The sequence below is a fragment of the Flavonifractor sp. An112 genome (assembly GCF_002161085.1).
Classification (GTDB): Bacteria; Bacillota; Clostridia; order Oscillospirales; family Oscillospiraceae; genus Flavonifractor; species Flavonifractor avicola.
In genome coordinates this window covers 1-57,671 of record NZ_NFLU01000010.1, presented here as the reverse complement: position 1 = coordinate 57,671, position 57,671 = coordinate 1, and the positions used below count along the sequence as shown (strand labels likewise).

Genomic DNA, 57,671 nt, shown 5'->3' with positions numbered 1-57,671 from the left:
CCCCGGAGGAATGGGCACCAAAGGTCACCGATTCAGCGGCAGACGGTAAAATATATCTCTATCATTTTACCACATTTCAGCTCAGATTCAACTCATTTTGCGGACCTAAAAAATTTTTTGTTTTTCTAACAAAAGTATTGCATATCCGTGCGAAGTGTGGTAACATAAAAACAACGAGAGAATGAAACTATGCAAGATGCACAAATTTCCATATAAAAAGTTGTAGCTGCAACGGAGTGCTTTCGCGCACGGGCTGGATGGACATGGAATTCGGCTGGGTTGCGGATGCAACCTAGAGAAGAACGAATTTGTACTGTCCATTCCACCAGGAATGGGCAATTTTTTTACGGAGAAAAAGAACGAAATTTAAAGGAGGAACTTACTATGCTGCTGGTCGGTAATGGCAGACTCATCACCCGGAGCGAGGAGCTCCCTTATCTGGAAGACGGCGCCGTTGTTCTGGACGGCGAGGTGGTCAAGGAGGTCGGCTCCCTGGCCGACATGAAGGCCAAGTATCCCGATGCCGAGTTCGTGGATGCCAAGGGCGGCGTCATCATGCCCGGCCTTATCAACGTCCATACTCACATCTATTCCGGTCTGGCCCGGGGCCTGTCCATCAACGGCTTCAATCCCACCAACTTCTTTGAGGTGCTGGACGGCCAGTGGTGGTACATCGACCGCCACCTGACCCTGGATGGCACCCGCGCCTGCGCCTACGCCACCATCCTGGACTGCATCCGGGACGGCGTGACCACCATTTTTGATCACCACGCCTCCTTCTGTGAGATCCCCGGTTCCCTCTTTGCCATTAAGGACGTGTGCAAGGAGCTGGGTATGCGCGCCAACCTCTGCTACGAGGTGTCCGAGCGTGACGGCCAGGAGAAGTGCGATCAGTCCATTCAGGAGAACGCCGACTTCGCTAAGTGGGCCAAGGAGCAGGACGACGACATGATCAAGGCCATGTTCGGCGGCCACGCCCTGTTCACCATCTCCGACAAGACCTTTGAGAAGATGGTCAAGGCCAACGACGGCATGACCGGCTTCCACATCCACGTGGCCGAGGGCATGAACGACGTGTACGACTCCCTGCAGAACTACGGCTGCCGCCCCATCAACCGCCTGCTGTACAACGGCATCCTGGGCGAGAAGACCATGCTGGGCCATTGCATCCACGTCTCTCCCGCCGAGATGGACATCATCAAGGAGACCAACACCATGGTCTGCCACAACCCCGAGTCCAACATGGGCAACGCCGTGGGCTGCTCTCCCGTGCTGCAGCTGTACAACCGGGGCATCCTCATCGGTCTGGGCACCGACGCCTACACCCACGATATGCTGGAGAGCCTGAAGGTCCTGCTGCCCATGCAGCGCCACAACGTCTGTCAGCCCAACGTGGGTTGGTGCGAGGCCACCGGGATGCTCTTCCAGAACAACGCCAAGATCTGCTCCCGCTACTTCAAGAAGCCTCTGGGCGTGCTCAAGCCCGGCGCCGCTGCCGACGTGATCGTGATGGACTACAAGCCCTTCACTCCCTTCTCCGACGCCAACATCGATGGCCATATGCTCTTTGGCATGATGGGCAAGAACTGCCGCACCACCATCATCAACGGCAAGGTGCTGTACAAGGACCGCGAGTTCGTGGGCATTGACGAGGACAAGATCAACGCCTGGTGCATGGAACAGGCCAAGAAGCTGTGGGGCGAGCTGAACCACTGCACTTACTGAGCACGGCACAGGTTGATCTTGTCCTCACCAAGGGTTTTGCCTCCGGCAAAACCTTGATGCCGGGGCGATTCATTCGCCCCGAGCAGATAAAAGGGATCGGGGGCCCCGCCCGGCCGGTCCGGGTGGGGCCAAGATCAACGCCTGGTGCATGGAGCAGTCCAAGAAGCTGTGGGGCGAGCTGAACCACTGCACTTACTGAGAAAAGCCCAAAAACTGAAAACAAAATGTAATTCCGAGTTATAACGATAACTGGAGGTTTTGATTATGAGTGATATTATGCGTCCCATGCCTTTTGCCCACCTGATGAACTGGATCCTCAGCGAGTATAAGAGCCAGGGTTCCATCTTCGGCGTGTCCAAGCTGGTCAAGCACACCAACGGCAAGACCCTGCCCATCTTTGAGGAGAAGATCGAGTCTCCCTACGGCCCCGCCGCCGGCCCCCACACTCAGCTGGCCCAGAACATCATCGCCGCCTACGCCGCCGGCAGCCGCTTCTTTGAGGTCAAGACCGTTCAGGTCATGGACGGCGACGAGCTGAGCAAGTGCGTCAACAAGCCCTGCATCACCGCCGCTGACGAGTGCTACAACTGCGAGTGGTCCACCGAGCTGTATGTGCCCCAGGCTTTCGCCGAGTATGTCAAGGCCTGGTTCGCCTGCAAGCTGCTGGCCAAGGAGCTGGAGCTGGGCGATCCCAACGGCTTCGTGTTCAACATGAGCGTGGGCTACGACCTGGCCGGCATCAAGAGCGAGAAAGTGGACAAGTACATCAACGGCATGATGGACGCCTCCCAGACCGAGGTTTGGAAGGAGTGCATGGACTGGGCTCTGGCTAACCTGGACAAGTTCCAGAACGTGGATGAGGCCTATGTGAAGGCCATCTCCCCCAAGGTGTCCGACTCCATCACCGAGTCCACCCTCCACGGCTGCCCCCCCGATGAGATCGAGCGCATCGCCACCTACCTCATTACCGAAAAGAACCTGAACACCTACATCAAGTGCAACCCCACTCTGCTGGGTTATGAGTTCGCCCGCAAGACCCTGGACGGCCTGGGCTTCGACTACATCGCCTTTGACGACCACCACTTCCTGGAGGACCTGCAGTGGGCCGACGCCATCCCCATGTTCCACCGCCTGATGAAGCTCACCGGCGAGCGGGGCCTGGAGTTCGGCGTGAAGATCACCAACACCTTCCCCGTGGATGTGAAGGCCGGCGAGCTGCCCAGCGAGGAGATGTATATGTCCGGCCGCTCCCTGTACCCCCTGTCCCTGTCCCTGGCCGGGATGCTGTCCAAGGAGTTCAAGGGCAAGCTGCGTATCTCCTACTCCGGCGGCGCCGACATCCACTCCATCAAGAAGCTGTTTGAGGCCGGTATCTGGCCCATCACCATGGCTACCACCGTCCTGAAGCCCGGCGGCTATCAGCGCTTCAGCCAGATCGGCAAGGAGCTGATGGACATCAGCTATGAGCCCTGGACCGGCGTGGACGTGGCCAAGGCCCAGGCTCTGGTGCAGGAGTTCGTCACCGACGCCCACTACCAGAAGCCCATGAAGCCCATCCCCAGCCGCAAGATGGACAAGAAGGTGCCTCTCATCGACTGCTTCGAGGCCCCCTGCCGCAACGGCTGCCCCATTGAGCAGGATATCCCTGCCTACCTGATGAAGGTCAACGAGGGCAAGTACGAGGAGGCCCTCCAGATCATCACCCACCGCAACGCTCTGCCCTTCATCACCGGCACCATCTGCTCTCACCGCTGCCAGGACAAGTGTATGCGCAACGCCTATGACGAGAGCGTGTACATCCGCACCCAAAAGCTGAAGGCTGCCGAGGGCGGCTTTGAGGCCCTGCTGCCCAAGCTGAAGCCCGCTGCTCCCGTGGCTGGCAAAAAGGTTGCCGTCATCGGCGGTGGCCCCGCCGGTATGTCCGCCGCCTACTTCCTGGGCCGCGCCGGTGTGGATGTGACTATCTTTGAGCGCAAGGACTCCCTGGGCGGCATCGTCCGTCACGTGATCCCCGCCTTCCGTATCAGCGATGAGGCCATCGACAACGATGTCAAGCTGATGAACGCCATGGGCGTGAAGGTGGAGCTGAATACCGAGGTCAAGAGCGTGCAGGACCTCTTCGACAAGGGCTACACCCAGGTCATCCTGGCCACCGGCGCCTGGCACAAGGGCAGCGCCGGCATGGAGTACGGCGAGGAAATGAACGTCATCGAGTTCCTGGAGAAGGCCAAGAAGGCCCCCGAGAGCCTGGATCTGGGCAAGAACGTGGTGGTCATCGGCGGCGGCAACACCGCTATGGACGCTGCCCGGGCCGCCAAGCGCATCCCCGGCGTGGAGAAGGTCTCCCTGGTCTACCGCCGCACCAAGCGCTATATGCCCGCCGATCAGGAGGAGCTGGAGCTGGCTCTGGAGGACGGCGTGGAGTTCTGCGAGCTGCTGGCTCCCGTGGGTGTGAAGGACGGCGTGCTCACCTGCCACCAGATGGAGCTGGGTGCTCCCGACGCCTCCGGCCGCCGGTCCCCCGTGGACACCGGCAAGGTGGTTGAGGTCCCCGCCTGCACCGTCATCACCGCCGTGGGCGAGAAGGTGGACACCGAGCTGTACACCGCCAACGGCCTGGAAGTGGATAACCGCGGCAAGGCTGTGGTCAACGCCGACACCCTGGAGTCCTCCGTAAAGAACGTCTACGTCATCGGCGACGGCCAGAAGGGCCCCGGCACCGTGGTGGAGGCCATTGCCGGCGCTACCAAGGCTGCCCGCGCCATTCAGGACTTCGACGTGAACGTCTATGTGGACAAGAACGTCAACCCCGACTACCAGAAGCCTCTGGCCAAGCGCGGCGACGTCTGCACCGATTGCAGCAGCTGCGACGACATCCGCTGCCTGGGCTGTGCCACCGTGTGCGAGACCTGCACCGAGGTGTGCCCCAACCGTGCCAACGTGGCCATCGCCGTGCCCGGTATGCGGATGCGCCAGATCATCCATGTGGATGGTATGTGTAACGAGTGCGGCAACTGCGGCACCTTCTGCCCCTACGACAGCCGTCCTTACAAGGATAAGTTCACCCTGTTCTGGAGCGAGGAGGACTTCGTCAACAGCGAGAACGAGGGCTTCCTGAAGCTGGAAGGCACCAAGACCCGGGTCCGTCTGGGCGGCCAGGTCAAGGAGTACGATGTGGCCGACGCCGGCTGCGGTCTGTACGAGCCCCTGCGCAAGCTGATCTGCGCTGTGTATGACAGCTACAGCTATCTGCTGAAGTAAAAGTGTAAATCGGTTCCACTGCCACCCCCCACGGCAGCGCGCATCGCCTCAGTGTTGACTGAGGCTTTGCGTGCGCGTGGGGGATAGGTGGATTGGACGATGGAATACTGACCGGGCGGGAATCCCTGGAGCCCGCCCTGTGTAAGGAGGAACCCAACATGGCACCGACCCAAAACAACCGTATCGCCATGGTGTACTGCGCCGGCGGCAGCCGGGCCAAGCGCCGGGGAGAGGCGGATCTGTCCTACCTGGATTGCAGCATGGCAAAGCAGGCCTTTGCCGACGGAGTGCTGGAGTGCGCTCAGGGGTGCCTGGGCCTGGGCAGCTGCGTGGAGGCCTGCCGTCTGGACGCCATCCACATCGGTGTCCACGGCGCTGCCGTGGTGGACCGGGAGGCCTGCGTGGGCTGCGGCCTGTGCGTGGAGGCCTGCCCCCAGGGCCTGATCCGTCTGGTGGACGCGGACACCACCATCGTGCCCCGCTGCTCCAATCAGGATGCCGGCCCCGTGGCCCGGAATGCCTGCGACGTCAGCTGCATCACCTGCCGTATGTGCGAGCGCAACTGTCCGGCGGCCGCCATTACCATGGTGGACAACCACGCGGTCATCGATCCGGAGCGCTGCATCTCCTGCGGAATGTGCGCGGTAAAGTGCCCCCGGGGCGTGATCGTGGACGCTGACGGCGTCTTTACCGTGGCTGACTTTGCATAGGAAAGAGGGACCACAGATGAGCTATTCTTTTACCGTAAACGGCCTCCTCCGTACCACCGAGGAGGATAAGCCCCTGCTGCGCTATCTGCGCGACGATCTGCACCTCTATTCCGTCAAGGACGGGTGCAGCGAAGGCGCCTGCGGCACCTGTACCATCGTGGTGGACGGCAAGGCCGTCAAGTCCTGTGTCCTCACCACCAAGAAGGCGGTGGGTAAGACCATCCTTACCGTAGAGGGCCTGTCCCACGACGAGCAGGAGGCCTTTGTGTACGCCTTCGGCAAGGTGGGCGCCGTCCAGTGCGGCTTCTGTATCCCCGGTATGGTGATGGCGGGCAAGGCCCTCATTGACCAGAACCCCAATCCCTCCGAGGCCGACATCAAGAAGGCCATCCGGGGCAACATCTGCCGGTGCACCGGCTACAAGAAGATCATTGAGGGTATTTCCCTCACCGCCGCCATCCTCCGGGGAGAGGAGAAGATCGACCCCGAGCTGGAGAAGGGCGACGTATACGGCGTGGGCGACCGGGCCTTCCGCACTGACGTGCGGGGCAAGGTGCTGGGCAGCGGCGCCTACTGTGACGACATCGAGATGGAGGGCATGGTTCACGCCTCCGCCGTCCGCTCCCAGTATCCCAGAGCAAAGGTGCTGGACATTGACGCCTCCAAGGCCCTGGAGCTGCCCGGCGTGCTGGCTGTCCTCACCGCTGAGGACGTGCCCAACAACAAGGTGGGCCACATCCAGCAGGACTGGGATGTGTTCATCGCCAAGGGCGATATCACCCGCTGTGTGGGCGACGCCATCTGCCTGGTGGTTGCTGAGAACGAGAAGGTGCTGGCCCAGGCCAAGAAGCTGGTGAAGATCAGCTACGAGCAGCTGGAGCCGGTGCGCTCCATCCAGGAGGCCATGGCCGAGAATGCCCCCAAGCTCCACCCCAACGGCAACCTGTGCCAGCAGCGCCATGTGACCCGGGGCGACGCCAAGACCGCCCTGGCCAACTCCAAGTATGTGGTGACCCAGAGCTACAAGACTCCCTTCACCGAGCACGCCTTCCTGGAGCCCGAGTGCGCCGTGGCCTTCCCCTACAAGGACGGCGTGAAGGTGTACACCTCCGACCAGGGCGTGTACGACACCCGGAAGGAGATCTCCATCATGCTGGGCTGGGAGCCAGACCGCATCGTGGTGGAGAACAAGTTCGTGGGCGGCGGCTTCGGCGGCAAGGAGGACGTGTCCGTGCAGCACCTGGCGGTGCTGGCGGCCCTGAAGGTGAACAAGCCGGTGAAGGTGAAGTTCACCCGGCAGGAGTCCATCAACTTCCACCCCAAGCGCCACTATATGGAGGGTACCTTCACCCTGGGCTGCGATGAGAACGGCATCTTTACCGGTCTGGACTGCGAGATCTACTTCGACACCGGCGCCTATGCCTCCCTGTGCGGCCCCGTACTGGAGCGTGCCTGCACCCACTCCGTGGGCCCCTACTGCTACCAGAATACCGACATCCGCGGCTTCGGCTACTACACCAACAATCCTCCTGCCGGTGCCTTCCGTGGCTTCGGCGTGTGCCAGAGCGAGTTTGCCCTGGAGTCCAACATCAACCTGCTGGCCGAGAAGGTAGGCATCTCCCCCTGGGAGATCCGCTACCGCAACGCCATTGAGCCCGGCAAGGTGCTGCCCAATGGCCAGATCGCCGACTGCTCCACCGCTCTGAAGGAGACCCTGCTGGCGGTCAAGGACGTGTACGAGGCCAACATGGACCACGCGGGCATCGCCTGCGCCATGAAGAACGCCGGCGTGGGCGTGGGCCTGCCCGACAAGGGCCGCTGCAAGCTGGTGGTGCGTGACGGCATGGTGGAGCTGTATGCCGCCGCCTCCGACATCGGTCAGGGCTGCGCCACCGTCTTCCTCCAGGTCCTCTCCCAGACCACCGGGCTGCCCCGGCTGCTGCTGCGGAACATGGGTGCCAACTCTGAAGTGGCTCCCGACTCCGGTACTACCTCCGGCTCCCGTCAGACCCTGATTACCGGCGAGGCCGTGCGTATGGCCGCCGTGGATCTGAAGAAGGATATGGACGAGGTGAACGGCGACCTGTCCAAGCTGGAAGGGAAGGAGTACTTTGCCGAGTTCTTCGATCCCACCGACAAGCTGGGCTCCGACAAGCCCAATCCCAAGAGCCATGTGGCCTACGGCTTTGCCACCCATGTGGTCATTCTGGACGACGAGGGTCAGGTCAAGGAGGTCTACGCGGCCCACGACTCCGGCAAGGTGGTCAACCCCACCTCCATCCAGGGTCAGATCGAGGGCGGCGTGCTCATGGGTCTGGGCTACGCCCTCACCGAGGACTTCCCCCTGAAGGACTGCGTGCCCCAGGCCAAGTACGGCACTCTGGGCCTGATGCGGTCCAACCAGATCCCCGATATCCACGCCATCTATGTGGAGAAGGACGAGCTGCTGCCCTTCGCCTACGGCGCCAAGGGCATCGGTGAGATCGCCACCATCCCCACTGCACCGGCTGTCCAGGGCGCCTATTACGCCAAGGATCACATCCTGCGTACCAGCCTGCCCATGGAAAAGACCTACTACAAAAAGTAAGCAACGCTCATACCCAGTTACCCAGTCACGGAGGCCGCCCAAAGACCTTCCAGGGGGCCTCAGATCAGCGGTGGAAAAACCACCGCTCTGAGGCCTCCTTTTTTGCTCTGACCGGGAAGAGGGGAGGGGGGAAAACCCACTAAAACCAGAGGGTTTGAGACGTCGCCAAAAAAATTTTTAGTATATCAATATTTTTTTCTGATTTCCTCTTGACAACTGGAAAACAAGTGGTATGATGGTCTCAGAAAACAAAAGAAAGTTTGCGAGTGCGCAAAGAAAATTTGGAGGCGAGTGTTCGATGAAAGACCAGCTCAAATGGGTCCTCAATAAAATGCCGAAGAGCGACGACAAGCAGCTGGACGTCATGTCCCTGTCCAACGTGGCCAAGGCCCGCTTCTTCCACAGCTCCTTCCCCCAGTACTCCATCACCCCCCTGGCTCAGCTGGAGGGCATGGCCAAGTACCTGGGCCTGGGCGGCGTGTATGTGAAGGATGAGTCCTACCGCTTCGGCCTCAACGCCTTTAAGGTGCTGGGCGGTTCCTTCGCCATGGCTAAGTACATTGCCAAGGAGATGGGCCGGGACGTTTCCGAGATGACCTACGACTACCTGACCAGCGAGGCCTTCCGCAAGGAGTTCGGCCAGGCCACCTTCTTCACCGCCACCGACGGCAACCACGGCCGCGGCGTGGCCTGGGCTGCTAACAAGCTGGGCCAGAAGGCTGTGGTACATATGCCCAAGGGCAGCGCCAAGTCCCGCTTTGACAACATCGCCAAGGAGGGTGCCAAGGTCACCATCGAGGAAGTCAACTACGACGACTGCGTGCGTATGGCCGCCGCCGAGGCTGAGCAGACCGAGCACGGCGTCATCGTGCAGGACACCGCTTGGGACGGCTACGAGGAGATCCCCTCCTGGATCATGCAGGGCTACGGCACCATGGCCAACGAGGCTGCCGATCAGCTCCGTCAGTGCGGCGTGAACCGCCCCACTCACGTGTTCGTGCAGGCCGGCGTGGGCTCTCTGGCCGGCGCTGTGGTGGGTTACTTCACCAACCTGTTCCCCAACGATCCTCCCAAGTTCGTGGTAATGGAAGCCCGCGCTGCTGACTGCCTCTATCAGGGTGCTCTGGCCAACGACGGCAAGCCCCGCATCGTCACCGGCGACCTCCAGACCATCATGGCCGGTCTGGCCTGCGGCGAGCCCAACACCATCTCCTGGGACATCCTCCGCAACCATGTTTCCGCCTTCATTTCCTGCCCCGACTGGGTGAGCGCCAAGGGTATGCGTATGCTGGGCGTGCCTGTCAAGGGCGATCCCACTGTGATCTCCGGCGAGTCCGGTGCCGTGGGTATGGGCGTGCTGGACGCCATCATGTGCGACGACACCTACAAGGAGCTGCGCGACGCTCTGGAGCTCAACCGCTTCAGCCAGGTGCTCATGTTCTCCACCGAGGGCAACACCGATCCCCTGAAGTTCCGTCGGGTGATCTGGGACGGCGAGTATCCCACCATCGACACCCCCCAGAAGCCTTACTAAGTTTGTGCTGACCGGGAAATGTCCCGATGAAACCGTGAAATAAATTGAAAATGGAGGTCATTACCATGGATTTTGAGAAGATCAAAGCTGCTGCCGAAGGTTATAAGGCTGATATGACCCGTTTCCTGCGGGCCATGATCTCCCACCCCAGCGAGAGCTGCGAGGAGAAGGAAGTTGTCGCCTGCATCAAGGCCGAGATGGAGAAGCTGGGCTACGATGAGGTCGAGGTGGACGGCCTGGGCAACATCATTGGCTGGATGGGCAAGGGCGACAAGATCATCGCCTTCGACTCCCACATCGACACCGTGGGCATCGGCAACATCAACAACTGGACCCACGATCCCTACGAGGGCTACGAGGATGACGAGGTCATCTACGGCCGCGGCGGTTCCGACCAGGAGGGCGGCATGGCTTCCGCTACCTACGGCGCCAAGATCATGAAGGATCTGGGCCTGATCCCCGACGGCTACAAGATCATGGTTGTGGGCTCCGTGCAGGAAGAGGACTGCGACGGTATGTGCTGGCAGTACATCGTCAACAAGTTCTTCCCCGCCAAGGGCATTAAGAAGGAGCAGGTTGAGTTCGTGGTTTCCACCGAGCCCACCGACGGCGGCATCTACCGTGGTCACCGCGGCCGTATGGAGATCCGCGTGGACGTGAAGGGTGTTTCCTGCCACGGCTCCGCTCCCGAGCGCGGCGACAACGCTATCTACAAGATGGCTGACATTCTCCAGGATGTGCGCGCCCTCAACGAGAACGACGACGCCGACTCCACCGAGATCAAGGGCCTCGTGAAGATGCTCAACCCCAAGTACAACCCCGACCACTACGAGGACGCCCGCTTCCTGGGCCGCGGCACCTGCACCACCTCCCAGATCTTCTACACCTCTCCCAGCCGCTGCGCTGTGGCTGACTCCTGCTCCATCTCCATCGACCGCCGTATGACCGCCGGCGAGACCTGGGATTCCTGCCTGGATGAGATCCGCAACCTGCCCAACGTGAAGAAGTACGGCGACGACGTGAAGGTCTCCATGTATATGTACGACCGTCCCTCCTGGACCGGCGAGGTGTACGAGACCGAGGCTTACTTCCCCACCTGGATCAACAAGGAGAACGCCGCTCACGTTCAGGCTCTGGCCGACGCCCACCACGCCCTGTTCGGCGAGGAGCGCATCGGGCCCGACGGCGCCATGCACCTGCGTCACCGTCCTCTGATCGACAAGTGGACCTTCTCCACCAACGGCGTTGCCATCCAGGGCCGCTACGGCATCCCCTGCGTGGGCTTCGGCCCCGGTGCTGAGTCTCAGGCTCACGCCCCCAACGAGATCACCTGGAAGCAGGACCTGGTTTCCTGCGCCGCCCTGTACGCTGCCGTGCCCGGCCTGTACAAGGAGGAGAACAAGACCGCTGACGTGACCCAGTTCCGCGCCGGCAAGACCAACAACGACATTAAGTAAGAAGCGCTGACATAGGCCATATGGGGCGGCGCAAGCCGCCCCTGCGGATATGAGACCCGTATCCATCCACCAACCGACTAAATATTGAAAAGGAGATCGATTGCAATGGACAAGACTCTGCAGATGTATATCGACAAGCTGAATGCCCTGAACTTCAAGGAGATGTACGAGGGCGATTTCTTCCTGACCTGGGACAAGACCGACGACGAGATCGAGGCCGTCTTCACCGTGGCCGACGCTCTGCGCTATATGCGTGAGAACAACATCTCCACCAAGATCTTTGAGTCCGGCCTGGGCATCTCCCTGTTCCGCGACAACTCCACCCGTACCCGTTTCTCCTTCGCTTCCGCTTGTAACCTGCTGGGCCTGGAGGTTCAGGACCTGGACGAGGGCAAGAGCCAGATCGCTCACGGCGAGACCGTCCGCGAGACCGCTAACATGATCTCCTTCATGGCCGACGTCATCGGCATCCGCGACGATATGTACATCGGCAAGGGCCACACCTATCAGAAGGAAGTGGTTGAGGCCGTGACCCAGGGCCACAAGGACGGCGTTCTGGAGCAGAAGCCCACCCTGGTCAACCTGCAGTGCGACATCGACCACCCCACCCAGGCTATGGCCGATATGCTGCACATCATCCATCACTTCGGCGGCGTTGAGAACCTGAAGGGCAAGAAGATCGCCATGACCTGGGCTTACAGCCCCTCTTACGGCAAGCCCCTCTCCGTGCCCCAGGGCATCATCGGCCTGATGAGCCGCTTCGGCATGGACGTCGTCCTGGCTCACCCCGAGGGATACGAGGTTATGCCCGAGGTCGAGGAGGTCGCCAAGAAGAACGCCGAGAAGTCCGGCGGCACCTTTACCAAGACCAACAGCATGGCTGAGGCCTTCAAGGATGCCGACATCGTGTATCCCAAGAGCTGGGCTCCCTTCGCCGCCATGGAGAAGCGCACCAACCTGTACGCCGAGGGCGACACCGACGGCATCAAGGCTCTGGAGAAGGAGCTGCTGGCTCAGAACGCCAACCACAAGGATTGGTGCTGCACCGAGGAGCTGATGAAGACCACCAAGGACGGCAAGGCTCTGTATATGCACTGCCTGCCCGCCGACATCAACGACGTGTCCTGCAAGGATGGCGAGGTCGAGGCTTCCGTGTTCGATCGCTATCGTGATCCTCTGTACAAGGAGGCTTCCTACAAGCCCTACATCATCGCCGCTATGATCTTCCTGGCTAAGGTTAAGGATCCCCAGGCCACTCTGAAGGCCCTGGAGGAGCGCGGCATCGCCCGTTGGTTCCAGAAGTAAGATTCTGATCCATATCTGACTTCCATTTTTCCTTCCCCTTCCTTTTAAAGGCCCGTCCGCATAGGTCAACCTGCCTGTATCTGTGCGGACGGGCCCCACTATTTTACGAATATTGAGGTGTTTAACATGGGCAAGCGTATCGTGATCGCCCTGGGCGGCAATGCTCTGGGCAACAATCTTCCTGAGCAGATGATCGCCGTGAAGCAGACCGCCAAGGCCATCGTGGATCTGATTGAAGAGGGCCACGAGGTCATCATCGCCCACGGCAACGGTCCCCAGGTGGGCATGATCCAGAAAGCCATGGCCGAGCTGACCCGCTCCGAGCCGGAGAAGTACATCCCCTGCCCCCTGTCCGTGTGCGTGGCCATGAGCCAGGGCTACATCGGCTACGACCTGCAGAACGCCCTCCGGGAGGAGCTGCTGGATCGGGGCATCAACAAGGGCGTGGCCACCGTGCTGACCCAGGTTGAGGTGGACCCCGAGGACAAGGCTTTCCAGAATCCCACCAAGCCCATCGGCGCCTTCATGACCAAGGAAGAGGCCGACAAGATGGTGGCCGAGCGCGGCTACAACGTCATCGAGGACGCCGGCCGCGGCTATCGCCGTGTGGTGGCTTCTCCCAAGCCCCAGTCCATCATTGAGATCCAGTCCATCCGTGACATGGTGGCTGCCGGCCTGGTGGTAGTGGCCTGCGGCGGCGGCGGTATCCCCGTTTACAAGACCGAGGGTCATCACCTGAAGGGCGCTGCTGCCGTTATCGACAAGGACTTCGCCTCCTGCGTGCTGGCTCAGCAGGTGGAGGCCGATACCCTCATCATCCTCACCGCCGTGGAGAAGGTGGCCATCAACTTCGGCAAGCCCAACGAGCAGTGGCTGGACTCCCTCACTCCCGACGAGGCTCGCAAGTACATCGCTGAGGGTCACTTCGCTCCCGGCTCCATGCTGCCCAAGGTGCAGGCCGCTGTGGAGTTCGCTGAGAGCGCTCCCGGCCGCTCCGCCCTCATCACCCTGCTGGAGAAGGCCAAGGACGGCGTGGCCGGCCGCACCGGTACCGCTATCCATCAGTAATCCAAGCAAACTCCAAACGAACAAAGCAAAACGTGCCCGCTCCGGAAGGCTCCGGGGCGGGCACGTTTATGGCATAAAAATCCCCTGCCGGAGAACCGGCAGGGGATTTGTCTTAGTTGTTGGGAATGGGAAGGATCACAGTGAAGGTGGAACCTTTGCCTACCTGGCTCTCCAGGCTGACGGTGCCGCCGTAAAGCTGGGTGATGTGCTTGACGATGGCCAGCCCCAGGCCGGTGCCGCCGTTCTTGCGGGCCCGGCCCTTTTCCACCCGATAGAACCGCTCAAATACCCGGCTCTGGTCCTCCTCGGGGATGCCGATGCCGTGGTCTTCCACTGAGATCACAGCCTTGCCGTCCTGTACATGGACACGGGTGGTCACCGTGCCGCCGTTTTCGCTGTACTTGATGCCGTTGCCCATCAGATTGAAGAGCAGCTCCTTCAGCCGGCTCATGGGGACGCCTACGGTGACGCTCTCGCCCTCCACGGCCAGGGTCACACCGGCGGCCTTGGCGGAGGGCTCCAGCAGGGAGGCGGTGTCATGGGCCGCGTCCAGCACCGCGGAGCGCTCCTCGGTCTGGTCAATGGCCACCGACTCCAGCTCGGACAGCTTGAGAATGTCGTTGATGAGGTCGATGAGCCGGTCCACTTCCACGCCGATCATGGTGATAAACCGCTTCTGATCGGCGGGAGAGGTTACCATGCCGCTGGACAGCATATCGGTAAAGCCCTTGATGCTGGTCAGAGGAGTTTTCAACTCATGGGACACGTTGGCGGTGAATTCACTGCGGATACCCTCCGCCTTCTTCAGCTCAGTGACGTCGGACACCAGGATGGAGGTACCCACCGGCTGGCCCTCATACTGGCGGCCGGAGACGGGGGAGACGAAGAGCCGCAGGGAGCGGGCATCCTCGGTGAGAGCATCCACATCCAGCATAATGGAGGAATGTTTTTCCTGGCAGTCATGGATGGCCTCCCGGAGCCGGCGGCTGCGGGTGAGCAGCAGAGCGCCGTCCTCCTGCTCTCCCTCGGGGAAGCCGAACAGGGTACGGGCAGCCCGGTTGATGGCCAGCACCTTGCCTTCCTCATCCAGCAGGATCAGGCCCTCGTCCATACAGTCCAAGATCAGGCTGACCTTGTCCCGCTCGGCGGTAATGGACTGAATGTAGCCGCCCAGCTGATCCATCAGCTTGTCAATGTAGCGCAGGATGGGACGCAGCTCGTCGTCGGCCTGAAGATCCTCCAGTCCGGGTGTCTTTTTGCCGTCCAATACGCCCTGGAGAGCGCCGCCTACCGAGTTGAGAGGGGTTATGATACGGTTGGCGGTGCGGTGGGACAGCAGGAAGGCCAGCAGCAGGGCGGCAATGGAGGCGATCAGGAAGCCCCAGACGCCGCTCATCACCAAAGAGTTGATGGAGGACAGGGGCATGGCAGCACGGCCGATCATGCCGTCGGCAAAGCGCTTGGCCACATAGAACATGGAGGTTCCAAGGGTATCGGAACGGCGTGCCGCCTCGCCCCAGCCGGAGCGCTCGGCATCAATCACCTCGGGACGGCTGTTATGATCCTCCAGCTGGGAGGCGTCCGCGTCGGTATCGGCCAACACGGTGCCGTCGGTGTCGATGATGGTGAGCCGCTTGTCGGGGGCGGCGGCATGGAACTGCTCCATCAAAGCCTCCGGCTCGGTGATGGCGCTCTGGGCGTCCATCAGCTCCAGCAGCTCCTGCAGGGTGGAGCGGGCGGCGTCCATCTCCCGGCTGCGGAACATCAGGACCCCCACGACATTGGAGATCAGCAGGGCGAACACCACGGTGAGCAGTGTTGCGCCGATGATTCGTTTCTTCATAATAGGCTCCTCTCGCAGATAATGGGAAAACGGGCGGATGGAGGCCGCCCGTGGTGTGACGGCAGCCGCCCCGGCAGGGCGGCAGGCCGTCAGGACATTTTATAGCCCACGCCCCGGACCGTGGTGACCACGTCGTCGCCCAGCTTCTGGCGCAGAGCCTTAACGTGCATATCTACCGTGCGGGTCTCGCCGGTGTAATCGTAATCCCATACGGTCTGGAGTATCTCGTCCCGGGTGAGGGCCACGCCCCGGCGGGCACACAGCAGCTTGAGCAGTTCAAACTCCTTGAAGGTAAGGTCCACCAGCTTACCGCCCTTGCGGACCTCCCGGGCAGCGGGGTCGATCTCCAGATCCCCGCAGGTCAGCACCTGGTCGCCCCGGCGCTCGGTGCGGCGAAGCACCGCCTTCACCCGGGCCTGGAGCTCCATGATGCCGAAGGGCTTGACCACATAGTCGTCCGCCCCGTTTTCCAGGCCGGATACCCGGTCCATCTCAGCGCTGCGGGCGGTGAGCATGATGACCGGCACCTCGGCGGTGTCCCGGCCCTCCCGCAGGCGGCGGAGGATTTCCAGACCATCCATGCCGGGGAGCATGATGTCCAGAATAAACAGCACGGGAAGGCTATGGGCCGTCTCGCCCTCGAACATGGCCTCGCCGGATTCATAGGGGCGAACGGTATAACCTACGGATTGAAAATAGTACCGGAGCATCTCGCGGATGCTCTCGTCGTCCTCCACCACCACGATGGCTCTGGACATGGGATCACCTTCCATTTCGTATTGGGGGCTCAGGCCTGGAGCTGGATCTCTCCGGTGACACAGAAAATAGCCCACTGGGCGATATTCACCGCGTGGTCCGCGATGCGCTCCAGATACTTGGCGATGATAATCAGGTCGATGGCCTGGTCAGCCGTCTCCCGGTTCTCCACGATGAGTTCCACCAGCTCGCTCTTGATGGTGCGGAAGAGCTGATCAATCTCGTCGTCCAGGCTGACCACGGCGTTGGCCGCATCGGTATCCCGGTTGACGTAGGCGAAAATGGCCCGCTTCACCATGACACCGGCCTTCTGGCTCATGGTGCGGATGTCTGCCAGAGTCTGGGTCTGCTGCTGCTCCTTCAGCAGCAGGGAAATCTCAGCGATGTTGGAGCACTGGTCGCCGATGCGCTGCAGGTCGGTGACCATCTTCAGGGCGGCGGAGATGGTGCGCAGGTCCCGGGCCACGGGCTGCTGCTGGAGGAGGAGACGCAGGCAGCGGTTTTCGATGTCCCGCTCCATTTCGTCCATGTGCTTGGTCATTTCCACCGCGGATTTGGCGGCGGCATCGTCGCTGGAGGCCAGAGACTCCACCACCACGTCGATAGCGTCCTCAGCGGCGGCGGCCATGTCGATCATTTCATAATTGAGCTCCTGGAGCTCGGCGTCAAAGGTTTTTCTCATGAGAGCCTCCTGTTAACCGAAGCGGCCGGTGATGTAGTCCTCGGTGCGCTTATCCTTGGGCACGGAGAAGAGCTGGGTGGTATCCCCGAACTCGATGAGCTGGCCCAGCAGGAAGAAGGCGCATTTGTCGGACACACGGGTGGCCTGCTGCATATTGTGGGTGACGATGACGATGGTGTAGTCCTTCTTCAGATCGGCAATCAGGTCCTCGATCTTGGAGGTGGAGATGGGGTCCAGAGCGGAGGTGGCCTCGTCCATCAGCAGGATGTCGGGCTCCACCGCCAGAGCGCGGGCGATGCAGATACGCTGCTGCTGGCCGCCGGACAGGCCCAGAGCCGACTTTTTGAGGCGATCCTTCACCTCGTCCCAGATAGCGGCGCCCTGGAGGGACTTCTCCACAATGTCGTCCAGACGGCTCTTGTTCTTGATGCCGTGGGTACGGGGACCGTAGGCGATGTTGTCGTAGATGGACATGGGGAAGGGGTTGGGCTTCTGGAATACCATGCCGATCTGCTTGCGCAGCCAGGTCACGTCCACTTTGGAGTCGTAGATCTCCTGGCCACGGTACTGGATGGAGCCGGTGATCTTGATGCCGGGGACCAGATCGTTCATCCGGTCCAGGGTTTTCAGGAAGGTGGACTTGCCGCAGCCGGAGGGGCCGATGAGGGCGGTGACCTGCTTTTCGGGAATGTCCACGCTGACATCCTTCAGGGCCTGGGTCTGGCCGTACCAGAGGTCCAGCCCCTTCACAGACAGAATCGTATTTTCATCCATGGTTGGAACTCCTTATTTCTTCTTTAATTTCTTGCCCACCAGCTTGGCGGTCAGGTTGATGACCAGGGTGAGCAGCATCAGGATGGCGGCAATGGCAAAGGCCACGTCAAACTCAGCCCGCTCCTTGGCGTACACATACAGGGCCACGGTGAGGGAAGCGCCGGAGGAGTGGATAAAGTGATCGAAGGAGGCAAAAAAGTCATTGAGGGCCATACCCATGCCGGCGGTAAAGAGCAGGGCGGCGGACTCGCCCACAATGCGGCCCACGGACAGAATGCAGCCGGTGACGATGCCGTCCACCGAGGAGGGCAGCACCACCGTGCGGATCATGCGCCACTTGCCGGCGCCCAGGCCCAGAGCGGCCTCACGGTAGGACTGGGGCACGGTCTTGAGGGCCTCCTGAGTGGTACGGACGATGGTGGGCAGGGTCATAATGACCAGGGTGAGGGAGCCGGCCAGCAGGGAGGCCTTCAGCCCAAGGAACTGACAGAAGAAGAGCATACCCACCAGGCCGAAGATGATGGAGGGGATGCCGGTGAGGGTCTCGGTGGCAAACTCCAGAATACCCACCAGCCGGCGGTTGCGGGCGTACTCGGTGAGGTAGATGGCGGCCCCCACGCCCAGAGGCAGGATAAAGATCAGGGTGACAACCACGATATAGACCGTGTTAAGAATGTTGGGCAGGATACCGATGGTGTCCTTGATATAGCTGGTTTCGGTGGTCAGGAACTCCCAGGAGATGTGGGGCAGACCATTGATGAAGATATAGCCGATGACGAACACCAGCAGCGCGCAGGTCAGGATCGCGCAAAAGTAGAGCAGGAAACGGAGGGTACGGTCATAGGCCTTCCGCTTTCCGGAAAGAGGTTTCATTTCGATCACAGTATATCACCCCTTCTTCCGTTTGAGAAGCGTATTGAGGATCACATTGATAAGCATGATAAAGAGGAAGAGCACCAGCGCGATGGAAAACAGGGCCTGACGCTGGAGGCCGGAGGCGTAGGACATTTCGCTGGCTACAGCGGTGGTCAGGAAGCGGACGGAGGAGAAGAGGGAGGGCATATTGGCCACGTTGCCCGCCACCATGATGACGGCCATGGCCTCGCCGATGGCACGGCCGATGCCCAGCACAATGGAGGCGGCGATACCGCTGGAGGCGGCGGGAACGCTCACCCGGAAGACCGTCTCGATGTGGGTGGCCCCCAGGGCCAGGGAGGCCTCCTCATACTCCTTGGGGACCGCCTTCAGGGCGGTCTCGGACACGGAGATGATGGAGGGCAGGATCATGACGGCCAGCACGATGATGGCGCAGAACAGGCTGGCGCCGTCAGGCAGGTTGAACAGCTCCCGGACGGCGGGGACCAGCACCATCATGCCGATGAGGCCGTAGACCACCGAGGGGATGCCTGCCAGCAGGTCCACGGCGGTGCGCACGGCGGAGGCGACTCTGGGCGGGGCGATCTTGGCCAGAAATACCGCCGTCATAAAGCCCACCGGAACGCCCAGCACAATGGCGCCGGCGGTGCCGTAGATGGAGGTCAGAATAAAGGGAAGGATACCGAAGGAAGGCTCTGCTGCGGTGGAGGCCCACTTGGTCCCGAACAGAAATTCCACCAGCCCGATCTCCTTGATGGCGGGCAGGCCGGAGATGATCAGGTAGATGCTGATGAACAGGACGAAGACGACCGCGATGAAACCGCACAGGAAGAACAGCAGGTTCATGGTCACTTCCAACGGTCGGAGCTTTTGTTTCATGGTTGATGACCGGCCTTTCGTAAAAAGTTGAAATCATGGAGATTGCCCCCTCGTGACCGAGGGGGCAATCGGAACGGCGGATGGATTTACTCGGCCACGGGCACCGCGCCGGCGCCGGCGATCAGATCGGCGGCATCAGCGGAGGTAGCCCACTCGATGAAGGCCTGAGCCGCGTCGGAGAGCTCGGTGCTGTCGCTGACGATGAAGTTGAAGTTACGCTGAATGGCGTAGGTGCCGTCCAGAACGGTCTCCTCGGTGGCAGCCACACCGCCCACGGTGATGGCCTTCACGGTGTCATCCACAGCGGACAGGGAGGCGTAGCCGATGGCGTTGGGGTTGGAAGCCACGTTGGCGATCACTTCGCCGGTGGAGGTCAGCTCATTCTGGTACTTGCAGGCGTCCTCGGTGCCGGTGATGGACTCGAAGCCGTCGCGGGTGCCGGAGCCGGCCTCACGGCCGATGAACACGACCTGAGCGTCGTTGCCGCCAACCTCAGACCAGTTGGTGATCTCGCCGGTAGCCAGCTGAGCGATCTGCTCCACGCTCAGGTCAGCCACGGGGTTCTCGGGGTTGATGATGATGGCGATGCCGTCCTTAGCCACGGTGATGGCCTTCACGCCGGTCTCATCATCCTTCAGGTCGCGGCTGGCCAGACCGATGTCGGCGGTGCCGTCCTGAGCGGAGGTGATGCCGGCGCCGGAACCGGAACCGGTGTACTGAACCTGGATGCCGGGCTGGACCTCACGGAAGGCCTCGGTCAGGGAGCCCATCACGCTCTCCATGGAGGTGGAGCCGTTGGTAACCACGGTGCCGGTCAGCTCGGTGGTGTTGTCGGGAGTCTCGGACTCAGTCACAGCGGGGCTGTTGGTGTTGCCGGCGGGGGTGTTGGCGCTGCCGGCATCGCCGCCGCCGCAGCCGGCCAGCATACCCACGCACAGAGCGGCGGAAAGCATCAGCGCAAGAGTTCTCTTTTTCATGGTGTTCAATCTCCAATCATGCAATGTATTCTTGGTGTCTTTTGGTGTCTCGGAACAAGCTACAGTATAACGGCCCATTGTAAAGTTGTCCTTCAACGAATTGTAAAGAATGAGTAAAGCTGCTCTCTCCCAGTGGTTTCCGGACTTTACATTGTAGGATGTCCCATTTTACAAAAGGAATACCGGCCAATTTGGAGCAGTGGGCAGAAAAAGACAAAACGTGGAAAAATGAACGGGGCAAGGTATTGTATTCTTTCGGGAGGAAAGATATAATAATGATTACTGAATCAGCTTATTCTGTGTCCGTCTGACGATCCAGAACGGACATAAGCAGATCATAAAATAAAAGGAGATACAGAGATGTCTAATATTTGGCATGATATCAGCCCCAGCCGCATCCAGCCTGAGGACTTTGTGGCGGTCATCGAGATCCCCAAGGGCAGCAAGAAGAAGTATGAGCTGGACAAGGAGACTGGTCTCATCATTCTGGACCGGGTGCTCCACACCTCTACCCACTATCCCGCCAACTACGGGTTCATTCCCCGGACCTACGGCGATGACGGCGACCCCCTGGACGTGCTGGTGCTCTGCTCCGAGGCCATGGACCCCCTGACTCTGGTGCGCTGCTATCCGGTGGGGTATATCTCCATGCTGGACGGCGGCAAGAACGACGAAAAGATCATTGCCATCCCCTTCTCCGATCCTACCTATAATACCTATCAGGATCTGATGGATCTGCCCGGCCACATCTTTGATGAGATGGCCCACTTCTTCACGGTCTACAAGGCTCTGGAGGGCAAGGAGGCCGTGGCCGGCGACGTGAACGACCGGCAGGCCGCCATTCAGGTCATCCAGCGGGCCATGGATCACTATGCCGAGTGCTTCCTGGGCGGAGCCGCCCCCCGGGTGGATCACCGGGCTTCGGACCGATAACACCGTTAAGGAAAACTTAATGGATTCTTTTCCCCCATTTCTTTGATTCTGTGTTAAAATGAATCCGTTATATGCCTGGACTGGGCATATGGCCGCATCCAATCGCTGCGATCATTCCAATGAGAGAGGACGGATACCATGGGTCATCCATTTGACTGCCTGGTCATCGGCGCCGGTATGGCGGGTGCTATCTGCGCCCGGGAGCTGGCCGAGCGGGGCGGGAAAAAGGTGCTGGTGCTGGAGCGCCGGGACCATGTGGGCGGCAACGCCTACGACTGCTTTGACCAGGCCGGTGTGCTCATCCACCGGTACGGTCCCCATATCTTTCACACCAACGATAAGCGGGTCTTTGACTATCTGTCCCGCTTCACCCCCTGGCTGAACTATCAGCATCAGGTGGTGGCCAACATTCCGGCGGAAGAGGGCCGGATGGAAATGCCGGTGCCATTCAATCTGGTGTCCATGCGGGCGGCCTTCGGAGCGGAGAAGGCCGACAGCCTGGCCAAGCGGCTCATCGCTGCCTACGGCGCAGAGAAGAAGGTCACCATTCTGGAGCTGCGGCAGAATCCCGATCCCGAGATCGCCGCTCTGGCCGATTATGTGTACGAGCACGTCTTTGTCCACTACACCATGAAGCAGTGGGGACAGCGCCCGGAGGACATCGACCCCAACACCACCGCCCGGGTGCCGGTGTTCCTGTCCGAGGACTGCCGCTACTTCCAGGACACTCATCAGGGGATGCCCAAGGAGGGCTATACCCCCATGTTCGAGCGGATGCTGGACCATCCGGACATCACCGTGGAGCTGAATGTTGACGCCGGGGAACGCCTGACCCTGGCCGACGGAGCGGTGCTGTTGGACGGGGAGCCCTTCGACGGTACGGTGATCTATACCGGCGCGGCGGACGAGCTGTTCGGTTGCAAGTACGGCCGGCTGCCCTACCGCACCCTGACCTTCCAGTTTGAGACCCACCCGGTGGATTACTGGCAGAGCCACGGCACGGTGAACTACACCGTGGACCAGGACTATACCCGTATCACCGAGTTCAAGTATCTCACCGGCCAGGATCTGCCCGGAGTGACCACCATTATGAAGGAGTACTCCAGCGCCTACACCGGGGCGGAGGGAGAGATTCCCTACTACGCCATTATCAATGAGACCAACAACGCCCTCTACGCCAAGTACAAGGCGGAGGCCGACCGCTTCCCCCGGTTCCACCTGCTGGGCCGGCTGGCGGAATACAAGTATTACAACATGGATGCCATCGCCGCCCGGGCTCTGGCGCTGTGTGATGATCTGTTGAAGTGAGGAAAGGTACATATGTCAAAGCTCATTACTTTCGCGGTGCCCTGTTACAACTCCGCGGCCTACATGGAGCACTGTGTGGAGACCCTGCTTACCGGCGGGGAGGACGTTGAGATTATCCTGGTGGACGACGGCTCCACCAAGGACGATACCCCCGCCATCTGCGACCGCTACGCTGCCCAGTATCCCAACATCGTCAAGGCCATCCACCAGGAGAACGGCGGCCACGGTGAGGGCGTCAACCAGGGCATCCGAAACGCCACCGGTTTTTATTTCAAGGTGGTGGATTCCGACGACTGGCTGGATGAGGCCGCCCTCCAGAAGGCTCTGGAGAAACTGCGGAAGTTTGCCAAAATGGAGAAGCCGGTGGATATGTTCGTGGCCAACTACGTCTACGAGCACGTGGAGGACAACACCCAGAAGGTGGTCCGGTACACCAATGTGTTCCCCCAGAACAAGATCTTTTCTTGGAGCAAGGTGGGCCGGTTCCGCCCCTCCCAGTTCCTGCTGATGCACAGCGTGATCTACCGCACCCAGCTGTTGCGGGACTGCGGCCTGGAGCTGCCCAAGCATACCTTCTATGTGGACAACATCTTTGTCTACCAGCCTCTGCCCTATGTGAAGCGGATCTATTATATGGACATTGATCTGTACCGCTACTTCATCGGCCGGGCTGACCAGAGCGTCAACGAGCAGGTGATGGTGGGCAGGGTTGACCAGCAGCTGCGGGTCAACAAGATCATGATCGACAGCCACGATCTCCGCAAACTCCACGCTCAGCAGCCCCGACTGGCCCGGTATATGAGCAGCTACCTGTCCATGATGATGACTATCTCCTCCATCTTCCTCATTCTGGACGGCTCTCCTGAGGCCCTGGGCAAAAAGACTGAGCTGTGGGAGTACCTGCGGCATAAGGATGTGGGGCTCTACCACAAGTACAAGTACCGCTCCCTCTCCTTTGTAGGCAATATCCCCGGCTATCAGGGCCGGAAACTGTCGGTGAAGCTGTACCGGCTGGCCCGCAAGATCTATAAGTTCAACTGAGCATAAAAAACAGGACGCATTATGCGTCCTGTTTTTTTATACCGTTTAACCCAGCGTTGCCATGAGCCAGTCCCGGATGGGAATGTAGGCCAGGGGCAGGAAGATGGCGGGCAGCATATTGCCGACCCGCAGTTTTTCTTTGGGCAGACCCAGCATATTCACGCCGATACCCACGATGATGGTGCCGCCCACGGCGCTCATCTCGGTGACAATGGCCGGGTCTATCCCTTGTCCCACGATGCTGAAAATAATAGTGAGCGCACCCTGGTAGAGGAAGGTGGGCAGGGCAGCGAAGGCCACCCCGATGCCCATGGCGGCTGCAAAGGTAATGGAACTGACCCCGTCGATCACCGCCTTGGAGATGATGATATCATAATTGCCGTTCATCCCGGCCTCCATGGCGCCATTGATGGCCATTGCCCCCACGCAGTACAGGACAGAGCAGTTTACAAAGGCTTCCACAAAGCGACTGTTGCTCTCTCCGCGGATCAGTTTGCGGCGAAGCACGTCTCCCACCGAGTCCATACGTTTCTCAATGTTGATGAGCTCTCCCAACAGGGTACCGATTACCATACATACGATGACACATAAAGTGTCGGCTGTGCCAATCATACTGGTAGTGCCGATACCCAGCACGCACAGGCCCAGGGCAAAGGTGATGCCCGAGGCAAAGCGGGGGCTGATGCGGTTTTTGAACAGAAGGCCCAGACAGCTGCCCAGCAGGATCAGGACCACATTGATGACGGTGGCGATCATAGGAATTCCTCACTTTTATACTGCAATTCACTAAAATATACGGTTCTATGATAAAACCTTTGCCGTCATTTGTCAAAAGGTTTCTGGATGTATGCCGGACGACCCTGCGGAATAGAGTGGAAGTGGACCATTGAAAGGGGGAGGGCCCATTGAAGCTCGACCGGACATCCATGCTCTACGGCACCCTGCTGCTCACCGGTACCGGCATTGCCGGGCAGTTTTTGGGCTTTGTCTACCGGATCTTACTCTCCCGCCTCATCGGGGCGGAGATCATGGGCCTCTACCAGCTCATTATGCCGGTCTATTCCGTGCTGCTCTCTCTGACGGCGGTGGGGCTGACGGCGGCGGTATCCAACCTGTCCGCCGGATACTACGCCCGGGGGCAGCGGGGAGCGGCGGCCCAGGTGCTCCGCCGGTGCCTGCTGTGCTTTCTGGGACTGTTTGGAGTGCTGGCCACGGTCACTGCCCTGCTGTATGACCCCATTTCGGTGTACCTGCTGGGGGATGCCCGCACCCAGATGGGGCTTTTGCTGCTGCTGCCCTGTATTCTGCTTACCGGTGTGGAAAACCTCCATAAACACTTCTTCTATGGTACCGGCGCCATCCGGCCTCCGGCGGCGGTGGAGCTGTGCGAGCAGGTCATCCGGGCGGCGGCGGTTCTCGGGCTGCTGGTGCTCTTCCTGCCCCAGAATCCGGAGCGGACCGTGGCTATTATCGTGGTGGGCATGATCGTGTGCGAACTCTTTTCCTCCATCACGCTGATGCTGCTGGCCCGCCGCAGGCTGGCAGGGGAGAAGCTGGGAGAGCCGGGGGCCTCCCGGCGGATGAACCGGCAGATCCTGGCCATCGCCCTGCCGGTGGGGTTTACCAGTCTGCTGGGCAACCTGATGGGCTCGGCCAACGCGGTGCTCATCCCCCAGCGGCTGGTGGCCGCCGGGGCGGAGGTGAGCCGGGCCATGGAGGAGTTCGGTGTGCTGTGCGGCATGACCATGCCTATGCTCTGCCTGCCCACCGCTTTCATCGGCGCCCTGGGGCTGGTCCTTATGCCCAAGCTGGCCCAGGGGGCAGCACTGGGCAACACCCCGCTGATCCGGCGGCGGATCGACCGGTCTATGCTGGCCACCTCGGTGCTTATGTTTCCTGCTATGGCTCTGCTGGTAGTGGTGGGCCCTACCCTGGGTCAGCTGCTCTTTCGGGAGGAGGGGGTAGGTCGGTATCTGCTCCCTCTGTCGGTAGGGGTGCTGCTGTCCTGTTGGCAGGCAGTGCTGGGATGCGCCCTCAACGGCCTGGGCAGACAAAAAGCTGCAGCCCGCAGTTCCATTCTGTCCGGCGGGCTGCAGCTGGGCTGCACCTATCTGTTATTGGGACTCCCCGGTGTGGGGATCGGCGGCTACTGGGTGGGTGTGGTGGCCTCCTCCGCCCTGGGGGCGTTCCTGAACTGGTTCCAGGTGCGGCGAGTCACCGGGCTGAAGCTGCGGCTCTTTGACTGGGGGATAGCCCCCGGCCTGGCGGCCCTGCTGACGGGCCTCACCGGCAACCTGCTCTTTCAGGTGCTGCTGGACAGCGGAGTAGGGGAGTGGACGGCGGTGGGGGCCTGCACCCTCTTCGGTGTGGTGCTCTACCTGGCGGCCCTCCAGGCCCAGGGGGTGCGGCTGAATCGCCTTTTCCGCTTGAGGTAGGTTACAGAACATAGCTGGCCATCAGGATGAGCGCCAGCAGACAGAAGGCGATGACGCCGGGATTTTCAAAGAAGAGCCGCCATTTCATGCCCTCGGAGAAGGGGACCAGGCCGGGTTCCAGTTTGATATCCCGCCAACTGGTGACCAGAAAGGTCATGCCGACCACGATGGACCCCAGCACCAGCAGGGAGGTCAGCAGTTCTCCGGTCTGGCCCAGCAGCTCCAGCAGGGGTACCAGACCCACCGAGGTAAAGTTAATCAGGGCGTGGAGCAGGATGGACTGCCACAGGCAGCCGGTCCGGAGCACCACATAGGCAAAGAGAGCCCCCACGGCAAAGGCATAGAACAGCTGATTCAGATTGCCGTGAAACAGGCCGAAGCACAGGGCGGAGGCCAGGATGGCAAATTTATCCCCATAAGGCCGCAGTCGGTTCAGCAGCAAATAGCGGAAGAGATATTCCTCTGACAGGGGCGCAATGACGCAGCCCAGCAGGAGGTTCAGTACCGTAGGGTAGCCGGCCAGACTGTCCACCGGATTGGTGACTGCCTGGCCCCGGAGAATCCCAATCAGTTGGGTGAGAAGCAGGGTGAGCAGATTGGACAAATAGACCAGACCAAGGGTGGTCACCAGGGCTTTGCCCAGGTTCAGCGGCCCCATGGGGCGGCGTGCGGAGGGGCCCGGGGCGGGCACGCTGCGCAGCACCAGGCAGAAGGCGGGCACACCCGCGCCGTAGGCTGAGCCCACGGAGAGGCACCAGCGGGAGATGGGGTGATTCAAAACGCTGGGGACGATGCCGGCCACCAACAGCTGGACCGCCAGCATGGCGGCCATCTGGGCAAACAGGGCCCATCCCAGCCGGGAGAACCATTGACAGTGGGGGCGCAGCAGTTGGGCCCGGTCCGGTTGATGGAGATCCATTCCGTCACCTCGCACAAAAATAAATCCAAATTGAGCCCAGCCGGACCGGCAAAGCACGGCCCGAAATTCGCACCTGCTTCAGGCACAAGGGCTTCCGGGCTCCATTATAGCAAGAACGGGTGAAAAGGGCAAGAAATCGGACATATTGACATGGCGCTTTTCTATGATACAATATCTTGTGCTCACATAAGATACTAACTCAGAGGAGAGATACGATATGCCCATTTCTGAAAACGCCAAGGCTGTACTGGAGCGGCGTTATCTGGCCCGGGATGAGCAGGGGAATCCCACCGAGACGGTGGATGGCCTGTTCCGTCGTGTGGCCAACGCGGTAGCCGAAGGCGACCGCCATTTTGACCCCAAGGCCGATGTGGTGGCCACGGCGGCGGAATTCTATGAGATGATGACCAATCTGGACTTCCTGCCCAACTCCCCCACCCTGATGAACGCCGGCCGCCCTCTGGGGCAGCTGTCCGCCTGCTTTGTGCTGCCGGTGGCCGACTCCATGGAGGACATCTTTGACGCCATTAAGAACGCAGCTCTCATCCACAAGAGCGGCGGCGGCACCGGATTTTCCTTCTCCCGGCTGCGTCCCAAGGGTTCCACCGTCAACTCCACCGGCGGTGTGGCCAGCGGCCCCATCTCCTTTATGAAGGTGTTTAACGCCGCCACCGAGGCGGTGAAGCAGGGCGGTACCCGCCGGGGCGCTAACATGGGCATCCTCCGGGTGGATCACCCCGATATTATGGACTTTATTACCTGCAAGAACGATACCTCCGAGATCACCAACTTCAACATCTCCGTGGGCATCACCGAGGCCTTTATGGAGGCGGTGAGTGCGGACGGGATGTACGATCTGGTGGACCCGGCCACCGGCCGGGTGGCGGGCCAGCTGAAGGCCCGGGAGGTCTTTGACACCATCGTCACCTCCGCCTGGCAGACCGGCGAGCCGGGCATCATCTTCCTGGACCGGCTCAACCGGGACAACGCGGTGCCCAGCCAGGGCGAGATCGAGTCCACCAACCCCTGCGGTGAGCAGCCTCTGCTGCCCTATGAGAGCTGCAATCTGGGCTCTATCAACCTGGTCAACCACATCACCAAGACCGTGGCGGGCTGGGTGCTGGACCGGGCCAAGCTGGAAAAGACCATCCGTGCCGCCGTCCACTTCCTGGACAACGTCATTGAGGTCAACCAGTACCCCCTGCCCGAGATCGACAAGATGACCCGTTCCACCCGGAAGATCGGCTTGGGCGTCATGGGCTTTGCCGATATGCTCCTCTATATGGGTGTGCCCTACAACAGCGAGGAGGGTGTGGCCCTGGCCCAGGAGATCATGGACACCATCAACACCATCGGCCACCAGGAGAGCGAGAAGCTGGCCGAGAGCCGGGGTGCCTTCCCCCTCTTTGACCAGAGTATCTACAAGGACGGCAAGCCCATCCGCAATGCCACTGTTACCACCATCGCCCCCACCGGCACCCTGTCCATCATCGCCGGGGTGTCCTCCGGCGTGGAGCCGGTGTTTGCCTACGCCTATATCCGCAATGTGATGGACAACACCCACCTCATCGAGACCAACCAGATCCTGAAGGACAAGCTGGAGGAGGCGGGGATCTATTCCGAGAAGCTGATGCGCAAGATCGTGGAGCAGGGCTCCCTGGCCCATGTGGACGGCATTCCCGAGGACATCAAGCGGGTCTTTGTGTGCGCCCACGACGTGTCCCCCATCTGGCACGTGAAGATGCAGGCCGCCTTCCAGCGGTACACCGACAACGCCGTCAGCAAGACGGTGAACTTCCCCAACTCCGCCACCAAGGCCGAGGTGGCCGAGGTCTACCGCCTGGCCTACACCTTGGGCTGCAAGGGTACCACCATCTACCGGGACGGCAGCCGCAACGAGCAGGTGCTCAATATCGGCAAGGTCAACGACGGCAAGGAGCCCGCCCCCGCCCCCACTGGCCGGGTGTGCGAGGAGTGCCAGATTCCTCAGGAGGCCTACGGTCACATCCAGCCCCGGCCCCGTCCGGCGGTGACCACCGGTTTCACCGAGAAGGTGCGCATCGGCTGCGGCAACCTTTATATTACCGTCAACTACGACGAGAACGGCATCTGTGAGGTGTTTACCAACACCGGACGAGCGGGCGGCTGCCCCAGCCAGAGCGAGGCTACGGCCCGGCTGGTCAGCGTGGGCATCCGTTCCGGCATGGACCCCAAGGAGATCATCCAGCAGCTCAAGGGTATCCGCTGCCCCTCCTGCCTGCGGCAGTCCGGCGTACCGGTGACCTCCTGCCCCGACGCCATTGCCAAATCCTTGGAGAAGGTGCTCAAGGTGTCCCAGGGCAATCGCGAGACTGTTCCCGCCCCCATCAGCGCCACCACCAAAGCGGCGCCCATTCCCCGGCCGGGCATGACTCCCGCCGAGGCCAAGCTGGCCAAGTTCTGCCCCGAATGCGGAGCAAAGCTGGAGCACGAAGGCGGCTGCGTCACCTGCCGTGACTGCGGCTACTCCAAGTGCGGCTAAAAAAGCAAGGGCCTGTCGCGTTTTCCCCGCGGCAGGCCCTTTTTCAACAGGATCAGGATAGCCTGGGGGTGGGACTGTTACACTAAGGGCAGCGCCGACAGGGCGTTCCATTTCAAGACAGGAGGAAGCAACCGTGTGTACCAGCTTGACCTTTACCACCGCGGCCCCCTACTTCGGCCGGAACCTGGATCTGGAGTACCACTTCGGCCAGCAGGTGGTCATTACCCCCCGCAACTTTCCCCTCACATTCAAGGCCATGCCTACCCTGGAGCGGCACTACGCCATCATCGGTATGGCCACAGTGGCGGAGGACTACCCCCTCTATGCTGAGGGGGTCAACGAGAAGGGCCTCTATATGGCAGGCCTCAACTTCCCGGGTAACGCCTGTTATCCCTGCGGCTCGAAGGACGGTACCCCCGCCGCCCCCTATGAGCTGATCCCCTGGCTGCTGGGCAGCTGCGACAGCGTGGACCAGGCGGAGGAAAAGCTGCGCTCTGTCCGTATTTTGGATACCCCCTTTGCCCCCAATATGCCAAACGCCCCCCTCCATTGGCACCTGGCCGACGGAAAGCGGGCTCTGGTGGCGGAGCCTATGGCCGACGGTCTGAAACTGTTTGAGGACCCGGTGGGAGTGCTGACCAACAACCCCACCTTTGATTTCCACCTGACCAACCTGAACCAGTATATGGGCCTGTCCGCCGCCCAGCCGGAGAACCGCTTCGGTGGGGTGGAGCTGTGTCCCTTTGGTCAGGGAATGGGCACGTTGGGCCTGCCGGGAGACTGGTCACCCGCCTCCCGCTTTGTCCGGGCCGCCTTCCTTAAGTGGAACAGCGCCTGTGAGCGGGACGAGATCTCCAGTGTCAGCCAGGTCTTTCACATCCTGGACGCGGTGGCCATGCCCCGGGGGGCGGTGCAGACGCCGGAGGGGAAATGGGACCTCACGGATTACTCCTGCTGCATCGACGGCCGGACGGGCACCTATTATTATAAAACCTACGATAACAGCCAGATTACCGCTGTCGCCATGGATGAGGCAAAGCGGGAGGGAGAAACGCTGATCTGCCATCCTCTGGTCACGGAGCAGCAGATCCACTTTGTGCCGTGAGCCCCGCCGGGGCGTTCGCCCCGGCACTTGTACATATTGCATAAATGCGGTGCCTTGCCAACAGGGCGAAAAAAGGGAAAACCGGGCCAAAAACCATGTGGTTTGCCAATTCGGCCGAGAGTTAAGGCGGCTTTCTGAAACCGAGTTGTGCATATTGGCTATAATCATTGATAAAAAAATAACGAATTTCTCTTGCATTTTACTTGCCTGTTGGGCGGCGGTGCGTTATACTTATTAGGTAAGAACTTGTTAAAAATATAACAATTCTAGATAGGTTACAGGACAAGGAGGCAGAACATAATGGGTTTTGTGAAGCTGGAAAAGCAGGGCCACGTGGGCGTGGTCACCATTGACCGGCAGGAGGCGCTGAACGCGCTGAACAGCCAGGTTCTGAGTGATCTGGACGCGGTCATCGATCAGGTGGCTGCCGACGATGAGATCTATGTGATGATCCTCACCGGCGCGGGCCGTTCCTTCGTGGCCGGCGCTGACATCGGCGAGATGAAGAACTTCTCTTCCATCGACGGCAAGAAGTTTGGCGTGCACGGCGGCGGTGTGTTCCTGAAGCTGGAGAATATGGCCAAGCCGGTCATCGCTGCCATCAACGGGTTCGCTCTGGGCGGCGGCTGCGAGCTGAGCATGGCCTGCGATATCCGCCTGGCCAGTGAGAAGGCCAAGTTTGGTCAGCCCGAGGTGGGCCTGGGCATCACCCCCGGCTTCGCCGGCACTCAGCGGCTGCCCCGCATCGTGGGCGTTTCCAAGGCTATGGAGCTGATCCTCACCGCCAAGGTCATCAAGGCCGACGAGGCCAAGGCCATCGGCCTGGTCAGCCAGGTCTATCCCGCCGAGGAGCTGATGGACAAGGCCATGGAGCTGGCCAACGCCATCTGCGCCAACGCTCAGATCGCCGTGCAGGAGTCCAAGCGCTGCATCCGCATGGGTATGCAGACCGACATCGCCACCGGCTCCGCCTTTGAGGCCGAGGCCTTCGGCGTCTGCTGCGGCACCGCCGACAAGGACGAGGGCATGGGCGCCTTCCTGGAGAAGCGCGCTGAGAAGCACTTCCAGAATAAGTGATCTGGCGGTGTGTGGGCCGATGAGGGCATCGGCCCCTACGTCTCCAATCCCCTCGGAGAGCGGAGGGGGTATCGCGCCGCTTGCGGCGCGTATCTAGGGGGAACTGGTTCCCCCTGGACGGCGCGGACGTAATACCCGCGTTTCCCGCAGGAAACGCCCGCGCCGTGGAGAAGCATTTCCAGAACAAGTAAGGAAGCATCCTCTGTTTCAGTTCGATACATCCTTTCTTTAAAATTAAAAACAGATTGAAAAGAGGTTTTTTGTCATGAAAAAGATTGTTGTCATCGGCGGCGGCACTATGGGCCTGGACATCGCTCAGGTCTTCGCCAAGAAGGATTTTGATGTTACCGTCCGCGACATCAACGACGACATCATCAAGGCTTCCGAGGGCCGTCTGAACAAGAGCCTGGACAAGCTGGTGGCCAAGGGCAAGATGGATGAGGCCAAGAAGGCCGACATCCTGGCTCACATGACCTTCACCACCGATCTGAAGGCTGCTGCCGATGCTGACCTGGTTGTTGAGGCCGCTATCGAGAACCTGGACATCAAGAAGAGCATCTTTGCCGAGCTGGACAGCATCTGCAAGCCCGAGACCATTCTGGCCTCCAACACCTCTTCTATCTCCATCACCGCGATCGCCGCTGCTACCAAGCGCGCCGACAAGTTCATCGGTATGCACTTCTTTAACCCCGCTACCGTCATGAAGCTGGTTGAGGTCATCCGGGGCGCTCACACCTCCGACGAGACCTTCAACACCATCCGCGACCTGTCCGTTGAGATCGGTAAGGAGCCCGTCGAGGTCAACGAGGCCCCCGGCTTCGTGGTCAACAAGATCCTGATCCCCATGATCAACGAGGGCATCGATCTGGTGTACACCGGTGTTGCTTCCGTTGAGGGCGTTGACACCGCCATGAAGCTGGGCGCCAACCACCCCATGGGCCCCTTGGCTCTGGGCGATCTGGTGGGCCTGGACGTGTGCCTGGCCATCATGGACACCCTGTACAACGAGACCCACGATCCCAAGTATCGTGCCTCCCTGCTGCTGCGGAAGATGGTCCGGGCCGGCAAGCTGGGCCGCAAGACCGGCATCGGCTTCTACGATTACAGCAAGAAGTAATATCCCTGCGTTTTATCACGCACGAAGCGACGGGCGGGAGCCCAAAACACTCCCGCCCGCCGTTTTGAAATACATATCTAGGAGGAAGGCAACAAATGGATCTGCACCTTTCCAAAGAGCAGGAAATGCTCCGCAAGATGTACCGTGACTTTGCCGAAAACGAAGTCAAGCCCCTGGCCGAGTGGGTGGACGAGAACGAGGCGTTCCCCGAGGAGACCGTCAAGAAGATGGCCAAGCTGGGCATGATGGGCATCTATTTCCCCAAGGAGTATGGCGGCGCCGGCGCGGACGTTCTGTCCTACGTCATGGCCGTCGAGGAGATGAGCAAGGTCTGTGGTACCACCGGCGTTATCATTTCCGCCCACACCTCTCTGTGCTGCGCTCCCATCTATGAGAACGGCACCGAGGAGCAGAAGATGAAGTATCTGCCCAAGCTGTGCTCCGGCGAGTGGATCGGCGCCTTCGGCCTGACCGAGCCCGGCGCCGGCACCGACGCCCAGGGCCAGCAGACCACCGCCGTGAAGGACGAGAACGGCAACTGGGTGCTCAACGGCTCCAAGATCTTCATCACCAACGCCGGCTACGCCAACGTGTTCGTGATTTTCGCCATCACCGGCATCACCACTGACAAGCGCGGCCGCAAGAAGAAGGAAATCTCCGCCTTCATCGTGGAGCGCACCGATCCCGGCTTCTCCGTGGGCAAGCACGAGAAGAAGATGGGCATCAAGGGCTCCTCCACCTGCGAGCTGATTATGGAAGATTGCACCATTCCCGCTGACCGTCTCCTGGGCAAGCAGGGGAAGGGCTTCGGCATCGCCATGAAGACCCTGGACGGCGGCCGTATCGGCATCGCCTCCCAGGCGCTGGGCCTGGCTGAGGGCGCTATTGAGGAGACCATCAAGTACACCAAGGAGCGCGTTCAGTTCGGTAAGCGTATCTCCCAGTTCCAGAACACTCAGTTCCAGCTTGCTGATATGCACGCCAAGACTGAGGCTGCCAAGTGGCTGGTTTACTCCGCCGCTATGAAGAAGCAGAACCATGAGCCCTACACCATGGACGCCGCCATGGCCAAGCTGGTTGCCGCTGAGACCGCCAGCGACGTGACCCGCCGCTGCGTGCAGCTGTTCGGCGGCTATGGCTACACCCGTGAGTACCCCGTGGAGCGCATGATGCGCGACGCCAAGATCACCGAGATCTACGAGGGCACCAGCGAGGTCCAGCGCATGGTTATTTCTGCCAACCTGGGCGTGAACTAATAGGAACTGGAGGGAAGTTACGATATGAAAGCAATCGTTTGTGTCAAGCAGGTCCCGGATACCTCCGGTGTGGTGGCGGTGAAGGAAGACGGCACCATGGACCGTGCCGCCATGGCTACCATCACCAACCACGACGACCTGGCCGCTGTCGAGGCCGCTCTGCGCATCAAGGACGCCACCGGCTGCAAGGTCGTGGTAGTCTCCATGGGCCCCCCGCCCGCCGAGGGTATGCTCCGCGAGCTGCTGGCCATGGGCTGCGACGAGGCCGTTCTGGTCTCCGCCCGTGAGTTCGGTGGTTCCGATACTTACGCCACTTCTCAGATCCTGGCTGCTGCCATCAAGAAGATCGGCGTGGACGACGACGACATCGTGTTCTGCGGCCGTCAGGCCATCGACGGCGATACCGCCCAGGTCGGTCCCCAGATCGCTGAGAAGCTGGGTATGCCCCAGGTCTCCTATGTGGCCGAGATCAACGTGGACGGCAAGGCTGTCACCGTGAAGCGTCTGCTGGAGGACGGCTACATGACCATCAAGGTCCAGACCCCCTGCCTGCTGACCTGCGTGAAGGAGCTCAACGACGCCCGTTACATGAGCGTCGGCGGCATCATGGAGTGCTACCAGAAGCCTCTGGAAGTCTACAACTATGAGACTCTGAAGGACGATCCCCTGATTGATGTTACTACCATCGGCCTGAAGGGCTCTCCCACGAATGTGTACAAATCCTTCTCCCCCCCGGTGAAGGGCGCCGGTATGATGATGGAGGGCGCCGACAAGGCGACCGTGGACAAGCTGGTCTCCATCCTCAACGACAAGCACATCATTTGATTGAAAGGAGAGCAATAGAATGGCTTTCAATAGTAGCGATACCGCCGCCTTCAAGGGCGTATGGGTTTTCTGTGAGCAGCGCGAGGGCGTCATCATGTCCACCAGCTACCAGCTCCTCTCTGAGGGCCGCAAGCTGGCCAACGATCTGGGCGTGGAGCTCTGCGGCGTGGTCCTGGGCAAGGACATCAAGGAGGATTATCTGAAGGCTCTGGGCGGCTACGGTGCCGACAAGGTGTACTACTGCAACCACGAGCTGCTGGACGTTTACACCACCGACGCCTACACCAAGGTCATCTGCGACCTGGTGGAGGACAAGAAGCCCGAGATCTTCCTCATCGGCGCCACCAACATCGGCCGTGACCTGGGCCCCCGCTGCGCCGCCCGGCTGCACACCGGCCTGACCGCCGACTGTACCCACCTCGACGTGGACGTGGCCAAGTACAAGGAGTTCCTGAAGACCACCTCCACCATTGACGTGGACAACACCGTGTTCGAGGAGAACACCAACCTGAAGATGACCCGTCCTGCTTTCGGCGGTCACCTGATGGCTACCATCATCTGCCCCCGCTTCCGTCCCCAGATGTCCACCGTCCGTCCCGGCGTGATGCAGACCCAGCCCTACGACGAGGCCGGCGCTGCCAAGACCGTCATCGAGAACGTGGACGTCAAGCTGGACAAGTCCGACATCCATGTTGAGGTGCTGGAGGTCAAGAAGGCTGCCAAGAAGCTGGTCGACCTGATCGGCGCTGACGTGGTGGTCTCCGTAGGCCGCGGCATCAGCAAGGACGTTGAGGGCGGCATCAAGCTGGCTGAGGAGCTGGCTTCCGTCCTGGGCGGCGTTGTGGGCTCCTCCCGTGCCTGCGTGGACGCCGGCTGGATCGGTGCTGACCACCAGGTCGGCCAGACCGGCAAGACCGTCCATCCCCGCATCTATGTTGCTCTGGGTATCTCCGGCGCTATCCAGCACCTGGCTGGTATGCAGGACTCCGAGTGCATCATCGCGGTGAACAAGAACGAGTCTGCCCCCATCTTCGACGTGGCTTCCTACGGCATCGTGGGCGACCTGTACAAGGTCACTCCCATGCTCATCGAGGCCATCCGGGCTGCCAAGGCTGCCAAGTAAGAAGGCTTACATCAAAAGGACCTGTTGCAATTGCAACAGGTCCTTTTTTATGCCATCGATTGAGTAGACTTCTGCTGTTTTGAATTGCACCCACGGGATGGAGGGAGTATACTGGGAAAAGATTGGGGGCGAAAACAATGTGGGAACGACATCCCAAAGGAATCTTGCTGCTGGGAGTGGTGGGCATCTCCATTTCTGCCATCCTGGTGCGCTACTCCCAGGCCCCTTCGGTGATCACCGCAGTCTACCGCCTGGGCTGGACGGTACTGCTGTTGCTGCCGGCGGTATTGACCAAGTTCCGGCAGGAACTCAAGCGGGTGCGGGGGAGAGATGTACTGCTGTGTACGCTCAGCGGAATTTGTCTGGCCCTCCACTTCCTCACCTGGTTTGAATCCCTGAAATGGACCGGTGTGGCGGTATCCACCGTGCTGGTGAGTACGGAAGTGATCTTCACCGCCCTGGGCTTTGCACTCTTTCTGAAAGGTAAGATCCCGCCCCTGGGAGTGGCCGCCATCCTGCTGGCCTTCGGCGGCAGCGCAATACTGGCCCTGGCGGGAGGCGGACAGGGCAGCGAGTGGTATGGAAATATCCTGGCATTGTCGGCAGCTTTCTTTGTCGCTCTGTATACTTTGATTGGAAGAATACAGAGAGGATACCTTTCTACCACAGTATATACCTTTTTGACCTATCTGGCCTGCTTTCTGACCCTGCTGGGCATGGCGCTGGCCAGCGGCACCCCCCTGGTGGGCTATGGGGGACGAGAGTGGCTCATCGGTCTGGGTCTGGCAGTGCTGTGTACCCTGATGGGACACAGCCTGTTCAGCTGGTGCCTGAAATATCTGTCCCCTGCCTATGTGTCGGCTGCTAAGCTGTGCGAGCCGGTGTTCTCCGGGGCGCTGGCCGTCCCCCTGTTTGGAGAGATCCCCGCCCCTATGCAGCTGCTGGGCGCAGGAATTATCCTGGGATCGGTGCTCCTCTATACCTGGGCGGAGCGGAAGGAAACCTAATCCTCTATGGCGATTTATGACGAAAGAATACGAACGGTAAAACTTTACAATTTATGGTAAAGATGTATAATTGAGTCATAGAATCGTACAAAGGGGGAGAACGCCATGCGAGAGCTGCTGCTGGAGAGTCCGGAGGGCTGCGGTTACCGCTATGCCATCCTGGTGGATGAGATGGCAGTAGGAGGGCTGTGCTGCGAGAGCTACGGCATCAAGGTGACCGGCCCGGATGGGGACAGTCAGGCGGTGCCCAATATCACGGTGAGCGTCGGGCGTATTGATGAGTTGGCCGAGCTGGTCCGGCGCAATCAGGTGTCGCCGGTGACGCTGCGGGATGTGGTGGAGGACTGGCTGTAAGAAAAATGGATAATGATGCAGATCAATGTAACGCTTTGCATTGACAGAGCCGGTAAAATCGGCTATGATATTGTCTGCTGAATCAACTGCTTTGCGCTCCGCTTGGGCAGACGTTCGAGAGGAAAAAAGACAAAAAACTGCTGTTTAGGCGGCAAAGTAGTTTGTTTCCCGCGGTGAGGGCCGCGGGAATTCTCTTTGTGGAGGACCTTTCCTCCCGGGAAAACAGCGGGGCTGAGGCCGGATATTGAACGGAATCGGCTCAGAAGGCCGCCGTCAGGCGGCCAAGCCAAGGAGGAAAAATCGTGAAAGAGAGAGAGACCTTTGCGTCCCGGCTGGGCTTTGTGCTCATCTCTGCCGGGTGCGCCATCGGCCTGGGCAACGTCTGGCGTTTCCCCTACATCGTGGGGCAGTACGGCGGCGCCGCCTTTGTGCTGATCTATCTGGTATTTCTGGTGGCCATGGGCCTGCCTATCATGGCAATGGAGTTTGCCGTGGGCCGGGCCAGCCGGAAAAGCATCATTGTGTCCTTCCAGGAACTGGAGCCCAAGGGCACCAAGTGGCACTGGTACGGCTGGTTTGGTATGGCGGGCAACTACCTGCTGATGATGTTCTATACCACCATTGCCGGCTGGCTGCTGATGTATTTCTTCAAGATCGCTGCCGGTCAATTTGAGGGACTGGACAAGTCTGGTGTGGAGCAGAGCTTCGGTACCATGGTGTCTCAGCCTGGAATCCAGCTGCTCTTCATGGCCATTGTGGTGGTTCTTGGTATGGTGATCTGCAGCCGGGGCCTGCGCAACGGCGTGGAGAAGGCCAATAAGTTTATGATGCTCTGCCTGCTCTGCCTGCTGGTGATCCTGGCCATCCGGGCCATCACCCTGCCCGGGGCCATCAAGGGCCTGGAGTTCTATCTGGTGCCTAATTTCGACAACCTGATGTACGATGCCAACGGCAACTTCCGGCTGGGCGAGGCCATCTACGCCGCCATGGGACAGGCCTTCTTTACCCTGAGCCTGGGCATCGGCGCCATGGCCATCTTCGGCAGCTACATCGGCAAAGACCGCCGCCTCTTCGGCGAGACCATCAGCGTGGGCATCCTGGATACCTGCGTGGCCTTTGTATCCGGCCTGATTATCTTTCCCTCTGCCTTCGCCTTCGGTGTCAATCCCGACGCCGGTTCCAACCTGATCTTCATCACCCTGCCCAATGTGTTCAACGCCATGCCCGGCGGACGGCTGTGGGGCGCGCTGTTCTTCGTGTTCCTGTTCTTTGCCGCCCTGTCCACCATCACCGCCGTGTTTGAGAACATCCTGGCCTGCTGGATGGACAAGTGGGGGGTGTCCCGTGGTAAGGCGGTGGCCATCAACCTGGTGCTTATCTTCCTGCTCAGCCTGCCCTGCCTGCTGGGCAACAACATCTGGAGCGGTATCAAGATCCTGGGCATGGGCGTCATGGACTTTGAGGACTTCCTGGTGAGCAACAACCTGCTGCCCCTGGGTTCCGTGATCTATCTGCTGTTCTGCTGCCTGTCCAAGAAGATTGCCTGGGGCTTCGACGGCTTCCTGGCCGAGGCCGACCAGGGCAAGGGCGTGCGCTTCCCCGCAAAGCTGCGGATGTATTTCACCGTGGTGGTGCCCATCATCGTACTGATCATCTTTGTCATGGGCTACATTGAGAAATTTGCATAAACCTGCAAAAAGGACCTGCCGTAAGGCAGGTCCTTTTTGGTTCATGGGTAGGCATTCCAATATACCTCACCCGGGTCCAGAGAGAGCCCCCGGGCGGCAAAGAGCTGGTCAATGGTGCAGAAATAGTAGCCCTGGGCGTGGAGCTTGTCCACAATCTGCAACGCGGCATCCACCGACTCTGGATAGATGTCGTGGAGCAGGATAATGCCGCCGTCCCGGGCCTGGTTTACCACCATGTTTACCACCCGGTCGGTGTTTTTGTCGTCCCAGTCCTCCGGATCAATGGACCACAGGATGATGGGACAGCCCGCCCGCTTTTTTACGCCCTCATCCCACTTGCCGTAGGGCGGGCGGAGGAGAAAGTCGTTGTGGCCCAGCAGATCCTTCAGCAGGGTGCGGGTGGACTCCACCTGGGCGTCAAAATCCGTCTGGTTCAAGTCGGTGAGCTGCACATGGTCAAAGGTGTGGATACCAATCTGGTGGCCCTCCCGGTCCATCCGTTCTACCACGTCGGCGTTGTCAGCAATCTGGCGGCCGATGAGGAAAAAGGTGGCCTTTACGCCTCGTTCCGCCAGACCATCCAGCAGGCGGGTGGTGGTGGAGCGGCGGGGGCCGTCATCAAAGGTAAGGGCGATGAGTTTTTGCTGAGGCAGCTGGGTGGGGGCGTCAACCGACAGCACACTCTGCCGGACACCCAGGGAGAAGGTCAGACAGACTATAGAAACTGCCAGAATGACCACCATCCACCGCTTTTGAAGCTGACTCACGCCCCTCGCCCCCGTTTCGCCGTTGTGTGGCATAGTATGTGCAGGGCGGCGGGGAAGTTTTCACACAAAATCTGTCAGTCAGGCCTGGCGGGGATCGGGATCGCCGCTGAGGGAAAGAATGTACTGGTAATAGGGCAGCAGGAATTCGTAACTGTCCACCAGCACATCGGCCAGTTCATGGCTCCACAGCAGATCCTGATGGGGGGCGCTGTGGGAGATGGCAAAGCTCTTTTTATCATACCAGGGCTGCAGCAGGGGGGAGGGTGCAGCCTTGGGCCGTTTGTAGTCCATACCTTCCAAGATAAACTGGTCCTGTTTATTGAGACGGCGGGTCAGCTGCTCCATGGGCTTGGGGTCCCGGTCCATCCGGGCCCGGAATTTGGCCATGGTTACCGCGGGAGCCATCCAGAACCCCATGCCGCAGGACCAGCCCTCCGGCTCGAGTTCAAACCAGAACACCGGCTCGGAACCGGCTTCCACATGGGGACGAACCAAACTCATCCACAGGTGGTCCTTGTAGGGGCCACGGCCAAAGAGCCGCCGGGCGTCCCGATAGATGCGGGAGACCTTGCACACCAGATCCAGGTCGGGGTGCTTGTCCAGAAAACGGGCGTATACCTCGTTGGCCAGCTCCTTCATAGGGCGCTGGAAGTGGGTGAGGTACTCCTCTTTATGGGCCTCAAACCAGGACTTTTCATTGTTGAAGCGGATGCCCCACATAAAGTCCACAGTGGCCCCGGAAAATCCTTCAAACATAGTAATTCCTTTCTCATTTCGTATTTGGGCAAGCAAGGCCCCCCGCCGGGCGGGGGGCCTTGCAGAAGGTTGTATCAGGCTGCGGGAGTCTCCGCTGCGGGCGGCACGCTGTCCTCAGGCAGCATACCGGGACCGGTGGTAGGTGTGGGCTCCGGTGTGGGAGTGGCACTGGGCGCCGGACTGGGCGTTGCCGAGGGTGTTGCGGAAGGTGTGGCAGAGGGGGTAGCCGACGGCGTTGCGCTGGGTGTGGCCGACGGTGTAGCCGTAGGTGTGGGCGTGGGCTCCACCGGGGTCAGTGTTTTCAGTCCCGTAGAGGGATCAATGCCCCAGCGGGCTGCGTCGGCGGGGTTGTAGTAGTACACCGCGTCGGAGGACTTGTAGCTGTTGCGGTAGAGGAAGATGGTATCTACCGTATTGCCGTTTTTATCCACCAGCTTCTGGTACACATCCACGGTGACGCCGTTGTAGCGGGAGTAATTGGGGTCCCGCCGGGGCTCGGCGCCCGCAGGGTGGTTGGGATCGGGCTTATAGGTGTTTTTATAAGGAGTTGTAGAGACGGTAACAGAGTAGGGTTCGCCATGGATGCCGGTGGTATCGGTGCCGTAGATGGTGACGTGGAGCTTGTGGTTTTTATCCTGATAGGTTTCGATTTTGATGGGATAGTCGGTACTGTTTTTGAATTTAAAGTCGATCTGGTTGCTCCAGACGGTGGCATCAGTGCCGATCACCGGCATATAGCCGCCATTGAAGGCGTGCTTGGATCGTTCCACGGTCTCCAGATTGGCCTTCAGGGTGACCCAGTAAATGGTGGAGGAGAGCTGGCAGATGCCGCCGGCGGTGGCGTCGATGCTCTGGCCGTTCTGGTAGGTGCCGGCGTCCTTGTAGCCGCTGGATTTGGTATAGGGGCCGGCCAGATCGTTGTAGGAGAATACCTCACCGGGCAGCAGGATGGTGCCGTTGACCCGGCTGGCAGCCAGGTCGATGTTGTACCAGCGATTGGAGGGACCGGCGCAGCTGGTGGTGCCGGTGCCCAGCACGTCCTTGAAGAGGTTGGCCTCCAGGTCGGCGGTGGTCATTTTGGGCTCAGTCTTGGTCAGGGGTACGGAGACATCGGAGCCCTCCGCCGCGCTGTCCAGGGCAGACTTGGCGGCGGCAGTATCCAAGCTGACGCCGGTGACAGAGGGCACGATCTGCTTGGTGCTCTTGTCTAAGTAGGCGTCGGCTGCCTCCACGGTGACCTCCTTCTGGATGGCATCAAAATCCGGGTCCAGGGGAGGGGCGGTGGTGACCTGGGTCTCCAGAGGAGTATTTTCCGTGCTGCTGTCGTTGAGCAGCTGAGTAAAGCGCTCTGCAGCGGCGTCGGTGAGGGCGTTTACGTCGATGGTGCGGCCGGTGACACCCTTATGGAACACCAGCTGATCGCCGGACACCTCCCAAGTGGTTTGAGCCTCCGGGTCTGCGTATTTTTTCACCGCCTCAGTCACAACAGCGGGGGTGTCCTTCAGGGTCACAGGGACGGAATATTGGGCCCCTCCGGTGATGGCTCCCAGATACTGGGCACCCCGGGTGAAGAAGCTGCCGGACTGCTGGTCCAGGGCCTCCTGGAGGGCGGATTCCACTGCCTGGTCATCCACCGTGGCGTCGCTGCCCGGAATGGTAAATTCCTGCCCCTCGCACACAAAGGGAACGGAGAGCTGAGAAAGCCGGTCAGGCAGCTGGGTTTTAAGGGTATCCAGGGCCTGTTCCTGGGTTTGACCGCCCAGGTCGATCCCGGCGACGGTTGTATTGGGCAGGAAAGTGCCGCTGCCCGCGGCGGCGCACAAAATGAGGTAGCCGCCAATCAGGATGACGACCACCGCCAGTGCCACAATGAGGGCGATCTTACCGCCCTTGGGCTTTTCGGCCTGAGCGGTTCGCTTGCCCGCTGTTTGTGCCATATTCGATCACTCCAACTCGTATAATTGCCCGGCCTGGGGCCTGGGCAGAAAATCCGGCAGATCGTTACCAGAAAGACAGTAGAAACTGCCGGGCTGCATCAAAAATGATTCAGTAACCCATATTATAGGTGTTTCCTATGAGAAAAGCAATTACAGATTGGTTACATGGCCCGGCGGCGGAAATCGCTTTACAGAAAAGCGGATTCAGTGTATGATTATATGCACCTGGACGGCGGATCATATCGGCGGTTGTCCGCTATTACAGCATGGCCCGTCCAGCGGATCATATCCAGCGAAACTTTGACACTTTTGTGATGGAATGACAACATTTTTTGACTTTAGACTGCAAAAGGGGCGGTATCCATGTCATATAACCGATACGGCCGTCAGGACGGGAATGGGGATTTGGGCTCCTGGATCGTGACGCTGATCCTGTTGATCAGCCCGCTGTGGTTTGTGGGACTGATCCTGCTGTTCCGCAAGCTGAACGCGCTGGGCCGCAGACCGCAGTTTCCTTATCTGGGGCCAAGTCCCGGTACACAGGGATTTCACACCCCGCCCGCAGGGGCGGCGGGCAGAGGGCTGGGCCTTGGGAAAGGCAAGGCCATGACCATCGGCGGAGCTATCATGGCTGTTATCTTCGGCATCGCCACCGCGGCGGGACTGCCGGTGGTGAGCAGCATCATGGGCTTCCCTCTGTCGCTGGCAGCCATGTCTCCGGTGATCGGTCTGTGTGCCGGTGGCCTGGCCCTTATGCTGGCGGGCAGTTTCAATACCCGTAAGATCCGGCGGTTCCGGAAATATCTGGCCCTCATTGGCCGGAGGGAGAGCGTGTCGGTGGTACAGCTGGCCCACGCCATGCCGGTGCCTGTGCGCAAGGCGTGCAACGATTTGCAGGAGATGCTGGACCGGGGCATCCTGCCCGCGGGATATCTGGATATGTCCTCCTATCAGCTGATTCTCAGTGACGAGGGCCTGAAGGATGAGCCGGAACCGGCGGAAGAGACTCAGGACCAGAGCCCGGAAGAGGAGGAACCCCTGGACATCCGGGACGACGACGCGGTACTCCGGGAGATCCGCCGCCTCAACGACGACATCGACGACCCCGAGATGAGCCGCAAGATTGACCGGATCGGGGAGATTACCAGCAAGATCTATGGCTATGTAAAACAGAATCCCAGCAAGGAGGGGCAGCTGCGCTCCTTCCTCAACTATTATCTGCCCACCACCCTGAAGATCCTCAAGGCCTATGCCCGTATGGAGGACCAGGGCGTGGAGGGAGAGAACATCCGTACCGCCAAGGCCCGCATCGAGGGTATGATGGACAAGGTGGTGGACGGCTTCGAGAAGCAGTTGGACCGCCTCTTTGAGGTGGACACCATGGACATCACCGCCGACGTGGAGGTGCTGGAGCGGATGCTGGAGAAGGACGGCCTGTCCGGCGGCATGGACTTCGGACAGAAGGGTACTTCATAAAACGTTTACATAAGGTCCAAAAATTATCCATCACTCGACAGAGCGGCTGTGGTATCTTATAAGCACAGCCAAGCAAGAAGGCAAGGGCGCCGCGCCGGGAGCGTGCGGAGGACAAATGCCATCCAGAGCGCGTTCAACAGACCGGCCCGCCCTTGTGACTGCCCCCCGGCTGTGGGGGCAGACCAAAAACAACACCTGGCGCTGCCGAGTGATGAGATACAGATGGAATCCTCCAAACAAACAAAGGAAGCCCCGGACGGCATCGCCGTCCGGGGCTTCCTTGTTATTTGAATCAGGTACAGCGTACGGTGCAGGTCAGAGTCTGGCCGTCCACCGTGCAGGTCAGGGTGGTGGTGCCTTTGCCCACATAGGTCACGGTGCCGTTGGAGGACACGGTGGCCACGGCGCTGTTGCCGATGCTCCACACGGGGGTGGAGGAGGTGCCGCTCACTTTCACCTGGAAGGAGGGGTAGGTCTTGCTCAGGGTGAAATCCGTCCGGCTCAGGGACAGAGAGGTAGACGTAGTGGTGCCGGAGCCGGTGGTGGTGGAGCCGCCGGTGGTTACCGAGTTGTGGACCAGACAGGTGTGGGTCACGCCGCCGGGCATGGTGGCGGTAATGGTGGCGTTGCCCGTCTTGGTCCCGGCGCTTACCTTGCCGGTCTCATCCACGCTGACCACCTCGGGATCGCTGCTGGTCCAGGTAATGGTGCCGGTGGAACCCTCAGGGATAAAGGTAACGGTCAGGGTGATGGGATCGGGATAGCGGTTACTGAGGGAGAACTCCGTCAGACTCAGGGTGAAGTCGGTGGCCGTCTGGTCGGCGGGAATGGTCTCCGACGGATCGGGCGACTCGGTGGGTTCTATGCTGGGCTGAGCGGAGTCGGTGGGCATGACGCTTTCCACGCCGGACGGATCGTCTACGGAGCCGCCCTTGGTCACCAGAGGAATGATCACCGAGATCACAATGATCACCGCCGCGATGATGATCGCCAGAGAGACGATGATCCCCACCAGACGGAGGGGAGAGGGGCCGCGGCCATAGCCGCCGCCTCTGGTGTTTGTCACCAGCCGCTTGCCGCCCCGGGCACGGCGGGGGGAATCCTCATCGCCGTCAAAGTCCTCGTCGTCCAGCGGAATCTCGTCACAGAACGGGCAGTGCTTATAAGTAGAGGCGTAGTCTTCGCCGCAGTATTCGCAATGAATCATTTTGGGACGGTCGTCCCTGCTTCGTCTGGATGCCATAGGAAATCCCTCCAATCGACATTCTTGTGTCTATTGTACAACGCCGACGCGCGGCCCGTCAACGGTACTTCAGGAAATATAAAAGTTTTTTAACAATTATGTCAACTGATGGGCGGGGTTGCACCGTCAAAACAAATTGGATATAATAGCAGGCAGAACGGCAGGGGAGGCGGAGCATATGAAAGGTTCCATCAGTGCTGCAGAAGCCCACAAACAGTACAGCGAAGCTGTGGCCGCGTTCCGGCGTCAGATTCCGGACCAGGTGCTGCGGGAGCGGTTTGGCCGGGAGGCCGATCCCTTCTTTCGTGCCTGCGCCCTGGGCCTGTGGCAGCGGGATGGGGCCTCTCCCACACCCAGATATGTGGAATTTTACAACGCCATCTACACCAAGGGCAATCCGGCCCTATCGGTGTTGTTTTGGGAACTGTCCTCGGAGGTGGCGGGTTATCCCGGATTCCGGCCGCCGGAATTTTTCAACCGGATGCGGGCCTGCGACAAGGTATCGGGCACCAGCCTGGCCCGCCGGTTTATCGATTTGACCACCCTGATGCTGCTGCTTTTTGCCGCGGTGGACGATCAGGTCAGCGAGGCCGAGGCCGGGTTTGTCAACCAGTGCGCCGATGCCCTCTCTGCCCTGTGTGATCAGGAGGGATTGAAGGGGGAGAAGGCCCCCCTGGACGTAGGGGACTTTGTGACCCGCAGGCCCGCCCCCCAAACGCCTCAGACCGCTCCGGCGGCGGAGCAAAAGGAGGACAAGCCGGAGGAGCCGGAGCCTACTCTGGAGGAGCTGATGGCCCAGCTGGATGAGCTGTGCGGCCTGGAAAAGGTGAAGGCCGACGTGAAGAGTCTGGTCAACCTGGTGAAGGTGCGTAAGCTGCGGCAGGAGCACGATCTGCCGGTGCCGCCTCTGTCCCTTCACTTGGTGTTTATGGGCAATCCGGGCACCGGCAAGACCACCGTGGCCCGGCTGCTGGCCCAGCTGTACAAGGCCATCGGCGTGCTGTCCAAGGGACAGCTGGTGGAGGTGGACCGGTCCGGTCTGGTGGCCGGCTTCGTGGGACAGACCGCCATCAAGACCAGCGAGGTGATTCAGAAGGCCCTGGGGGGTGTGCTCTTCATCGACGAGGCCTACGCCCTGGCGGGGCAGGACAACCCCAACGACTTTGGCAGGGAGGCCATTGAGACTCTGCTGAAGGGAATGGAGGATCACCGGGCGGATCTGGTGGTCATTGTGGCGGGCTACACCCAGCTGATGGACCGCTTCCTCCACGCCAACCCCGGTTTGGAGAGCCGGTTCAACAAGTACTTCTATTTTGAGGACTACAACGGGGAACAGCTGATGGAGATCTTCTGCTCCATGTGTGGGAAAAATGGATATACACTTAGTGATGAGAGCCGGAAGTATGCCGAAGAGTATTTTAAAACTCTGTATGAAGAGCGGGATGAGAACTTTGGCAACGCCCGGGACGTGCGCAATCTGTTCGAGCGGGCGGTGGCCCGTCAGTCTGACCGGGTGGCCGCCCTGGAGGCCCCCGGCAAGGAGGAGCTGATGGCGCTGACGGTGGAGGATCTGAAGGAGGACCAGCCGGAGGCATAAAAAGAGCCCCTGCCATATTGGCAGGGGCTTTGAGCCGTCTTACAGGTGATCGCTGTCTACCAGGATGTTATCGGTGCCGTGTTCCTCAAATTCAGCGATATAGGCGTCGATGCGGCTGGCCAGTTCGTCATAATTGCTCTCGTCGATCGGGGCGTCGTCCATGTCCCGGCGGGCCAGGTCCTCCGCCAGAATATCGAAGAACACATTGTTTTCGTATTCCATGATGGCTTCGTGGATGCCGCCTTCGGCAAAGGCGCGGGAGGGGACCACTTCGCCCTGCCAGTCCTCGGCCAGCGTGGGCATTCCCTCCGCCCGGGCCTTGGCAAAGAGCAGGCTCTCTACCTCGTCATAGTCCCTGAACCGGTCGTCGCCCCGGGTGGAATTCAAGATCCAGTTGCCGATATAGGCCATATCCAGCAGACGGCGAAACTGCTTGGTCGTCAGTTCCAGCTTCATACCAATGCGACCTCCTCGCTGTCATGACGTTGGGGAAGGAGGGACCATACCCCACTCTCATATTATAATCACCCCCGAAGAAATGTCAAACCAGGGAGGGAAAAATGTGAAAATAACCCCTTGTTTTCCTGCCCTGTTTCCCCTATCATTAAAAGAACCATAGTATTACAAGGAGGGAACGCCTTGGACAGTCGACCCATTGGCGTATTTGACTCCGGCCTGGGCGGCCTGACCACGGTGCGGGAGCTGTGCCGCCTGCTGCCAGGGGAGGATATCGTCTATTTCGGAGACACCGGACGGGTGCCCTACGGCAGCCGCTCCAAGGAGACCATCATCCGGTACGCCCGCCAGGACGTGGCCTTTCTGCGTACCTTTGATTTAAAACTCATCGTCATTGCCTGCGGCACTGTGTCCACCACGGCCCTGGACATCCTGGCCAATGAGAACCCCATCCCGGTGTTGGGTGTAGTGGCCCCTGCTGCTGCCGCCGCCGCGGAAACCACGCAAAACGGCAGGATCGGACTCATCGGCACCCAGGCATCCATCCGCAGCGGCGCCTATGAGGCCCTTATCCGCAAGGCCGACCCGGCGGCCCAGGTGACTGCCCAGGCCTGCCCCCTCTTTGTGCCCCTGGTGGAGAACGGGCGCTTCAGGCCCGGCGATGTTGTCATCGAGACGGTGGCGGGGGAGTATCTGGCCCCCCTGAAGGAGGCGGGAGTGGACACCCTGGTACTTGGCTGTACCCACTATCCGCTGCTCCAGGATGTGATCGCCGCCCAGATGGGGCCCCAGGTCCGGCTGGTCAACGCCGGAGCGGAGGGCGCCCGCGCCGCTGCCGCCCGGCTGGCAGCCGACGACGCTTTGTCCGGAAAGACGGAGGGAGGCAGCTGCCGGTACTTTGTCAGCGACCGTCAGGAGGATTTCTCCCGGCTGGCCTCCATTTTCCTGGGCTGGGACGTTACCGGCACTGTGGGCCAGGTGGATATCAGCTGCTATTGAAAACCAGCCCTTTACATTAGGGCGGGAATTGGATATAATATGGTGCAATTTGCGGCCGGAAGGGCCGATAAAGAGGGAACATAGAACCATGGAGAACAACGTTATCATATCCATTCGGGGCAAGCAGTCCTTTGAGGACCAGGAGCCGGAAGTCATCGAACTGGTGACCGAGGGCAGGCTGTCCCTCGACGGCGAGGACGGCTACACCCTCAGCTATCAGGAGAGCGAGCTCACCGGGCTGGAGGGTACCCTTACCACCTTCCAGATCGAGCCCGAGCGGGTCACCCTGCTGCGGGTGGGGGAGGTCAACTCCCAGATGGTCTTTGAGGAGGGGCGGCGGCACCTGTCCATGTACAACACGCCCTATGGTGCGCTGGCGGTAGGCATCAACACCAAGAAGATGCGGACCCAGCTCAGCCCCGACGGCGGCAGCATTGAGATCAATTATGCCCTGGAGATTGACCATGCCGTGGCGGGGGAGAACCTCTTCCACATCCAGGTGCGGCAGAAGGGAAACAGCATCCGCCAGTAAAACCGCAGCATAGTTCCATCCCCAAACGGAGTAATAAAAATCCGTTTTTCCCGGGGACATGAGCCTCGGGAAAAACACATCTCAGCCCGCAAGTGTGGGCTCTGGCCGCTTTGGCGGACAGAGGATGCGCGCGGCGGGCTGCATTCTCTCTCAAAAATGCTTGCATTTTTGAGAAATAAAGAAAAGGTGATAGATATGTCCAATATGATCCAGGCGGCCCGGGAGCAGGTCGCCCAGCTGACCCAGGCGGCCTACGAGAAGGCCGCGGCCCAGGGCCTGCTGCCCGCAGGGGCGGAGGTCAAGGCCACCATCGAGATCCCCAAGGACCCCACCCACGGCGACTACGCCTCCTCCTTCGCCATGGCGGGCGCCAAGGCTCTCCACAAGGCCCCCCGGCAGATCGCCCAGACCATTGTGGACAATCTGGATCTGGCGGGTACCTTCTTTGATAAGGTGGAGATCGCCGGCCCTGGCTTCCTCAACTTCACCCTGGGCAGCAAGTGGTACGGCGAGGTCCTCACCGACATCCAGGCTGAGGGGAGCACCTACGGCGCGGTGGACGAGGGCCACGGCGAAAAAGTGATGGTGGAGTTCGTCTCTGCCAACCCCACCGGCCCCATGCACATCGGCAACGCCCGGGGCGGCGTGCTGGGCGACGCTCTGGCCAGCGTTCTCACCCGGGCTGGGTACGACGTGTGGCGTGAGTTCTACGTCAACGACGCCGGCAACCAGATTCACAAGTTCGCCATGTCCATCGACGCCCGGTATCTCCAGATCGTGCTGGGTGAGGAGAACTATCCCTTCCCCGAGGATGGCTATCACGGCGACGACATCAAGGAGCTGGCCCAGGCCTTCTATGACCAGCACGGCCCCGACTGGAAGGATAAGCCGGAGGAGGAGCGCCAGGAGGCCATGGCCCAGTACGGCCTGTCTGTCAACATCCCCAAGATGAAGGCCGATCTGCGCCGCTACCAGATCGAGTACGACGAGTGGTTCCTGGAGTCCGGCCTCCACAGCTCCGGCTATGTGGCCGAGACGGTGGGTATGCTGGCCGACAAGGGCTGGACCTATGAGAAGGACGGCGCCCTGTGGCTCAACACCACCGATCTGCTCAAGCGGAAGTTCATGGCTGAGGGCAAGACCCAGGAGCAGGTGGACAAGCTGGACCTGAAGGACGACGTGCTCCGCCGGGCCAACGGCTTCTACACCTATTTTGCCGCCGACATTGCCTACCACCGCAACAAGCTGGAGAAGCGGGGCTTCTCCAAGGCTATCAACATCTGGGGCGCCGACCACCACGGCCATGTGGCCCGCCTCCAGGCCGCCCTGGATGGCCTGGGCCTGGACGGCTCCCACCGGCTGGTGGTGGTGCTGATGCAGCTGGTCAACCTGCTGCAGGACGGCCAGCCCGTCCGGATGTCCAAGCGCTCCGGCAAGGCCATCGCCCTGCGGGACCTGCTGGATGAGGTTAGCGTGGATGCCGCCCGGTTCTTCTTCAACTCCCGGTCCTCCACCTCCGCTCTGGACTTCGATCTGGACCTGGCGGTGCGGCAGGACTCCGATAACCCGGTGTACTACGTCCAGTACGCCCACGCCCGCATCTGCTCTCTGGTGAGCCGCCTCACTGAGGAGGGCGCCCAGATGCCTGACGCGGCCGCTGTGAATGCCGCCCTCTTCACCACCGCCGAGGAGAAGGCCCTCATCAAGACCCTGTCCCAGCTGCCCGAGGTGATCCGTATCTCCGCCCGGGACTACGACCCCTCCCACGTCAACCGCTACCTCATTACCCTGGCCGGCGATTTCCACCGCTTCTACAACGCCTGCCGCATCAAGGGGGAGGAGGCCGACGTGCTGGCTGCCCGCCTTAAGCTGGCTGACACCGTCCGTTCCGTCATTGCCAACTGCCTGGCCCTCATCGGTGTTACCGCTCCTGAAAAGATGTAAGGAAAAAGATCCCGCTTTTTTGAAAAAAGCGGGATCTTTTTTTGTAAATTTTCGTCCAAGAAGAAACCGCGACGATGCAAGAATATTATGTCTACCTGAAACTATGCTGAATGTTTCAAAAAGGGACGAATCAGAGCAATATGGAATCTGTTTGCAGCGGAGAGGTCGGATTTCTTACATTTGTATAAAAGAAATAAAAACTTTCCCTTAATCTTCTGTTAATTGGTATGTAACACTCTTGTAATCTTTTTTGGGTGTGGTATGATATGCAATGCACGCGGCTATCCACCGCGGGCAGGTTCCTTCAGCGATCAACAGACGGAGGATCATGGAATGACGATATTAGAATTAGTGAAAAATTTAAACTTTGCAGTGGTGCTGCTCTTTACCCTGCTCTACATCTACCAGGGCTTTTATGTGGTAGTGGGACTGGTACGCCGCCGCTGGAAAGAGACCCATCAGCCTGAAAAGCTCCATCGCTTTGCTGTGGTGGTATCCGCGCGCAACGAAGAAGGAGTCATCGGGGAACTGCTGGATAGCTTAAATAAGCAAAATTACCCCAAAGAGCTGCTGGATCTCTATGTGGTGGCCGACAACTGCACCGACGATACCGCCGGTGTGGCCCGCAAGGCCGGCGCTTTTGTGTATGAGCGCTTCGACCAGCAGAAGAAGGGCAAGGGCTACGCCATGGACTACCTCTTCCACCGCTTGGAGGAGGAGGGCAAGGACGTCTACGACGGCTACTTCATCTTTGATGCCGACAACCTGGTGGACCCCAACTTTGTTGCCGAGATGAACCGTACCTTTGACAAGGGCTACGATGCCATCACCTGCTACCGCAACTCCAAGAACTTCGGGGACAACTGGATCTCCGCCGGATACTCCATCTGGTTCCTGCGGGAGGCCCGCTTCCTCAACTTCCCCCGTACCCTGCTGGGCACCAACTGCCATGTGTCCGGTACCGGTTTCCTGGTGTCCTCCAAGGTCATCCGGGACAACGGGGGCTGGCCCTTCCACCTGCTCACCGAAGATATCCAGTTCTCTGTGGACTGTGCCATCCAGGGCCGCAAGATCGGCTACTGCGATACCGCCGTGGTGTACGATGAGCAGCCCACCACCTTCCGCCAGTCCTGGGACCAGCGGCTGCGGTGGTCCAAGGGCTTCTATGAGGTGGACCGGGATTATACCGTGCCCCTGCTGAAGGGCTGTTTCCGCCCCGGACGGCTGGGTACCTCCTGCTACGATATGTTCGTGACCGTGGCCCCCGGTATGCTGCTCACCTTGGTGATGATCCTGTTCAACGGCATCATCCTGGCCAGCTGCATGACCCAGCCCGCCTATATTGCCGCCAAGGTTATCGATGTGACCGTCGGCTTCATGCTGTCCGCTCTGTGGAATTTCTATGTGGGCCTGTTCTTCTACGGCCTGCTGACGGTACTTTCTGAGTGGAAGCACATCAGCGCCTCTCCGCTGCAGAAGCTGGGCTATGTCTTTACCTTCCCCATCTTCATGTTTACGTACATTCCCATCTCCATTGCCGCTCTGGTGAAAAAGGTGGAGTGGAAACCCATCTACCACACCTCCACCAAGCGGGTGGGGGCGGGCTGAGCCAAACCAAATGAAAAGAGACCTGCCGTTTCGCGGCAGGTCTCTTTTGCTTGGCAGCTGGGCTTGCATTGGATCATGAAACTGTGATATAATACCATCCAAATGTGCAATACAGGAGGAACCGAGCAATTATGGACACCATTCCCTTATCTATGCCCATTCTGATGGACGGTGCTACCGGAACCGAGCTGCGCCGGTTGGGTATGCCCGACGGAGCCTGCACCGAGCAGTGGGTGCTGGAGCATCCCCAGGCTCTGCTGGAGGTACAGCGGCGCTATGTGCAGGCCGGCAGCCGTATTCTGCTGGCCCCCACCTTTGGGGCCAACCGGGCCAGCCTGGAGCGCAGGGGCATCATGGGACAGGTAAGAGAATACAACCAGCGGCTGGTGGAACTGACCCGGCAGGCCGCAGGCGGGGGTGTGCTGGTGGCGGGCGACATGGCCCCTGCCGGGCTGACGCTGATTCCTTTTGGTGAGAGCAGCTTTGAGGAATTGGTGGCGGTCTACACGGAGCAGGCCGCCGCTCTGGAAGCTGCCGGGGTTGACCTGTTTTTCCTGGAGACGATGACCGACATGGCTCAGGCCCGGGCGGCGGTGCTGGCCTGCAAGAGTGTGTCGGACAAGCCGGTGTGGGTGTGCTTCACCTGTGACGACGAGGGCCGTACCCCCGGCGGCACGGATGTGCTGGCCGGACTCATCGTTATGCAGGGCATGGGGGTGTCCGCCTTCGGGCTCAACTGTACCAGCCCCGCAGACACGGCGGAGCAGCTGGAGCGGCTGACGCCTTATGCCTCCGTACCTCTGATCGCAAAACCCTCTGCCGGGCTGCCCGGGGCCTGCTGTACCCCGGAGGAGCTGACGGGCTTTGTACCCCAATATGCCGCCGCCGGAGCCCGCATCTTCGGCGGATGCTGCGGGGCGGGTCCGGAGCATCTGGAGGCAGTGGTACGGGCCATGGCTCAGGTAGACTTTTCTGCCTTCCAGCCGGTGGAGCGGGACCCGGATGTGATCCCCTGTGCCAGCGAGAAGGAGGCCCGATTCATCACCCCCGATGTGGATGTGGGTGAGACCATCGAGTGTACCCCTGACCTGATGGAGGACATTCTGGAGGCGGAGGAGGAGTCCCCCCAGGGCGCGCTGAAGATCGCCATCCTGGAGGAGGACGATCTGGATATCTTCGCCGAAAACCAGTATGTGGTGAAGGATGCTCTGTGCCTGTGGTCCGACGTACCCGAGCTGCTGGAGAAAGCTCTGCGGCTCTATCAGGGCCGGGCTTTCTGGGATGGTACCGGGGATCTGGAGGAGGATTTCCTCCGGGAGATGGCAGGCCGGTACGGCCTGGTGCTGCTGTAAGAAGCCCTGTCAAGGGACCTTCGGGCCCCAAAATAAAATCAGCGAAACAGACAAAAAGCACGTCCCCTTTTTGGGACGGGCTTTTTGTTTTGTGCCTTGACGGCATATATCAAGATACTGTATCATGGGTGTTGCGTAAAGAAGCAAAGCACAAGATATTGTGTCGGAATATAACGGGCGGTAATCGCCTGCAACAGTGGAGCGGGAAAGGAACGGATCGCAATGACACTCACCAAAATCAGAAAACGGGACGGCCGGTTGGCGGAGTTCAACGAAGAGAAAATCGCCGGCGCCATTGACAAGGCCTTCCGAGCCACCTACAAACCGGGCAAAGAGGCAGAGGCCAGGCGGCTGGCCGACGAGGTCCTCTCCATCCTGGAGGTGGAAGGGGAGAAGCAGCCCGGTGTGGAGCACATTCAGGACCTGGTGGAGCGGGTGCTGATGGACAACGGCTACATCCAGACTGCCCGGGCCTACATCCTGTACCGGGAGGAGCGCAGCCGTGCCCGGGAGATGAATACCCGGCTGATGAAAACCTATGAGGACATCACCTTCTCCGCCGCCAAGGACTCCGACATCAAGCGGGAGAACGCCAACATCGACGGTGACACCGCCATGGGCTCCATGCTCAAGTTCGGCTCCGAGGGCGCCAAGCAGTTCTATGATATGTTCGTCCTCAACCCCGACCACGCCCGGGCCCACCGGGAGGGTGATATCCATATTCACGACCTGGACTTTTTGACCCTCACCACCACCTGTTGTCAGATCGACATCAAGAAACTCTTTGAAGGGGGCTTTTCCACCGGTCACGGCACCCTGCGGGAGCCCAACGACATTGCCTCCTACGCCGCCCTGTGCTGCATCGCCATCCAGTCCAACCAGAACGACCAGCACGGCGGCCAGAGTGTGGTGAACTTCGACTACGGCATGGCTGACGGCGTCCGCAAGACCTTCAAGCGGCTGTACCGTCAGAACCTGGCCCGGGCCCTCATGCTGCTGGAGGATGAGAGTGACCCCGAGCAGGAGTTGAAGGCCGTCATGGCCGACCTGGAGAAGGAGACCGGCCTGTGCCCCATTCTGGCGGGCAGCGAGGAATACTTTGCCGCCGAGCGGGCCGCTCTGGTGCCCAAGTTTGGGGACGAGGCCACCGTGGAGAAGGCCCAGAAGTTTGCCCAGCAGCGGGCGGAAAAGGAGACCGACCGGGCCACCTATCAGGCCATGGAGGCCCTGATCCACAACCTGAACACCATGCACTCCCGCGCCGGCGCCCAGACTCCCTTCTCCTCCATCAACTACGGCATGGATACCTCTCCCGAGGGCCGCATGGTGATGAAGAACGTGATGCTGGCCACCGAGGCCGGCCTGGGCGGCGGCGAGACTCCCATTTTCCCCATCCAGATCTTCCGGGTGAAGGAAGGGATCAACTACAACCCCGGCGAGCCCAACTACGACCTGTTCCAGCTGGCTATGCGGTGCTCCGCCAAGCGGCTGTTCCCCAATTTCTCCTTCATCGACGCCCCTTTCAACCTGCAGTACTACAAGCCCGGCCATCCCGAGACCGAGATCGCCTACATGGGCTGCCGCACCCGGGTCATCGGCAACGTATACGATTCCGAGCGGGAGATCTGCAACGGCCGGGGCAACCTGTCCTTTACCACTATCAACCTGCCCCGGCTGGCCATCAAGGCCCGGGGGGACCTGAATACCTTCTTCGAGTCTCTGGACCGGATGATGGACCTGTGTGTGGACCAGCTGCTGGAGCGGTTTGAGATCCAGTGCCGCAAGCACGTGTATAACTTCCCCTTCCTCATGGGACAGGGGGTGTGGCTGGACAGCGAGAAACTGGACTGGAACGACGAGGTACGGGAGGTCCTGAAGCACGGCACCCTGTCCGTAGGCTTCATTGGCCTGGCCGAGACTCTGAAGGCCCTTATCGGCGTCCACCACGGTGAGAGCGAGAAGGCCCGGGTGCTGGGCCAGGAGATCATCTCCCATATGCGGGCCCGAATGGATGCCGAGAGCGAAAAGCGGGGCCTCAACTTCTCCCTGCTGGCCACCCCCGCCGAGGGCCTGTCCGGCCGCTTTGTCCGGATGGATAAGGCCCGTTTCGGGGTTATGGAGGGGATCACCGACCGGGATTACTACACCAACTCTTTCCATGTGCCGGTGTATTACCCCATCTCCGCCTACGACAAAATCAAGATCGAGGCCCCCTACCACGCCCTCACCAACGCCGGACATATCAGCTACATTGAGATGGACGGCGATCCCACCGACAACCTGGAGGCCTTTGAGAAGGTCATCCGCTGCATGAAGGAGAGCGGCATCGGCTACGGTTCCGTCAACCATCCGGTGGACCGGGACCCGGTGTGCGGCTTCTCCGGCATCATCGGGGACCGCTGCCCCGGCTGCGGCCGCACCGAGGCCGACGGCGTGCCCTTTGAGCGCATCCGCCGCATCACCGGTTATCTGGTGGGTACCCTGGACCGCTTCAACAACGCCAAGCGGGCCGAGGAGCACGACCGGGTGAAGCACGGCGTGTAACCTGACCGCGGCTGAGAAGGAAAAACATAGGGGCGGGGCTCTGCCCCGCCCCATTTTGATATAGAGAGGATTTTGTGTATGGCTGATATGCCTGCTATCCGCCTGAAGCGGGGAGAGGGCCGCTCCTTCAAGGCCGGCGGCCCCTGGATCTATGACAATGAGATCGGTGAGATCGTGGGTCAGCCCGCCGACGGCGATGTGATCCGCATTGAGGACTACAACGGCTACCCGCTGGGGGTGGGCTTCCTCAACCGGGCCTCCACCATCACGGTGCGAGCGCTGTCCCGGAAGGCGGACACCGTTATTGACGAGGCTTTTCTGGAGATGCGGGTGCGCGCTGCCTGGCAGTACCGCAAAGACACGGTGGACACCTCCTCCTGCCGCATCATTTTCGGTGAGGCCGACTTCCTGCCCGGCCTGGTGGTGGATAAGTTCTCCGACGTACTGGTGGTGGAATCCCTGGCCCTGGGCATTGACCGGATGAAATCCACCATTTTGAAGCTGCTTGTGGATATTTTGGCCGAGGACGGCATTGCCATCCGGGGCATCTACGAGCGCAGCGATGCCAAGGTGCGCCTGAAGGAGGGCATGGAGCTGGTGAAGGGCTTCCTGTCCGAGCCCTTCGACCCGGTGGTGGAAATTGTGGAAAACGGGGTCCGCTACCAGGTGGATGTGGCCGAGGGCCAGAAGACCGGCTTCTTCCTGGATCAGAAGTACAACCGGCTGGCCATCCAGCCCCTGGCCAAGGGAGGACGAGTGCTGGACTGCTTCACCCACACGGGCGCCTTTGCCCTCAACGCCGCCAAGGGCGGCGCCAGAGAGGTGCTGGGCGTGGACGCCTCCCAGCTGGGTGTGGATCAGGCCACCCGCAACGCGGAGCTCAACGGCATGAGCGACCGGGTGCGATTTGAGTGCCATGATGTGTTTGAATTGCTGCCTGAGCTCGAAAGAAAGAGCGAAAAATTTGACTTGGTGATCTTGGACCCGCCCGCCTTTACCAAGTCCCGGGCCTCCGTCAAGAAGGCGGTGACCGGCTACCGGGAGATTAACCTGCGGGGCATCAAGCTGGTGAAAAACGGAGGCTATCTGGCCACCTGTTCCTGCTCCCACTTCATGACCCCCGAGCTGCTGGCCAAGACCATCGGGGAGGCCGCCCGGGACGCTCACCGCCGCCTGCGGCAGGTGGAGTACCGTACCCAGGCTGCCGACCACCCGGTGCTGTGGGGGGCGGATCAGTCCCTCTATCTGAAATTTTACATCTTCCAGGTCATGGACGAACAATAAAAAGCACAGGGGCCGCTGCCATTGGCAGCGGCC

The 57,671-nt window shown here is 60.3% G+C and carries 44 protein-coding genes and 1 pseudogene; 31 read left to right on the top strand and 14 right to left on the bottom strand.

Going from position 1 to position 57,671, the window contains the following annotated elements; all coding sequences use genetic code 11:
• The first annotated feature begins 384 nt into the window (after positions 1–384).
• The 8 genes from ssnA to arcC all read left to right on the top strand — a co-directional run bounded on the left by ssnA (position 385) and on the right by arcC (position 13,647).
• A complete protein-coding gene (gene ssnA, locus B5E56_RS10050; protein WP_087389649.1) occupies positions 385–1,725 on the top strand; it encodes a putative aminohydrolase SsnA in 1,341 nt (446 codons plus the stop codon).
• 264 nt (positions 1,726–1,989) lie between these two features.
• Positions 1,990–4,986, top strand: a complete 2,997-nt coding sequence (gene ygfK / locus B5E56_RS10045; RefSeq protein ID WP_087389647.1) for a putative selenate reductase subunit YgfK — start codon at positions 1,990–1,992, stop codon at positions 4,984–4,986.
• 158 nt (positions 4,987–5,144) lie between these two features.
• Complete coding sequence (locus B5E56_RS10040; RefSeq protein WP_087187866.1) at positions 5,145–5,696, top strand: 4Fe-4S binding protein; 552 nt, start codon at positions 5,145–5,147, stop codon at positions 5,694–5,696.
• Positions 5,697–5,712: 16 nt separating this feature from the next.
• Complete coding sequence (xdh, locus tag B5E56_RS10035) at positions 5,713–8,283, top strand: selenium-dependent xanthine dehydrogenase (RefSeq protein WP_087389644.1); 2,571 nt, start codon at positions 5,713–5,715, stop codon at positions 8,281–8,283.
• A gap of 298 nt (positions 8,284–8,581) precedes the next feature.
• Entirely contained in the window at positions 8,582–9,817 is a 1,236-nt protein-coding gene (gene dpaL, locus B5E56_RS10030) for a diaminopropionate ammonia-lyase (RefSeq protein ID WP_087187814.1), read from the top strand.
• 65 nt (positions 9,818–9,882) lie between these two features.
• On the top strand, positions 9,883–11,274 hold the full coding sequence (locus B5E56_RS10025; RefSeq protein ID WP_087389642.1) for a YgeY family selenium metabolism-linked hydrolase: 1,392 nt from the start codon (positions 9,883–9,885) through the stop codon (positions 11,272–11,274).
• A gap of 105 nt (positions 11,275–11,379) precedes the next feature.
• Positions 11,380–12,579 (top strand): knotted carbamoyltransferase YgeW, encoded by a 1,200-nt coding sequence (gene ygeW / locus B5E56_RS10020; RefSeq protein WP_087187816.1) that lies wholly within the window; start codon positions 11,380–11,382, stop codon positions 12,577–12,579.
• Positions 12,580–12,705: 126 nt separating this feature from the next.
• Complete coding sequence (gene arcC, locus B5E56_RS10015; RefSeq protein WP_087389639.1) at positions 12,706–13,647, top strand: carbamate kinase; 942 nt, start codon at positions 12,706–12,708, stop codon at positions 13,645–13,647.
• Between the two features lie 112 nt (positions 13,648–13,759).
• Here the strand turns inward: arcC and B5E56_RS10010 are convergent, their stop codons facing one another.
• The 7 genes from B5E56_RS10010 to B5E56_RS09980 form a co-directional block, all read right to left on the bottom strand.
• Complete coding sequence (locus B5E56_RS10010; protein ID WP_087389637.1) at positions 13,760–15,490, bottom strand: sensor histidine kinase; 1,731 nt, start codon at positions 15,488–15,490, stop codon at positions 13,760–13,762.
• An 89-nt stretch (positions 15,491–15,579) separates the two neighbouring features.
• Positions 15,580–16,248 carry a response regulator transcription factor gene (locus B5E56_RS10005; RefSeq protein ID WP_087269117.1) on the bottom strand — a complete coding sequence of 223 codons (669 nt, stop codon included), beginning with the start codon at positions 16,246–16,248 and terminating at the stop codon, positions 15,580–15,582.
• Between the two features lie 29 nt (positions 16,249–16,277).
• Positions 16,278–16,928: a phosphate signaling complex protein PhoU gene (phoU, locus tag B5E56_RS10000; protein WP_087269114.1), complete on the bottom strand. Its 651-nt coding sequence runs from the start codon at positions 16,926–16,928 to the stop codon at positions 16,278–16,280.
• 12 nt (positions 16,929–16,940) lie between these two features.
• Positions 16,941–17,702, bottom strand: coding sequence for a phosphate ABC transporter ATP-binding protein PstB (gene pstB / locus B5E56_RS09995; RefSeq protein WP_087187821.1), 762 nt, complete (start codon positions 17,700–17,702; stop codon positions 16,941–16,943).
• Positions 17,703–17,714: 12 nt separating this feature from the next.
• A complete protein-coding gene (pstA, locus tag B5E56_RS09990; protein WP_087389806.1) occupies positions 17,715–18,581 on the bottom strand; it encodes a phosphate ABC transporter permease PstA in 867 nt (288 codons plus the stop codon).
• A 9-nt stretch (positions 18,582–18,590) separates the two neighbouring features.
• Positions 18,591–19,457: a phosphate ABC transporter permease subunit PstC gene (pstC, locus tag B5E56_RS09985; protein WP_087187822.1), complete on the bottom strand. Its 867-nt coding sequence runs from the start codon at positions 19,455–19,457 to the stop codon at positions 18,591–18,593.
• Between the two features lie 86 nt (positions 19,458–19,543).
• Positions 19,544–20,434, bottom strand: coding sequence for a phosphate ABC transporter substrate-binding protein (locus B5E56_RS09980; RefSeq protein WP_087389634.1), 891 nt, complete (start codon positions 20,432–20,434; stop codon positions 19,544–19,546).
• A gap of 360 nt (positions 20,435–20,794) precedes the next feature.
• Between B5E56_RS09980 and B5E56_RS09975 the strand changes: the two genes are divergently transcribed.
• From B5E56_RS09975 to B5E56_RS09965, 3 genes are all read left to right on the top strand, one after another.
• Positions 20,795–21,367, top strand: a complete 573-nt coding sequence (locus tag B5E56_RS09975; protein WP_087187824.1) for an inorganic diphosphatase — start codon at positions 20,795–20,797, stop codon at positions 21,365–21,367.
• A gap of 138 nt (positions 21,368–21,505) precedes the next feature.
• Positions 21,506–22,675, top strand: a complete 1,170-nt coding sequence (glf, locus tag B5E56_RS09970) for a UDP-galactopyranose mutase (RefSeq protein WP_087389631.1) — start codon at positions 21,506–21,508, stop codon at positions 22,673–22,675.
• A gap of 12 nt (positions 22,676–22,687) precedes the next feature.
• Entirely contained in the window at positions 22,688–23,716 is a 1,029-nt protein-coding gene (locus B5E56_RS09965) for a glycosyltransferase family 2 protein (protein WP_087187826.1), read from the top strand.
• Positions 23,717–23,761: 45 nt separating this feature from the next.
• Here B5E56_RS09965 and B5E56_RS09960 read toward each other — a convergent pair whose 3' ends face one another.
• Complete coding sequence (locus B5E56_RS09960) at positions 23,762–24,472, bottom strand: DUF554 domain-containing protein (protein ID WP_087389628.1); 711 nt, start codon at positions 24,470–24,472, stop codon at positions 23,762–23,764.
• Positions 24,473–24,621: 149 nt separating this feature from the next.
• Between B5E56_RS09960 and B5E56_RS09955 the strand changes: the two genes are divergently transcribed.
• On the top strand, positions 24,622–26,151 hold the full coding sequence (locus B5E56_RS09955; protein ID WP_242958901.1) for a putative polysaccharide biosynthesis protein: 1,530 nt from the start codon (positions 24,622–24,624) through the stop codon (positions 26,149–26,151).
• Between the two features lies 1 nt (position 26,152).
• Here B5E56_RS09955 and B5E56_RS09950 read toward each other — a convergent pair whose 3' ends face one another.
• Positions 26,153–27,070: a CPBP family intramembrane glutamic endopeptidase gene (locus B5E56_RS09950; RefSeq protein ID WP_087389620.1), complete on the bottom strand. Its 918-nt coding sequence runs from the start codon at positions 27,068–27,070 to the stop codon at positions 26,153–26,155.
• 214 nt (positions 27,071–27,284) lie between these two features.
• On the opposite strand from B5E56_RS09950, the pseudogene B5E56_RS09945 reads away from it, so the two are divergent.
• The 10 genes and pseudogenes from B5E56_RS09945 to B5E56_RS09900 all read left to right on the top strand — a co-directional run.
• A pseudogene (locus B5E56_RS09945) lies at positions 27,285–29,591 on the top strand (vitamin B12-dependent ribonucleotide reductase); the annotation flags it as partial.
• Between the two features lie 133 nt (positions 29,592–29,724).
• Positions 29,725–30,696 (top strand): choloylglycine hydrolase, encoded by a 972-nt coding sequence (gene bsh, locus B5E56_RS09940; protein WP_087389614.1) that lies wholly within the window; start codon positions 29,725–29,727, stop codon positions 30,694–30,696.
• Positions 30,697–30,996: 300 nt separating this feature from the next.
• Positions 30,997–31,773, top strand: coding sequence for an enoyl-CoA hydratase-related protein (locus tag B5E56_RS09935; protein WP_087389611.1), 777 nt, complete (start codon positions 30,997–30,999; stop codon positions 31,771–31,773).
• A gap of 265 nt (positions 31,774–32,038) precedes the next feature.
• Positions 32,039–32,890 (top strand): 3-hydroxybutyryl-CoA dehydrogenase, encoded by an 852-nt coding sequence (locus B5E56_RS09930; protein WP_087389608.1) that lies wholly within the window; start codon positions 32,039–32,041, stop codon positions 32,888–32,890.
• Between the two features lie 95 nt (positions 32,891–32,985).
• Positions 32,986–34,146 (top strand): acyl-CoA dehydrogenase, encoded by a 1,161-nt coding sequence (locus B5E56_RS09925; RefSeq protein WP_087272904.1) that lies wholly within the window; start codon positions 32,986–32,988, stop codon positions 34,144–34,146.
• Positions 34,147–34,170: 24 nt separating this feature from the next.
• Positions 34,171–34,971 (top strand): acryloyl-CoA reductase electron transfer subunit gamma, encoded by an 801-nt coding sequence (acrB, locus tag B5E56_RS09920; RefSeq protein WP_087389605.1) that lies wholly within the window; start codon positions 34,171–34,173, stop codon positions 34,969–34,971.
• A gap of 19 nt (positions 34,972–34,990) precedes the next feature.
• Complete coding sequence (acrA, locus tag B5E56_RS09915; protein WP_087339518.1) at positions 34,991–36,094, top strand: acryloyl-CoA reductase electron transfer subunit beta; 1,104 nt, start codon at positions 34,991–34,993, stop codon at positions 36,092–36,094.
• Between the two features lie 137 nt (positions 36,095–36,231).
• Positions 36,232–37,101, top strand: a complete 870-nt coding sequence (locus B5E56_RS09910) for a DMT family transporter (RefSeq protein ID WP_206404969.1) — start codon at positions 36,232–36,234, stop codon at positions 37,099–37,101.
• Between the two features lie 105 nt (positions 37,102–37,206).
• Positions 37,207–37,455, top strand: a complete 249-nt coding sequence (locus B5E56_RS09905) for a DUF6514 family protein (protein WP_087328954.1) — start codon at positions 37,207–37,209, stop codon at positions 37,453–37,455.
• A 302-nt stretch (positions 37,456–37,757) separates the two neighbouring features.
• Positions 37,758–39,143, top strand: a complete 1,386-nt coding sequence (locus B5E56_RS09900; protein WP_087389601.1) for a sodium-dependent transporter — start codon at positions 37,758–37,760, stop codon at positions 39,141–39,143.
• A gap of 41 nt (positions 39,144–39,184) precedes the next feature.
• On the opposite strand, the gene B5E56_RS09895 is transcribed toward B5E56_RS09900, so the two are convergent.
• The 3 genes from B5E56_RS09895 to B5E56_RS09885 all read right to left on the bottom strand — a co-directional run bounded on the left by B5E56_RS09895 (position 39,185) and on the right by B5E56_RS09885 (position 42,603).
• A complete protein-coding gene (locus B5E56_RS09895) occupies positions 39,185–39,910 on the bottom strand; it encodes a polysaccharide deacetylase family protein (protein WP_242958899.1) in 726 nt (241 codons plus the stop codon).
• A gap of 78 nt (positions 39,911–39,988) precedes the next feature.
• Positions 39,989–40,666, bottom strand: coding sequence for a DUF2461 domain-containing protein (locus B5E56_RS09890; protein ID WP_087389595.1), 678 nt, complete (start codon positions 40,664–40,666; stop codon positions 39,989–39,991).
• A gap of 74 nt (positions 40,667–40,740) precedes the next feature.
• Positions 40,741–42,603 carry a VanW family protein gene (locus B5E56_RS09885; protein WP_087389592.1) on the bottom strand — a complete coding sequence of 621 codons (1,863 nt, stop codon included), beginning with the start codon at positions 42,601–42,603 and terminating at the stop codon, positions 40,741–40,743.
• Positions 42,604–42,966: 363 nt separating this feature from the next.
• Here B5E56_RS09885 and B5E56_RS09880 point away from each other — a divergent pair, with 363 nt between their 5' ends.
• The gene (locus tag B5E56_RS09880) at positions 42,967–44,079 is read left to right on the top strand and encodes a 5-bromo-4-chloroindolyl phosphate hydrolysis family protein (protein WP_087389591.1); all 1,113 of its coding nucleotides are present in this window, start codon (positions 42,967–42,969) and stop codon (positions 44,077–44,079) included.
• A 292-nt stretch (positions 44,080–44,371) separates the two neighbouring features.
• On the opposite strand, the gene B5E56_RS09870 is transcribed toward B5E56_RS09880, so the two are convergent.
• Entirely contained in the window at positions 44,372–45,322 is a 951-nt protein-coding gene (locus tag B5E56_RS09870; protein ID WP_087389587.1) for an Ig-like domain-containing protein, read from the bottom strand.
• Positions 45,323–45,500: 178 nt separating this feature from the next.
• On the opposite strand from B5E56_RS09870, the gene B5E56_RS09865 reads away from it, so the two are divergent.
• A complete protein-coding gene (locus tag B5E56_RS09865; RefSeq protein ID WP_087389585.1) occupies positions 45,501–46,919 on the top strand; it encodes an AAA family ATPase in 1,419 nt (472 codons plus the stop codon).
• Between the two features lie 39 nt (positions 46,920–46,958).
• Here B5E56_RS09865 and B5E56_RS09860 read toward each other — a convergent pair whose 3' ends face one another.
• A complete protein-coding gene (locus B5E56_RS09860; RefSeq protein ID WP_087187848.1) occupies positions 46,959–47,375 on the bottom strand; it encodes a hypothetical protein in 417 nt (138 codons plus the stop codon).
• Between the two features lie 183 nt (positions 47,376–47,558).
• Between B5E56_RS09860 and murI the strand changes: the two genes are divergently transcribed.
• The 7 genes from murI to B5E56_RS09825 all read left to right on the top strand — a co-directional run bounded on the left by murI (position 47,559) and on the right by B5E56_RS09825 (position 57,638).
• Positions 47,559–48,374, top strand: a complete 816-nt coding sequence (murI, locus tag B5E56_RS09855) for a glutamate racemase (RefSeq protein WP_087389583.1) — start codon at positions 47,559–47,561, stop codon at positions 48,372–48,374.
• A gap of 88 nt (positions 48,375–48,462) precedes the next feature.
• On the top strand, positions 48,463–48,906 hold the full coding sequence (locus B5E56_RS09850; RefSeq protein ID WP_087187850.1) for a DUF1934 domain-containing protein: 444 nt from the start codon (positions 48,463–48,465) through the stop codon (positions 48,904–48,906).
• Between the two features lie 195 nt (positions 48,907–49,101).
• Positions 49,102–50,850 (top strand): arginine--tRNA ligase, encoded by a 1,749-nt coding sequence (argS, locus tag B5E56_RS09845; protein WP_087389580.1) that lies wholly within the window; start codon positions 49,102–49,104, stop codon positions 50,848–50,850.
• Between the two features lie 333 nt (positions 50,851–51,183).
• Complete coding sequence (locus B5E56_RS09840; RefSeq protein WP_087389578.1) at positions 51,184–52,458, top strand: glycosyltransferase family 2 protein; 1,275 nt, start codon at positions 51,184–51,186, stop codon at positions 52,456–52,458.
• A 131-nt stretch (positions 52,459–52,589) separates the two neighbouring features.
• Positions 52,590–53,810: a homocysteine S-methyltransferase family protein gene (locus B5E56_RS09835; RefSeq protein ID WP_087389576.1), complete on the top strand. Its 1,221-nt coding sequence runs from the start codon at positions 52,590–52,592 to the stop codon at positions 53,808–53,810.
• A 222-nt stretch (positions 53,811–54,032) separates the two neighbouring features.
• Positions 54,033–56,354 (top strand): anaerobic ribonucleoside triphosphate reductase, encoded by a 2,322-nt coding sequence (locus B5E56_RS09830; RefSeq protein ID WP_087389574.1) that lies wholly within the window; start codon positions 54,033–54,035, stop codon positions 56,352–56,354.
• A gap of 78 nt (positions 56,355–56,432) precedes the next feature.
• Positions 56,433–57,638: a class I SAM-dependent rRNA methyltransferase gene (locus tag B5E56_RS09825; RefSeq protein ID WP_087389572.1), complete on the top strand. Its 1,206-nt coding sequence runs from the start codon at positions 56,433–56,435 to the stop codon at positions 57,636–57,638.
• The last annotated feature ends 33 nt before the right edge of the window (positions 57,639–57,671 follow it).

Coding starts and splice junctions, on each gene's coding strand:
- ssnA (WP_087389649.1), top strand. CDS start 385: ATGCTGCTGGTCGGTAATGGCAGACTCATCACCCGGAGCGAGGAGCTC.
- ygfK (WP_087389647.1), top strand. CDS start 1,990: ATGAGTGATATTATGCGTCCCATGCCTTTTGCCCACCTGATGAACTGG.
- B5E56_RS10040 (WP_087187866.1), top strand. CDS start 5,145: ATGGCACCGACCCAAAACAACCGTATCGCCATGGTGTACTGCGCCGGC.
- xdh (WP_087389644.1), top strand. CDS start 5,713: ATGAGCTATTCTTTTACCGTAAACGGCCTCCTCCGTACCACCGAGGAG.
- dpaL (WP_087187814.1), top strand. CDS start 8,582: ATGAAAGACCAGCTCAAATGGGTCCTCAATAAAATGCCGAAGAGCGAC.
- B5E56_RS10025 (WP_087389642.1), top strand. CDS start 9,883: ATGGATTTTGAGAAGATCAAAGCTGCTGCCGAAGGTTATAAGGCTGAT.
- ygeW (WP_087187816.1), top strand. CDS start 11,380: ATGGACAAGACTCTGCAGATGTATATCGACAAGCTGAATGCCCTGAAC.
- arcC (WP_087389639.1), top strand. CDS start 12,706: ATGGGCAAGCGTATCGTGATCGCCCTGGGCGGCAATGCTCTGGGCAAC.
- B5E56_RS10010 (WP_087389637.1), bottom strand. CDS start 15,490: ATGAAGAAACGAATCATCGGCGCAACACTGCTCACCGTGGTGTTCGCC.
- B5E56_RS10005 (WP_087269117.1), bottom strand. CDS start 16,248: ATGTCCAGAGCCATCGTGGTGGTGGAGGACGACGAGAGCATCCGCGAG.
- phoU (WP_087269114.1), bottom strand. CDS start 16,928: ATGAGAAAAACCTTTGACGCCGAGCTCCAGGAGCTCAATTATGAAATG.
- pstB (WP_087187821.1), bottom strand. CDS start 17,702: ATGGATGAAAATACGATTCTGTCTGTGAAGGGGCTGGACCTCTGGTAC.
- pstC (WP_087187822.1), bottom strand. CDS start 19,457: ATGAAACAAAAGCTCCGACCGTTGGAAGTGACCATGAACCTGCTGTTC.
- B5E56_RS09980 (WP_087389634.1), bottom strand. CDS start 20,434: ATGAAAAAGAGAACTCTTGCGCTGATGCTTTCCGCCGCTCTGTGCGTG.
- B5E56_RS09975 (WP_087187824.1), top strand. CDS start 20,795: ATGTCTAATATTTGGCATGATATCAGCCCCAGCCGCATCCAGCCTGAG.
- glf (WP_087389631.1), top strand. CDS start 21,506: ATGGGTCATCCATTTGACTGCCTGGTCATCGGCGCCGGTATGGCGGGT.
- B5E56_RS09965 (WP_087187826.1), top strand. CDS start 22,688: ATGTCAAAGCTCATTACTTTCGCGGTGCCCTGTTACAACTCCGCGGCC.
- B5E56_RS09960 (WP_087389628.1), bottom strand. CDS start 24,472: ATGATCGCCACCGTCATCAATGTGGTCCTGATCCTGCTGGGCAGCTGT.
- B5E56_RS09950 (WP_087389620.1), bottom strand. CDS start 27,070: ATGGATCTCCATCAACCGGACCGGGCCCAACTGCTGCGCCCCCACTGT.
- B5E56_RS09935 (WP_087389611.1), top strand. CDS start 30,997: ATGGGTTTTGTGAAGCTGGAAAAGCAGGGCCACGTGGGCGTGGTCACC.
- B5E56_RS09930 (WP_087389608.1), top strand. CDS start 32,039: ATGAAAAAGATTGTTGTCATCGGCGGCGGCACTATGGGCCTGGACATC.
- B5E56_RS09925 (WP_087272904.1), top strand. CDS start 32,986: ATGGATCTGCACCTTTCCAAAGAGCAGGAAATGCTCCGCAAGATGTAC.
- acrB (WP_087389605.1), top strand. CDS start 34,171: ATGAAAGCAATCGTTTGTGTCAAGCAGGTCCCGGATACCTCCGGTGTG.
- acrA (WP_087339518.1), top strand. CDS start 34,991: ATGGCTTTCAATAGTAGCGATACCGCCGCCTTCAAGGGCGTATGGGTT.
- B5E56_RS09910 (WP_206404969.1), top strand. CDS start 36,232: ATGTGGGAACGACATCCCAAAGGAATCTTGCTGCTGGGAGTGGTGGGC.
- B5E56_RS09905 (WP_087328954.1), top strand. CDS start 37,207: ATGCGAGAGCTGCTGCTGGAGAGTCCGGAGGGCTGCGGTTACCGCTAT.
- B5E56_RS09890 (WP_087389595.1), bottom strand. CDS start 40,666: ATGTTTGAAGGATTTTCCGGGGCCACTGTGGACTTTATGTGGGGCATC.
- B5E56_RS09885 (WP_087389592.1), bottom strand. CDS start 42,603: ATGGCACAAACAGCGGGCAAGCGAACCGCTCAGGCCGAAAAGCCCAAG.
- B5E56_RS09880 (WP_087389591.1), top strand. CDS start 42,967: ATGTCATATAACCGATACGGCCGTCAGGACGGGAATGGGGATTTGGGC.
- B5E56_RS09870 (WP_087389587.1), bottom strand. CDS start 45,322: ATGGCATCCAGACGAAGCAGGGACGACCGTCCCAAAATGATTCATTGC.
- B5E56_RS09865 (WP_087389585.1), top strand. CDS start 45,501: ATGAAAGGTTCCATCAGTGCTGCAGAAGCCCACAAACAGTACAGCGAA.
- B5E56_RS09860 (WP_087187848.1), bottom strand. CDS start 47,375: ATGAAGCTGGAACTGACGACCAAGCAGTTTCGCCGTCTGCTGGATATG.
- B5E56_RS09850 (WP_087187850.1), top strand. CDS start 48,463: ATGGAGAACAACGTTATCATATCCATTCGGGGCAAGCAGTCCTTTGAG.
- argS (WP_087389580.1), top strand. CDS start 49,102: ATGTCCAATATGATCCAGGCGGCCCGGGAGCAGGTCGCCCAGCTGACC.
- B5E56_RS09840 (WP_087389578.1), top strand. CDS start 51,184: ATGACGATATTAGAATTAGTGAAAAATTTAAACTTTGCAGTGGTGCTG.
- B5E56_RS09835 (WP_087389576.1), top strand. CDS start 52,590: ATGGACACCATTCCCTTATCTATGCCCATTCTGATGGACGGTGCTACC.
- B5E56_RS09830 (WP_087389574.1), top strand. CDS start 54,033: ATGACACTCACCAAAATCAGAAAACGGGACGGCCGGTTGGCGGAGTTC.
- B5E56_RS09825 (WP_087389572.1), top strand. CDS start 56,433: ATGGCTGATATGCCTGCTATCCGCCTGAAGCGGGGAGAGGGCCGCTCC.